This is a genomic window from Streptomyces sp. NPDC008238 (assembly GCF_042956445.1).
Taxonomy (GTDB): Bacteria; Actinomycetota; Actinomycetes; order Streptomycetales; family Streptomycetaceae; genus Actinacidiphila.
Map to the genome: position 1 here is coordinate 1 of NZ_JBIBGK010000003.1, position 57,298 is coordinate 57,298.

General features: G+C 73.1%; 47 protein-coding genes and 1 pseudogene (1 of these 48 cut by a window edge). 19 read left to right on the forward strand and 29 right to left on the reverse strand.

Annotation, left to right across the window (positions count from 1 at the left end; genetic code table 11):
- Window positions 1–329, forward strand: a 329-nt coding sequence (locus ACFZAU_RS08845; RefSeq protein WP_500551613.1) for a hypothetical protein, incomplete at its 5' end; no start/stop codon positions are given.
- 267 nt (window positions 330–596) lie between these two features.
- Here ACFZAU_RS08845 and ACFZAU_RS08850 read toward each other — a convergent pair.
- Window positions 597–1,160 carry a MarR family winged helix-turn-helix transcriptional regulator gene (locus tag ACFZAU_RS08850; protein WP_500551614.1) on the reverse strand — a complete coding sequence of 188 codons (564 nt, stop codon included), beginning with the start codon at window positions 1,158–1,160 and terminating at the stop codon, window positions 597–599.
- Window positions 1,161–1,276: 116 nt separating this feature from the next.
- On the opposite strand from ACFZAU_RS08850, the gene ACFZAU_RS08855 reads away from it, so the two are divergent.
- Complete coding sequence (locus ACFZAU_RS08855) at window positions 1,277–2,524, forward strand: MFS transporter (protein ID WP_500551615.1); 1,248 nt, start codon at window positions 1,277–1,279, stop codon at window positions 2,522–2,524.
- Between the two features lie 7 nt (window positions 2,525–2,531).
- On the opposite strand, the gene ACFZAU_RS08860 is transcribed toward ACFZAU_RS08855, so the two are convergent.
- Window positions 2,532–4,181: an ATP-binding SpoIIE family protein phosphatase gene (locus ACFZAU_RS08860; protein WP_500551616.1), complete on the reverse strand. Its 1,650-nt coding sequence runs from the start codon at window positions 4,179–4,181 to the stop codon at window positions 2,532–2,534.
- A 116-nt stretch (window positions 4,182–4,297) separates the two neighbouring features.
- Window positions 4,298–5,677: an NAD(P)/FAD-dependent oxidoreductase gene (locus ACFZAU_RS08865; RefSeq protein WP_499605012.1), complete on the reverse strand. Its 1,380-nt coding sequence runs from the start codon at window positions 5,675–5,677 to the stop codon at window positions 4,298–4,300.
- Between the two features lie 294 nt (window positions 5,678–5,971).
- On the opposite strand from ACFZAU_RS08865, the gene ACFZAU_RS08870 reads away from it, so the two are divergent.
- The gene (locus ACFZAU_RS08870) at window positions 5,972–6,667 is read left to right on the forward strand and encodes a TetR/AcrR family transcriptional regulator (RefSeq protein ID WP_499605010.1); all 696 of its coding nucleotides are present in this window, start codon (window positions 5,972–5,974) and stop codon (window positions 6,665–6,667) included.
- Between the two features lie 110 nt (window positions 6,668–6,777).
- Window positions 6,778–8,640: a sigma-70 family RNA polymerase sigma factor gene (locus ACFZAU_RS08875; RefSeq protein ID WP_500551617.1), complete on the forward strand. Its 1,863-nt coding sequence runs from the start codon at window positions 6,778–6,780 to the stop codon at window positions 8,638–8,640.
- Window positions 8,641–8,665: 25 nt separating this feature from the next.
- On the opposite strand, the gene ACFZAU_RS08880 is transcribed toward ACFZAU_RS08875, so the two are convergent.
- The 6 genes from ACFZAU_RS08880 to ACFZAU_RS08905 all read right to left on the reverse strand — a co-directional run bounded on the left by ACFZAU_RS08880 (window position 8,666) and on the right by ACFZAU_RS08905 (window position 21,790).
- Complete coding sequence (locus tag ACFZAU_RS08880) at window positions 8,666–9,364, reverse strand: DsbA family oxidoreductase (protein WP_500551618.1); 699 nt, start codon at window positions 9,362–9,364, stop codon at window positions 8,666–8,668.
- A 98-nt stretch (window positions 9,365–9,462) separates the two neighbouring features.
- A complete protein-coding gene (locus tag ACFZAU_RS08885) occupies window positions 9,463–12,705 on the reverse strand; it encodes an ATP-binding protein (protein ID WP_500551619.1) in 3,243 nt (1,080 codons plus the stop codon).
- Window positions 12,706–12,847: 142 nt separating this feature from the next.
- On the reverse strand, window positions 12,848–15,253 hold the full coding sequence (locus ACFZAU_RS08890) for a PA14 domain-containing protein (RefSeq protein WP_500551620.1): 2,406 nt from the start codon (window positions 15,251–15,253) through the stop codon (window positions 12,848–12,850).
- A 166-nt stretch (window positions 15,254–15,419) separates the two neighbouring features.
- Window positions 15,420–18,470 (reverse strand): dTMP kinase, encoded by a 3,051-nt coding sequence (gene tmk, locus ACFZAU_RS08895; RefSeq protein WP_500551621.1) that lies wholly within the window; start codon window positions 18,468–18,470, stop codon window positions 15,420–15,422.
- A gap of 78 nt (window positions 18,471–18,548) precedes the next feature.
- Complete coding sequence (gene topA / locus ACFZAU_RS08900) at window positions 18,549–21,428, reverse strand: type I DNA topoisomerase (RefSeq protein WP_500551622.1); 2,880 nt, start codon at window positions 21,426–21,428, stop codon at window positions 18,549–18,551.
- 161 nt (window positions 21,429–21,589) lie between these two features.
- Window positions 21,590–21,790, reverse strand: a complete 201-nt coding sequence (locus ACFZAU_RS08905; protein WP_499604999.1) for a hypothetical protein — start codon at window positions 21,788–21,790, stop codon at window positions 21,590–21,592.
- Between the two features lie 327 nt (window positions 21,791–22,117).
- Between ACFZAU_RS08905 and ACFZAU_RS08910 the strand changes: the two genes are divergently transcribed.
- The 3 genes from ACFZAU_RS08910 to ACFZAU_RS08920 all read left to right on the forward strand — a co-directional run bounded on the left by ACFZAU_RS08910 (window position 22,118) and on the right by ACFZAU_RS08920 (window position 23,400).
- Window positions 22,118–22,549 (forward strand): TM2 domain-containing protein, encoded by a 432-nt coding sequence (locus ACFZAU_RS08910; RefSeq protein WP_500551623.1) that lies wholly within the window; start codon window positions 22,118–22,120, stop codon window positions 22,547–22,549.
- Window positions 22,550–22,554: 5 nt separating this feature from the next.
- A complete protein-coding gene (locus tag ACFZAU_RS08915) occupies window positions 22,555–22,968 on the forward strand; it encodes a DUF2752 domain-containing protein (protein ID WP_500551624.1) in 414 nt (137 codons plus the stop codon).
- A gap of 153 nt (window positions 22,969–23,121) precedes the next feature.
- Window positions 23,122–23,400 (forward strand): NINE protein, encoded by a 279-nt coding sequence (locus ACFZAU_RS08920; RefSeq protein ID WP_499604994.1) that lies wholly within the window; start codon window positions 23,122–23,124, stop codon window positions 23,398–23,400.
- A 55-nt stretch (window positions 23,401–23,455) separates the two neighbouring features.
- Here the strand turns inward: ACFZAU_RS08920 and ACFZAU_RS08925 are convergent, their stop codons facing one another.
- The 5 genes from ACFZAU_RS08925 to bldG form a co-directional block, all read right to left on the reverse strand.
- On the reverse strand, window positions 23,456–24,973 hold the full coding sequence (locus ACFZAU_RS08925; protein ID WP_500551625.1) for a DUF7059 domain-containing protein: 1,518 nt from the start codon (window positions 24,971–24,973) through the stop codon (window positions 23,456–23,458).
- 56 nt (window positions 24,974–25,029) lie between these two features.
- On the reverse strand, window positions 25,030–25,593 hold the full coding sequence (locus ACFZAU_RS08930; RefSeq protein ID WP_499604991.1) for a small secreted protein: 564 nt from the start codon (window positions 25,591–25,593) through the stop codon (window positions 25,030–25,032).
- A 173-nt stretch (window positions 25,594–25,766) separates the two neighbouring features.
- Entirely contained in the window at window positions 25,767–28,190 is a 2,424-nt protein-coding gene (locus tag ACFZAU_RS08935; RefSeq protein ID WP_499604990.1) for a sodium-translocating pyrophosphatase, read from the reverse strand.
- Between the two features lie 309 nt (window positions 28,191–28,499).
- Window positions 28,500–28,994, reverse strand: coding sequence for an ATP-binding protein (locus tag ACFZAU_RS08940; RefSeq protein ID WP_499604988.1), 495 nt, complete (start codon window positions 28,992–28,994; stop codon window positions 28,500–28,502).
- 84 nt (window positions 28,995–29,078) lie between these two features.
- On the reverse strand, window positions 29,079–29,420 hold the full coding sequence (gene bldG / locus ACFZAU_RS08945) for an anti-sigma factor antagonist BldG (RefSeq protein WP_018562186.1): 342 nt from the start codon (window positions 29,418–29,420) through the stop codon (window positions 29,079–29,081).
- Between the two features lie 135 nt (window positions 29,421–29,555).
- Here bldG and ACFZAU_RS08950 point away from each other — a divergent pair, with 135 nt between their 5' ends.
- Window positions 29,556–31,958, forward strand: a complete 2,403-nt coding sequence (locus ACFZAU_RS08950; RefSeq protein ID WP_500551626.1) for a DEAD/DEAH box helicase — start codon at window positions 29,556–29,558, stop codon at window positions 31,956–31,958.
- A 35-nt stretch (window positions 31,959–31,993) separates the two neighbouring features.
- On the opposite strand, the pseudogene ACFZAU_RS08955 reads toward ACFZAU_RS08950, so the two are convergent.
- The 7 genes and pseudogenes from ACFZAU_RS08955 to ssd form a co-directional block, all read right to left on the reverse strand.
- Window positions 31,994–32,275 (reverse strand): annotated as a pseudogene (locus tag ACFZAU_RS08955) (Rv3654c family TadE-like protein); the annotation flags it as partial.
- The gene (locus ACFZAU_RS08960) at window positions 32,272–32,631 is read right to left on the reverse strand and encodes a TadE family type IV pilus minor pilin (RefSeq protein WP_500551627.1); all 360 of its coding nucleotides are present in this window, start codon (window positions 32,629–32,631) and stop codon (window positions 32,272–32,274) included. The gene ACFZAU_RS08960 and the pseudogene ACFZAU_RS08955, both read right to left, overlap by 4 nt.
- Window positions 32,618–32,815, reverse strand: a complete 198-nt coding sequence (locus ACFZAU_RS08965) for a DUF4244 domain-containing protein (RefSeq protein ID WP_499604982.1) — start codon at window positions 32,813–32,815, stop codon at window positions 32,618–32,620. Before ACFZAU_RS08965 ends, ACFZAU_RS08960 begins: the two co-directional genes overlap by 14 nt.
- 11 nt (window positions 32,816–32,826) lie before the next feature.
- Window positions 32,827–33,603, reverse strand: coding sequence for a type II secretion system F family protein (locus ACFZAU_RS08970; RefSeq protein ID WP_500551628.1), 777 nt, complete (start codon window positions 33,601–33,603; stop codon window positions 32,827–32,829).
- The gene (locus tag ACFZAU_RS08975) at window positions 33,600–34,454 is read right to left on the reverse strand and encodes a type II secretion system F family protein (protein ID WP_500552069.1); all 855 of its coding nucleotides are present in this window, start codon (window positions 34,452–34,454) and stop codon (window positions 33,600–33,602) included. Before ACFZAU_RS08975 ends, ACFZAU_RS08970 begins: the two co-directional genes overlap by 4 nt.
- Before the next feature lie 50 nt (window positions 34,455–34,504).
- Entirely contained in the window at window positions 34,505–35,659 is a 1,155-nt protein-coding gene (locus ACFZAU_RS08980) for a TadA family conjugal transfer-associated ATPase (protein WP_500551629.1), read from the reverse strand.
- Window positions 35,656–36,765 (reverse strand): septum site-determining protein Ssd, encoded by a 1,110-nt coding sequence (ssd, locus tag ACFZAU_RS08985; protein WP_500551630.1) that lies wholly within the window; start codon window positions 36,763–36,765, stop codon window positions 35,656–35,658. Before ssd ends, ACFZAU_RS08980 begins: the two co-directional genes overlap by 4 nt.
- Window positions 36,766–37,306: 541 nt before the next feature.
- Between ssd and ACFZAU_RS08990 the strand changes: the two genes are divergently transcribed.
- Window positions 37,307–38,137, forward strand: coding sequence for an HAD family hydrolase (locus ACFZAU_RS08990; RefSeq protein ID WP_499604974.1), 831 nt, complete (start codon window positions 37,307–37,309; stop codon window positions 38,135–38,137).
- Between the two features lie 396 nt (window positions 38,138–38,533).
- Here the strand turns inward: ACFZAU_RS08990 and ACFZAU_RS08995 are convergent, their stop codons facing one another.
- Window positions 38,534–39,364, reverse strand: coding sequence for a Fic family protein (locus tag ACFZAU_RS08995; RefSeq protein WP_500551631.1), 831 nt, complete (start codon window positions 39,362–39,364; stop codon window positions 38,534–38,536).
- Window positions 39,365–39,578: 214 nt separating this feature from the next.
- On the opposite strand from ACFZAU_RS08995, the gene ACFZAU_RS09000 reads away from it, so the two are divergent.
- The 7 genes from ACFZAU_RS09000 (at window position 39,579) to ACFZAU_RS09030 (ending at window position 48,621) form a co-directional block, all read left to right on the forward strand.
- On the forward strand, window positions 39,579–40,559 hold the full coding sequence (locus ACFZAU_RS09000) for an ATP-binding protein (RefSeq protein WP_500551632.1): 981 nt from the start codon (window positions 39,579–39,581) through the stop codon (window positions 40,557–40,559).
- A gap of 197 nt (window positions 40,560–40,756) precedes the next feature.
- Window positions 40,757–43,051, forward strand: coding sequence for a SulP family inorganic anion transporter (locus tag ACFZAU_RS09005; protein ID WP_500551633.1), 2,295 nt, complete (start codon window positions 40,757–40,759; stop codon window positions 43,049–43,051).
- A gap of 202 nt (window positions 43,052–43,253) precedes the next feature.
- Window positions 43,254–45,215, forward strand: a complete 1,962-nt coding sequence (acs, locus tag ACFZAU_RS09010) for an acetate--CoA ligase (protein ID WP_499604967.1) — start codon at window positions 43,254–43,256, stop codon at window positions 45,213–45,215.
- A 224-nt stretch (window positions 45,216–45,439) separates the two neighbouring features.
- Complete coding sequence (gene nhaA, locus ACFZAU_RS09015; RefSeq protein ID WP_500551634.1) at window positions 45,440–46,879, forward strand: Na+/H+ antiporter NhaA; 1,440 nt, start codon at window positions 45,440–45,442, stop codon at window positions 46,877–46,879.
- A gap of 52 nt (window positions 46,880–46,931) precedes the next feature.
- Window positions 46,932–47,414, forward strand: coding sequence for a phage holin family protein (locus ACFZAU_RS09020; protein WP_500551635.1), 483 nt, complete (start codon window positions 46,932–46,934; stop codon window positions 47,412–47,414).
- Window positions 47,415–47,426: 12 nt separating this feature from the next.
- Entirely contained in the window at window positions 47,427–48,347 is a 921-nt protein-coding gene (locus ACFZAU_RS09025; RefSeq protein ID WP_500460617.1) for an alpha/beta fold hydrolase, read from the forward strand.
- A 94-nt stretch (window positions 48,348–48,441) separates the two neighbouring features.
- Window positions 48,442–48,621: a hypothetical protein gene (locus ACFZAU_RS09030; RefSeq protein ID WP_499604960.1), complete on the forward strand. Its 180-nt coding sequence runs from the start codon at window positions 48,442–48,444 to the stop codon at window positions 48,619–48,621.
- Window positions 48,622–48,704: 83 nt separating this feature from the next.
- Here ACFZAU_RS09030 and ACFZAU_RS09035 read toward each other — a convergent pair whose 3' ends face one another.
- Genes ACFZAU_RS09035 through nth form a run of 3 tightly spaced genes read right to left on the reverse strand, consistent with a single transcriptional unit; the run spans window position 48,705 to window position 51,428 of the window.
- Entirely contained in the window at window positions 48,705–49,907 is a 1,203-nt protein-coding gene (locus ACFZAU_RS09035; protein ID WP_499604958.1) for a MarP family serine protease, read from the reverse strand.
- Between the two features lie 22 nt (window positions 49,908–49,929).
- Window positions 49,930–50,610, reverse strand: coding sequence for an NUDIX hydrolase (locus ACFZAU_RS09040; protein WP_500551636.1), 681 nt, complete (start codon window positions 50,608–50,610; stop codon window positions 49,930–49,932).
- On the reverse strand, window positions 50,607–51,428 hold the full coding sequence (gene nth / locus ACFZAU_RS09045; protein ID WP_500551637.1) for an endonuclease III: 822 nt from the start codon (window positions 51,426–51,428) through the stop codon (window positions 50,607–50,609). Before nth ends, ACFZAU_RS09040 begins: the two co-directional genes overlap by 4 nt.
- Window positions 51,429–51,682: 254 nt before the next feature.
- Between nth and ACFZAU_RS09050 the strand changes: the two genes are divergently transcribed.
- Complete coding sequence (locus tag ACFZAU_RS09050) at window positions 51,683–52,357, forward strand: Crp/Fnr family transcriptional regulator (RefSeq protein ID WP_431950174.1); 675 nt, start codon at window positions 51,683–51,685, stop codon at window positions 52,355–52,357.
- Between the two features lie 76 nt (window positions 52,358–52,433).
- Here ACFZAU_RS09050 and ACFZAU_RS09055 read toward each other — a convergent pair whose 3' ends face one another.
- The 4 genes from ACFZAU_RS09055 to sp36 form a co-directional block, all read right to left on the reverse strand.
- Window positions 52,434–53,258: an MBL fold metallo-hydrolase gene (locus tag ACFZAU_RS09055; RefSeq protein WP_500460622.1), complete on the reverse strand. Its 825-nt coding sequence runs from the start codon at window positions 53,256–53,258 to the stop codon at window positions 52,434–52,436.
- Window positions 53,255–54,127, reverse strand: coding sequence for an NUDIX hydrolase (locus ACFZAU_RS09060; RefSeq protein WP_500551638.1), 873 nt, complete (start codon window positions 54,125–54,127; stop codon window positions 53,255–53,257). The genes ACFZAU_RS09055 and ACFZAU_RS09060 overlap by 4 nt, the downstream gene beginning before the upstream one ends.
- Before the next feature lie 112 nt (window positions 54,128–54,239).
- A complete protein-coding gene (locus tag ACFZAU_RS09065) occupies window positions 54,240–54,704 on the reverse strand; it encodes a RidA family protein (protein WP_499604949.1) in 465 nt (154 codons plus the stop codon).
- Window positions 54,701–54,862 carry a Sp36 family protein gene (sp36, locus tag ACFZAU_RS09070; protein WP_319134706.1) on the reverse strand — a complete coding sequence of 54 codons (162 nt, stop codon included), beginning with the start codon at window positions 54,860–54,862 and terminating at the stop codon, window positions 54,701–54,703. Before sp36 ends, ACFZAU_RS09065 begins: the two co-directional genes overlap by 4 nt.
- A gap of 71 nt (window positions 54,863–54,933) precedes the next feature.
- On the opposite strand from sp36, the gene bagA reads away from it, so the two are divergent.
- The gene (bagA, locus tag ACFZAU_RS09075; protein WP_499604946.1) at window positions 54,934–55,914 is read left to right on the forward strand and encodes an ATPase BagA; all 981 of its coding nucleotides are present in this window, start codon (window positions 54,934–54,936) and stop codon (window positions 55,912–55,914) included.
- Window positions 55,911–57,298 carry the 5' portion of an ATPase BagB gene (bagB, locus tag ACFZAU_RS09080; RefSeq protein WP_500551639.1) on the forward strand. It continues 106 nt past the right edge of the window, so 1,388 of the gene's 1,494 nt are visible here — the first part of the coding sequence; its start codon is at window positions 55,911–55,913; its stop codon lies beyond the right edge, outside the window. The genes bagA and bagB overlap by 4 nt, the downstream gene beginning before the upstream one ends.

A 57,298-nucleotide genomic window follows, 5' to 3' on the forward strand; every position in this document is an offset into this window, starting at 1 on the left:
AATGTCTTCACGAGAGCGGCACCATCGGGAGGAATAATCCCGACGTGCCCAGCGTCCTCGCTGTGTTTTTCTTCAAAGGAACCTCGCCCCAGACCGTACGGTCCGGAGACGGGGTATCAACATATCTGGCGTTGACTTTTGGCACGCTGTTGAGTTCTCAAGGAACGGAAGCTTCCTTCGAGACCGTTTCACCGGCCCCTCCGGGCTTTCCCTTCGTTGTCTCCAGCTTAGCAGATCCGATTTCCTTCTCTGCCACCCTCTGGAGGGGGTTCGCCTTCGGGCTTTCGCTTTCCGGCTTTTCCGACTCTATCAGACCGTTTCCGGGCTGATCCCCAGTCAGCGGGGCTTGTCATCGCGGCTGTTGGGCCGTTCCGACCGGTGAGACATTAGCGGATCGGTGGCGCCCGATGCCAATCGAGCAATTCCTTCGATCCTCATTCCGAAAAACGCACACACGAACGAGACGACACATGGCCGTTCATCGAGTGGGTCCTGCGGGATGGCTGCCCGGGGCCGGCCGGAGCCGGTGTTCACCGGCGGGCAACTCGGAGAACATTACGGATCCCCCGTACGTCTGTCAAACCAGGGCAGGGGGGTCAGTCGAGGTCCTTCAGGCGGCCGCCGGCATCCGGCTGCGCGGCCTCGACCCGGCGGAGGAGTCGGGTCAGCAGGTCACCGAGGCCGGTGCGTTCGTCGGGGGCGAGGTCCTGGAGGAGGTCCGCCTCGAAGACGGAGGCCATCCGCATCGTCTCCAGCCACTTGCTGCGGCCGAGGTCGGTGAGCTCGACGATGACGCGGACGCGGTTGCTCTCGTCGCGCTCCCGGGTGACGAGTCCCTCCGAGACCATGCGGTCGATGCGGTGGGTCATGGCCGCGGGGGTGAGGCCGAGCCGCTTCGCGAGGTCTCCGGGGCCGAGGCGGTACGGACGGCCCACGACCACAAGGGCCTTGAGGACCTCCCACTCGGCGCTGGTGATGCCGACCGCCGACAGGTGCCGGCTGTAACCCACGTTCATACGGCGGTTGAGCCTGCCCAGGGCCGTGACGATCTTCTCGACCTGGGGGTCCACCTCGGGGTATTCGCGCTGGTAGATCGCGATCTGCTCGTCGAGGTCCAGCTCCTGCGGGGTGCCGGCAGGGCCGTCGGATGCGCTCGTCATGGCAGGAGTGTCCCACGAAACTCATTGGCCCTAAAGACTTCCGGCATGTACTGTTTAGCTTCGAAGTTTAAAGTTGAAGTCTTCAAGTTCGAGTACTACTGACCTAAGGGGTGAGTGTGACCACCGCGATGGGCGCCGCGCTGCGCCGGATCCAGCTGGGCAACGCGCTGAGCGCGTTCGGCAACGGCTTCACCGTCCCGTTCCTGTTCGTCTACGTGGCGCAGGTCCGGGACCTGGGAGCGGGCACGGCGGGTGTCGTGCTGTCCGCCTTCGCCGTGGCGGCGCTCGCCGTGCTGCCGTTCACCGGCCGGACGATCGACCGGAGCGGCCCGCTGCCCGTGCTGCTGGCCGGTGCGTTCGCGGCGGCGGTGGGCTCTATGGGCTTCGGGCTCGTGTCGAGCGCTCCCCTGGTGATCGCCGCGTCCGCGGTGATGGGCGCGGGCTTCGCCGTGATGCAGCCGGCGCTGGCCACGCTCATCGTGTGGTGCTCCACGCCGAGGACCCGGTCGCGGGCCTTCGCGACGCAGTTCTTCCTGAGCAACCTCGGGCTGGGGGTCGGTGGTCTGCTGGGCGGGCTGCTGGTGGACACCTCGCGCCCGGGCTCCTTCACGCTGCTGTTCTCGATCGAGGCCGCGATGTTCGTGGTGCTCGGTGTCGTCGCGGCCTCCGTGCGGCTGCCGAGGGCGACGCGCCTGGAGGCGGCGCCCGCGGACAAGGCCGCCGGGGGCTGGCGCGCGCTGTTCGCCGACCGGGCGATGGTGCAGTTGTGCGTGCTGGGCGGGGTGCTGTTCTTCGCCTGCTACGGGCAGTTCGAGTCGGGGCTGTCGGCGTACGCCGTCGAGGTGACCAAGGTGTCGCCGGCGACGCTGGGCATCGCCCTCGCGGCGAACACCGCGGCGATCGTGGTGGCGCAGTTCCTCATCCTGCGGCCGGTGGAGCGCCGGCGGCGCAGCCGGGTGATCGCGGCGGTCGGCCTGCTGTGGGCGCTGGCGTGGGTGGTCGCCGGGCTGTCCGGGCTGACGGGCTCGGCGCACGGGACCGCGACGGCGATGCTCATCGCCACGTACGCGCTGTTCGGGCTCGGTGAGGCGATGCTGTCGCCGACGGTCGCGCCGCTGGTGGCGGACATGGCGCCGGAGCGGATGGTCGGCCAGTACAACTCGGCGTTCGCGCTGGTGAAGCAGCTGGCGCTGGCCGTGGGGCCGGCGGTCGGCGGGCTGATGGCGGGCAGCGGGATGTACGCCGAGTACATCGTGATGCTGGTCGCGTGCTCGCTGGCGGTCAGCGTGCTGTCGGTGCGGCTGGGCCGGCGCCTGACGGCCAGTCAGGACGCACCGATGCGGGAGCCCGTGCTCGCCGCGTGATGCCCCCTCAGGTGGGGAGCGCGAACTCGCACCACACCGCCTTGCCGCCGCCGGGGGTCCGGCGGGATCCCCAGGCGGAGGTGATGGTGGCGATGATGGAGATGCCCCGGCCGGCCTCGTCGGCCGGTTCGGCGCGCCGGCGGCGCGGCAGGTGGTCGTCGCCGTCGGTGACCTCGATGATCAGGCGCCGGTCGGTGCGGCGCAGTCGCAGCCGCATGGGCGGGACGCCGTGCTGGAGGGAGTTCGCGACCAGTTCGCTGGCCGCGAGGACGCCGAGGTCGACGAGTTCCACGGGGAAGCGCCAGGAGGTCAGCACGCCCTGGGCGAAGGCGCGGGCGCGGGGGGCCGCCTCGATGCCGCCGAGCAGTTCCAGGGAGGCGTTGCGGAACAGCTCGGAGTCGTTGCCCTCGCGCTGCGGGTACTGCATGACGAGCACGGCGACGTCGTCGGCGTGCTCCGAGGTGACGCCGAGGGCGCGCAGCAGGCGGTCGCAGATGACCTGGGGGCTGCCGGTGGCGCCGCCGACGGCGTTCATCAGGGCGGAGACGCCCTCGTCGATGTCCTCGCCGCGGCGCTCGATGAGTCCGTCGGTGTAGAGCACGGCGGTGGCGCCCGGCCCGAGGGGGATGGAGCCGGAGGTGTGGACCCAGCCGCCGGTGCCCAGCGGCGGTCCGGTGGGCTCGTCGGCGCGGCGGACGGTGCCGTCGGCGTCGCGGACGACGATCGGCAGGTGGCCGGCGGAGGCGTAGGACAGCCGGCCCTCGCTGGGGTCGTGGACGGCGTAGACGCAGGTGGCGATCTGGGTGGCGTCGATCTCGGCGGCGAGGCCGTCGAGGAGCTGGATGACCTCGTGCGGGGGCAGGTCGAGGCGGGCGTAGGCGCGGACCGCGGTGCGGAGCTGGCCCATGACGGCGGCGGCGCGCACGCCTCTGCCCATCACGTCGCCGATGACGAGGGCGGTGCGGCCGGCGCCGAGGGTGATGACGTCGTACCAGTCGCCGCCGACGGCGGCGTCGGTGCCGCCGGGCTGGTAGGTGGCGGCGACGCGCAGGTCGTCGGGCTGTTCGAGTTCCTGGGGGAGCAGGCTGCGCTGCAGCGTGACGGCGGTCGCGTGGAGGCGGCGCTCGCTCTCGCGCAGACGTTCCGCGGCCTGCACCTGGTCGGTGACGTCGGTGGCGAAGACCAGGACGCCGCCGGTGTCGCCGCCGTCCTTCACCGGGACGGGGCTGCAGGTGAGGGTGAAGTAACCCTGACGGGTGGCGGTGGCGACCTTGCGGGCCTTGACGGTGCGCGGTTTGCCGCTGCGGAGGACCTGGTCCATCAGCGGGAGCAGGCCGAGTTCGGCGAGTTCGGGCAGGGACTCGCGGGCGGGCTCCCCGGGGGTGCGGGGGCCAAAGACCTCGGTCCAGGACCCGTTGACGTACCCGAGGTGGTGGCTGGGCCCGTGCGTGACCGCGATGAGGGCGGGCAGCCGGCCCAGCACCTCGCGTACGGGGAGGGCGTCGAGGGTGTGCGCCGGCGCGTCGGGGTGCTCGGCGGCCTCGCCACGCGCCGCGGGGACCGCTCCGCCGGACGGGGGTTCGGCACCGGCGGCCGCCGCCTGGGCATTGCGTCGTTGTGTTCCGGGGAGCCGGGCGCTCCAACGCGTGAGGTTCAAACGTCCGATTCCTCGTATTTGTCACTCTTTGCAGGTGCTGACGCACGCTTGGTCACGGGTCCAGTGTGGCCGACCCACCGCTCCGGGGGAATCGGCCACCGCATCCGCACTGGCGGTCAGGGCGCGTCGGGCTTGCGTCCGGTCTCCGCGGCGAGCTCGAACTCGGCGCGGGGGTTCTCCAGCGAGCCGAGCGAGACGATCTCCCGTTTGAAGAGCCCGGACAGGACCCATTCGGCCAGGATGCGCGCCTTGCGGTTGAAGGTGGGCATCCGGCTGAGGTGGTACGCGCGGTGCATGAACCAGGCGGGATAGCCCTTGAGTTTGCGCCCGTAGACCTGCGCCACGCCCTTGTGGAGACCGAGCGAGGCGACCGAGCCCACGTACTCGTGACGGTAGTCGGTCAGGGGCTCGCCGCGCAGGCTCGCGACGATGTTGTCGGCCAGGACGCGGGCCTGGCGCAGGGCGTGCTGGGCGTTGGGCGCGTAGACCGCCCCGGGGTCGTCGGAGGTGAGGTCCGGGACGGCGGCGGCGTCGCCGGCGGCCCAGGCCCCCTCGGTGCCGGCGATCCGCAGGTCCGCGGTGCACGTGATCCGGCCACGGCCGTTCAGGGGCAGGTCGGTGCGGGACAGCACGGGGTGCGGTTTGACGCCGGCCGTCCACACCAGCGTGCGGGTCGGCAGGCGGGAGCCGTCGTCGAGCACGGCGACGCGGTTCTCGACGGACTCCAGCCGGGTGTTCAGGCGGATGTCGACGTTGCGGCCGCGCAGCTCGCGGACGGCGTACGTGCCCATCTCCTCGCCGATCTCGGGGAGGATGCGGCCGGTGGCCTCGACGAGGATCCACCTCAGGTCGTCGGCCTCGACGTTGTGGTAATAGCGCACGGCGTAGCGGGCCATGTCCTCCAGCTCGCCGAGGGCCTCCACGCCCGCGTAGCCGCCGCCGACGAAGACGAAGGTCAGGGCCGCGTCGCGGACCTCGACGTCGCGGGTGGAGGAGGCGATGTCGAGCTGCTCCAGGACGTGGTTGCGCAGCCCGACGGCCTCCTCGACGGTCTTGAAGCCGATGCCGTGCTCGGCGAGGCCGGGGATGGGCAGGGTGCGGGAGACCGAGCCGGGGGCCAGCACCAGGTGGTCGTACGGCAGCTCCAGCGCGGCGGAGCCCTCCTCCTCGGAGGCGAGGGTGGTGAGCGTGGCGACCCGCTTGCCGTGGTCGATGCGCCGCGCCTCGCCGACGACCAGCGTGCAGCGGTCCAGGACCCGGCGCAGGGGCACCACGACGTGGCGGGGCGAGATGGATCCGGCCGCGGCCTCGGGCAGGAAGGGCTGGTAGGTCATGTAGGGCTGCGGGTCGACCACGACGATTTCCGCCTCGTCGTGTTTCAGCCTGCGTTGCAGCCGCAAAGCGGTGTACATGCCCACATAACCGCCGCCGACGACCAGGATGCGCGGAATCCCGGATTCTTCTGCCGCGCCGGACGGCCCTTTGAGTGCTGCCATCGTCCCATGAGGCAATGACCCATCGGTGTTTGTCCACAGGGCGTACGGCAATGAATGGCCGAATCCTGTTCCCCGGCAGGTCACGGGCGGGTTGCTGACCGGTCTGAAGTGCCGGGAAGGAGAATCGGCGGCCCCGGTACTCCGATCGTGGGCGGGCTCCCCCTTCATTCTTGACCGGGGCTCAACTATGTTCGTATCCCGCCGGGGTGCACGCGCGGCGCCGTCCGCCGCCGCCCGGCGATCATGGGGTGGGGAGTCTCCGGGGGGAGACGCGATCAACCGGGGGATACACATATGCATATCCAGGACTCTCAGTGGGCGATGACCGCTACCGTCAGCGGCCATCCGGATACGGGCGTGAGGGGCGGCGGGAGCCGTACGTCCCCGCTGCGCGTGGACGCGCAGCGCAACCTCGAGCACGTCCTGCGGGCCGCCCGCGAGGTCTTCGGCGAGCTGGGCTACGGCGCGCCGATGGAGGACGTGGCACGACGGGCCCGGGTGGGCGTCGGCACCGTCTACCGGCGCTTCCCCAGCAAGGACGTGCTGGTACGCCGGATAGCCGAGGAGGAGACGGCACGGCTGACGGAGCAGGCGCGTTCTGCCCTGGGCCAGGAGGAGGAGGCCTGGTCGGCGCTGTCGCGCTTCCTGCGCACGTCGGTGGCCTCCGGCGCCGGGCGGCTGCTGCCGCCGCAGGTGCTGCAGGTGCAGCCGGCCGGCGCCTCCGACGGGACGCGTGTGCCGCAGCAGCGGGGCGGGGCCGACGACATCGCGTCGGGCGCCGGGATAGCCACGCTGCTGGACGTCGTCGGGCAGCTGGTGGAGCGGGCGCGGGCGGCCGGCGAGCTGCGCGCGGACGTGTCGGTGGCCGACGTGCTGCTGGTGATCGCCACCTCCGCGCCGTCACTGCCGGATCCGGCCCAACAGGCCGCCGCCTCGGCCCGGTTGCTCGACATCCTGCTGGAGGGGCTGCGCTCCCGTCCGGGCGCGTGAGGCTGACCCGTACAGGTGATGACCCGCGTCCGGAGGGTGAAACTCCCCGGACGGGTGGTTCTGGTGCTTGACAGGTCGCCGGACGGTACGGGTGTGCCACGCTTACGCCCGTGGATGAAGGAAACGGGGAGTCCGGTCCGCCTGCGGAGGCTGGGGCGGACTCCGGTGGGGGCCCGCCGTCCGGCCGTGTACCGGGGCAGCGGGAGCCGCTCGAGGAACGCCCTCCGGAGGCCGCGGACGCCCCCGGCGCGGAGCTGTCCGACGCCGACCTGGTCGCCCGTGTGCGCGGCGGCGACGACAGCGCGTACGAGGAGCTGTACCGGCGGCACGTGGCGGCCGTCCGGCGCTACGCGCGCGGCTGCTGCCGTGACCGGCACACCGCGGAGGACCTGACCGGCGAGGTCTTCGCCCGTACCCTGCAGGCGATCCGCGGCGGCAGCGGTCCGGACGCCGCGGTGCGCGCCTACCTGCTGACCACGGTGCGGCGGGTGGCCGCGTCCTGGGGCACCACCGCCAAGCGGGAGCAACTGGTCGACGACTTCGCGGTGTTCGCGGTCACGTCGGCCGGCGCCGCGGCGGCCGAGGGCACCCAGGAGCTGGGTGCGGACGTGCGCGCCATGCACGAGGCGGAACGCTCGCTCGCCGTCCAGGCCTTCCGTACCCTCCCCGAGCGCTGGCAGGCGGTGCTGTGGCACACCGCGGTCGAGGAGGAGTCGCCCAGCAAGATCGCGCCGCTGCTCGGGCTGACCGCCAACGCCACGGCCGTCCTGGCGCACCGGGCCCGCGAGGGACTGCGCCAGGCCTACCTGCAGGCGCACGTGTCGTCCTCGCTGACCGCCGAGGGGGCCTGCGCCCGCTACGCGGACCGGCTCGGCGCGCACGCCCGCGGCGGTCTGCGGATGCGGGCCGACCGGGAACTGCGCAAGCACCTGGAGGAATGCGCCAAGTGCCGCCTGGCGGCGGCGGAGCTGGCGGACGTGAACGCGGCGCTCAAGGGGCTGCTGCCGGTCGCGGTCGTCGGCTGGTTCGGCGCCGCGTACGCGGCGAAGGCGGCGGGCATCGCCGCGGGCGGTGCGGCGGCCGGTGCCGGCGCGGGCGCCGCGGCCACCGCCGCTTCGGGCGGCTCGGGCAGTGGCGCCGCGGCGGGTGCCGGTGGTGCCGCGGCCGCCGAGGGGGCCGCCGCGCCGGTGAAGATCGCGGTGGCCGCGGGGCTCGCGCTCGCCGCGGCCGGCGCCGTGGTGGCGATCGCCCTGACCGGGGACGACAGCACCCCGCAGCCGCAGGCGGAGAGCAGGCCCTCGGCCGCGCCGGCCGTACCGGCGCCGCCGCCCACGCCCACCCCCTCGCCGCCCCGGCGTTCCCCCGCGCCGAGCCCGACCCCGTCCGTGCGGACCCCGGTACGGGCCGTCCCCCAGGCGCCCACGCCTCCGGCACGTCCCGTCGAGGAAGCGGCGCCCACGCCCGCCGCGCCGAGCGCGCCGCCGCCCAGCCGTACCACGGAGCCCACACCCACGCCCACCCCGACGCCGACACCGGTGCCCGAGCCGGTGGTCTACCGGCTGAGCGGGCTCGGGTACGACGCCGTCGGCACCGCGGACCGGCCCACGATCCGGCTCGGCGACTGGGTCTGGCGGCGCTGGGGCCTCGGCATCGACGGCACGCGCTACCCCGACGGCGTCACGGTCGGCGCGCCGGCCTCCGTCACCATCGACCTCAACCGCTCCTGCACCGCCTTCGACGCCGTCGTCGGCATCGACGACCTCGCGCTGGGCTTCGGCGCGGCCCGCTTCTCGGTCCACGGCGACCACGGCCGGCTGTGGCGCTCCGAGGTGCTGCGCGGCGGTGACCCCGGCGTGCCGGTGCACGTGCCGATCGCCGGCAACCGCAGCATCCGGCTGACGGTCGAGCCGACGCGCAGGTTCCACGTGGTGAACGTCGCGGACTGGGCGCTGTCGAGGATCAGCTGCGGCTGAGCCGTCGCCGCGGCTCCCCGCCGGTTCAGCCGGCGGGGACCTCGCACGCGCCGTCGGCGCACGCGTCCGCCGCGGGGGCGGCCGGCACGGCACCGGTCTCCTGGGCGACCTGCTCCAGCACGCGCAGGAAGGTCGAGGACTCCTGGCCGCCCTGAACCGCCCACTTGCCCTCGAAGACGAAGGTCGGGACGGCGTTCACCCCGATCCGGCGGGCGTCGTCGATCTCGGCGAGCACCTCCGCGAGGCCCTCGTCGGAGGCCAGGAACGCCGCGGCACGGTCGCGGTCGAGGCCGGCCCCGGCGGCGAGCGCGGCCAGGGTGTCGCGGTCGCCGACGTCGGCGCCCTCCGCGAAGTGGGCCACGAGCAGCCGGTCCTTGAGCGCGGCCTGCTCACGGGCGCCGTAGGCGTTCAGGGCGTGCCACAGCAGGCGGTGGGCGAGCAGGGTGTTGTTCTCGATGGCGCGGTCGAAGTCGAAGGCCAGGCCCTCGGCGCGGCCGAGCTCCTCCAGCCGGGCGTCCATCGCCCCGGACTGCGGACCGTAGCGCTCGTTGAGGTAGGCGCGGTGCGGCTCGGGGGTCTCGGACTTGTCGGGGACGAGCTGGAAGGGACGGTAGACCACCTCGACCAGGTCGGCCTGGGGGAAGGCGGCCAGCGCCCGCTCGAAACGGCGCTTGCCGACGTAGCACCAGGGGCAGGCGATGTCGCTGTAGATCTCGACCTTCATGCTCTCTCCGTCACCGAATCCGTCAGTTGAAGTCCTCAAGGACGCAACGAAGGGCCCGCCCCCGGCCATTCCCCGGCCATCCGGTCCACACCGCGCGGTCAGGCCGTCGCGCCGGCCAGCAGCGCGTACGCGCCCTCGCCGCCCAGGTCCCGGCCGGCGGCGCGGGCCCGCTCGTACGGCCCGTCCCCCAGCGCGGCCCGGGCCGCCGCCTCGGCGGCGCGCACCCCCTCCTCCTCCGGGACCGGACGCGGCAGACCCGCCCGCAGTCCGTCGGCCGCCCCGTGCAGCCGGGCGGCCCGCCCGGGATCGCCGACGGCGACCAGCACCTCGGCGGCGTCCTCGACCACCGCCGCCAGTCGCGGTTCGGCGCAGAAGCCGTCGAGCCCCGTACGCAGCGCCTCCGCGAACCCGGCCAGGGCGCCCGCCCTGTCGCCCTCGGCGGCGGCCACCCGGGCCGAGAGGCCCGCCACGAGCAGCTCGAAGTCCGGCGGCGGCGTGCCCAGGCGGCCCTCTCCGCGGGCGAGTTCGACCAGCTCGCGGGCCCCGCCGACCTCACCGCGGCGCAGCAGGATCGTCGCCAGCAACGCCCGGACGTAGGCGCGGGCGTCCCACAAGCCGTACTGCTCGGCCTCCTCACCGGCCCGGCGCAGCAGCCTCTCGGCCCCTTCGTCGTCACCCTCCCGGTGGGCCAGTTCGCCCAGCCGGGAACGGACGAAGATGCCCTCCACGTGGGCACCCAGCTCGGCGCCGAGCCGCAGCGCCTCCTCCAGGTCCGCGCGGGCCGCGGGGTAGTCGCCGTACGCCAGCGCCATCTCGGCGCCGGCCTCGCAGACCTGGGCGCGCATCCAGCGGTCGCCGAGCCGCTCGCTCAGCTCCAGCAGCTCCGGCCAGTCCGCGTCGGCCCGGGGGAGCCCGCCGGGGAGGTCGATCGTGATGTGCGTACGGAACATCAGCGCGGCCGCGAGCTCCCACTCGCCGCCGTAGGCGCGACACGCCGCCACCATGGCGTCCGCGTGCTTCCGGATGGACTCGTAACGGCCCACGACGTAGTCGGAGAACGGCCACAGGATGCCCGGGAAGCGCGTGGAGTGCGGGCCCGGCACGCTGTAGACCTCGATGATCCGCGAGGCCAGCGCCAGCATCTGCGGGCTCTGCATCTCCTCGCGGGGCATGGTGTCGCTGACGACGAAGAGGTGGAGCAGCCGCAGGTTCATGCGCGGCCAGAAACCCGGGGCGTCCGGGTCGTCCGGCAGGTCGGCCATGGCGATGAGCCGGACCAGCCACTCGCGTGCCTCGTCGCGGAAGTTGCGCAGCCACCAGAACCAGCCCATGGCCAGGGCCAGTCCGATCGCCTCGTCCTCCTCCCCCGCGTCGATCGTCCGGTGCAGCACGGCCCGCACGTTGTCCAGGTCCGCCTCCACGAGGGCCGCCCAGGCCAGCTGGTCGGGGCCGCGCATGCCGGAGTCGGCGGTGCGGGCGAAGTCCGCGAAGTACGCGGTGTGCCGGCGGGCCGCCGCCGCGAGGTCGGCCGGGTCCTCGGCGGCGCGCTCGGCGGCGTACTCGTGGATCGTCTCCAGCAGCCGGTAGCGCACCTCCCGCGCGCCGTGGTCGACGACGACCAGGGACTTGTCCACGAGCTGGCCGATCAGCTCCAGCGCCTCCTCCCCGCACACGGCCTCCGCCGCCTGCAGCGTGCAGCCGCCCGCGAAGACGCTCAGCCGGCGCAGCGCCGTACGCTCCGCCGCGCCGAGCAGGTCCCAGCTCCAGTCGACGACCGCGCGCAGCGTCTGCTGGCGGGGCAGCGCGGTACGGCTGCCCCCGGTCAGCAACCGGAAGCGGTCGTCGAGGCGCTCCGCGATCTGCCGCGGCGTGAGCACCCGCAGCCGTGCGGCGGCCAGTTCGATGGCCAGCGGCAGCCCGTCGAGCCGGCGGCAGATCTCGTCCACCGCCTCCGCGTGGTCGCGGTCCGCGTCGAAGCCCGGGCGCACCGCCGCCGCCCGCTCCACGAACAGCCGGTGCGCGGTCGGCAGTGGCAGCGGCTCGACCGGGCGCACCGTCTCGCCGGGCAGGCCCAGCGGTTCCCGGCTCGTGGCGAGCACGGTCACCCCCGGGCAGGCGGCGAGCAGTTGGTCGGTGAGCGCGGCCGCCGCGTCGATGACGTGCTCGCAGTTGTCCAGCACCAGCAGCATGCGGCGCTGTGCGCAGTGCTCCAGCAGCCGTGCGGCCGGGTCGGCCTCCTGGCCCGCGCTGCGCACCTCGCGGGCCGCGGCCAGCACGGCCGTGTCACGCCGCCCGATCGCGCTCAGCACGGCGTCCGGCACGGCGGCGGGACGGTCCAGCGGCGCGAACTCCGCCAGCCACACGCCGTCCGGATAGGCGGAGGACCCCGTCACCGCGGCCGCCGCCTCCTGCGACAACCGGGTCTTGCCGGAGCCGCCGGGGCCGGTCAGCGTCAGCAGGCGGTGCGCGCCGTCGGTCAGGCTCGCGCGCAGCGAACGCAGCTCTGCCTCGCGGCCGACGAAGCTGGTGAGACGGGCCCGCAGGTTCCCGTTCCGGGGCGGCGCGCCGGGGGGCGGCTGCGGCGGCCCGGCGGTCAGCAACCGGGCGTGCAGCGTCTTGAGTTCGGGGCCCGGGTCGGTGCCGAGGCGGTCGGCGAGGGCCAGCCGGGTGTCCTCGTACGCGGCCAGGGCGTCGGCGGGTCGGCCCGTCGCGGTCAGCGCCCGTATCAGCTGCGCCCGGAACGGCTCGTGCAACGGGTGCTCGGCGACCAGCCCACGCAACTGCGGCAGCAGTTCGGCGGCGCGGCCGAGGGCGAGGCACGCCTCGACCCGGCGGTACGTCGCGGTCAGCCGCAGGTCCTCCGCCCGGGCGGCGGCCGAACCCCGGTCCGGCAGGTCCGCCAGCGCGGGGCCGCGCCACAGCGCGAGCGCGTGCTCCAGGGTCTGCGCGGCGGTCGCGGGGTCGCCGGCGTCGAGCGCGGCACTGCCCTCGCGCACCAGGCGCTCGAAGAGGTGAAGGTCGACGTCGTCCGGGGCGTCCGTGATCAGCCGGTAGCCGGCGGGCCCGGAGGCGACGATGTCCCTGCCGCCACCCGCGTCCCCTGCCCCGAGGGCGCGGCGCAGCCTCGACACGAGCGCCTGCAGCGCGCCGGACGCGTCCTGGGGCGGCTCGTCGCCCTCTCCGCCCCACACCTCGGCGATCAGGGTGTCCGGGGACACCGCGTGCGGGGCGTGCAGCGCGAGGGCGGCCAGCAGGGCCCGCAGTCGCTTGCCGCTGCCCAGGGGCACGGGCGCGCCGCTGGGGCTGCGCGCCTCCGTGGCGCCGAGGATCAGGTACCGCACAGGGCCATTCTTACGGTGCGGGCCCCGCGGGGCGAAGCCGTTTCCTTGCGTGCGGCACGGAGGCGGCGGTCGCCGCCGCCCGTGAACAGCCGCGAGGGGCCGGGAGAATCGCTTCCCGGCCCCTCGCATGTCAGGCGTCCGGTCAGAGCCAGCTGTTCCAGATACCGTGCGCTGTCGACCGGGTCGCGGCCTCGGCGCCCGCTGCGTCCAGACGTACGACGCGGTAGTAGTACAGGCCGAACACGTCCTCGTGCACCGTGGTGTCCATGAAGAACGTCCTGTCACCCATCGCGCCCTCGGCCAGGGTGACGTAGGCGGCCGCAGCCGGGTCCCAGCGCTCCACGCGGTAGCTCGTGAACCGCGAGCAGTCCCCGAGGCCGGAGCTCTCGGAGCAGCCGACGTACAGGTTCGGGTACTGCCCCTCACGGACCTCGGTCCCGGTCCAGCCCGGCGGCCGGGTGCCGGGCAGGGCGACCGAGACCTCGGAGAGGTGGAGGACCTCCAGTGGCACGTCGTCGTGGACAAGCCGGTCGTCCGTGGCGGCCACCTTGTAGACGTGCGTGGCCCCGTCGGGGACCGTCGGGCAGAGGATCTCGGTCTCGGCCAGCGAGTCACCCCTCCAGCAGTTCTCCTTCCAGACCGTCTCGCCGCTGTCCGGGTCCGTGACGCCCTGCCACACGTGGTAGCCGCGGATGTCGGCATCGGCGGGCGGCGTCCAGGTCAGCCGGACACCGAGCGGGACGCGTTCCGCGCTCAGGTTCCGCACCGGGGCGGGACGCTCGGTGTCAGGAGTGGTCTCCGTGGCGGCCGGGCCCGGCTGCGAGACGTGCCCGTACCGGTCGGTCGTCACGACCCGGTACTCGTACGTCGTCTCCGACTTGCCCTGGACGTCCCAGCAACTGCCGTTGACCTGCTTCTGGGCGGACAGAGGCGCGTCGCCGCCCGTCCAGGTCCAGTACGTCTCCGGTCCCGTCAGCGGCTCGTCCTGCGACCTGAACGGCTTGCACTCGTCCACGATGCGGGTCTCGCCGGTCGCGGTGTCGGTCCGGACGATCTTGTACGAGGGAAGGGGCGCCTCGTCGACGGTCCACGGGTCGACGCTGCTCCACGAGACGATCACGCCCTCGTCGAACCTGCGTGTGTTGGTCTGGAACGGGGCGATCGCCTCCGGACGGTCGGCCATCTCCAATGTGATCTCCGCCGGCGCGGCGGCATTGCCCGTGGCGTCCAGCGAGCGCACCGCGTACCGGTAGCTGTCGGCGACGGCGACCGACTGGCGGGGCGACACGTCGGTCTGCGTGGTGGTGCTCGCGGCCAGGGCGTCGACATAGCCGCCGCTCGCCGGGTCGTACTGGACGACCTGGTACGAAGCGGCTCCGGTCACGGGCGACCACATCAGATGCGGAACACCCGAGCGGTACTCCACGCGGACCTTCTCGACGGCGGGCGGCGGGGTCCGGTCGGGGGTGGTGAACGTCGCGGCGGCCGAGTACGCCGACCAGTTCCCGGCGGCGTCCCGGGCCCGGCCCCGGTAGGTGACCTTGCTGCCGTCGGCACGGTACCCGGTGTCGCAGATCGCACCCTTGGCGCCTGCGTAGATGGTGCTCCACCTCTGCGTGGCGGCGTCGAGGCGCTGCATCTCGTACAAGGCGATGTCGGCGGCGTTCTCCACGGTGGTGACCAGCTCCGGGCCCGCGTAGGGCTGGTCGGCCGGGCACGAGTCCAACTCGACGAACGGCGCGGCGGGCGGCGTCTTGTCGACGGTGGTCACGAGCCGGTCGGCACTGCCGCCGGAGGCGTTGCCCGCCCTGTCGACGACCCGCACCTCGTAGTAATAGGCGGCGCCGGTCTTCAGCAGGGTCCTGTCGGTGTACGAGGTGGCGGTGGTCGTCGCGAGCGGCTTGGCGCCGTACGACGCGCCCTTCAGCCGCCGGTAGACGCGGTAGTTCGCGAGGTCCATCTCCTTGTTCCGGGACCAGGTGAGCTTGGCCGCGCCGGTACCCGTGTCGTAGGAGACGGCGGCGCCCGTCGGGGAGAGCGGCTTGACCTTGTCGACACCCACAGAGGTGCGCGGTGTGTAGGCGTACTTGACGTTCGCGGCGCCCGTCCAGTTGACGAAGTCCACGCGGAGCGTGTGCTTGCCGCTGGGGATCGTCACATTGACCGTCTTCTTGACGGTGGTGGAGACGTTCTTCCACACGTCGATCTTGCGGACGCCGTCGAGGTAGACCCGGATGCCGTCCCGGGTGGACGCGGTGAACGCGAAGGGGCCTCCGGAGCCGAAATCGCGCGTCACCGACCAGCGCACACCGAAGTTGTTGAACGGCACGCCGGAAACGGGTGCGCCCGTGCCCCAGTTCTGGTCGATCACGGAGTCGCAGTCCGTCTTCTTCGGCGTTCCCGAGAACGTCGTGTTCGCGAAGAACTGCCGTTTGAAGACGGGAGAGGCACAGCTCACGGCCGCGGAGGCGGGCGCGGCGGTGGCCGTGAGCAGTCCGCCCGCCGCGGCCAGAACCAGGGCGGTGGCGGTGATACGTCTGGGCTTCATCGAGTCCCTCAGGCCTGTTCAACGACGGACGTCGATCAGACGTCGCCGAACAGGACCGACAAGAGCATCGATTGGTTGTACGAACCTCGGCGGAGGTTCGTACACGGCGCCTGGCGCCCCCCGGCCGAAGGCCAGGGGGAGCACCCGTCCCGGCGCAGGGCACCGCCTAGCGGCCGGTACCGCCCCCGCGGTCCTCGTCCTCGTCGCGCGAGCCGAGCAACTCGTCCGCGAGGGAAGGGAGGTCGTCCAGCGGGGTCTCCTCCGCCCACGAGGGCCGGGGGCGCGACCGGCGCCCCTCCTCGGACACGGACGGCATCTCCCGCGTGCGCTCGTTCTCCGGGTCCCGCGGCGCCGCCTTGGGCGCCTCCGGCCGGAAGATGCCGGGCGGCACACGGTCGGCGGAGGGGACGGCCGGCAGGACGGCGGTCTCGTCCGCCGCGCCGGGGGTGACCGGGGGCAGGACCGCCGTCTCCTCCACGTCGGCGGGGGCGGCGGGCGGGACCGGGCGCGGCGTCTGCTCGGGCTTCGTGAAGTCCGGGAACCCCGGCTTGACCGACGGCAGCACCGCCGTCTCCTCGTCGACCGGAACCGCGCGCAGCACCGCGGTCTCCGCGTCGCCGGTCGACGCGGCCGACGGTGCCTGCGGGCGGGGGGTCTCGACCGTCTGCGTCGTGTCCTCCGCCTCGATGCGCGCCTGCTCGGCCCGCATCAGGGCCTCCTCGGCCTTGCGCTGGCGCTCGACGCGTCGCTCCTCGGCCTCGGCGCGGAGCCGGGCCTCCTCCTCGGCCTGGCGGCGCAGCCGTTCCTGCTCCTCGCGGCGGACGCGTTCCTCGGCCTCGCGGCGGGCCCGCTCCTCCTCCGCCTGGCGGCGGGCCTCCTCGGCCTGGCGGCGGGCTTCCTCCGCCGCTGCCTCCTCGGCCTCGCGGCGGGCGGTCTCCTCGGCGAGGCGGCGGCGTTCCTCCTCCTCCGCGCGGAGCTTCTCCAGCTGGGCCTGGCGCTCGCGTTCGAGCCGCTCCTCCTCCGCCTTGCGGGCGGCCTCGGCCTCGGCGCGCAGCCGGGCCTCCTCCTCGGCGCGGCGGCGGGCCTCCTCGCGGGCCTCGATCTCCTGCTCCGACAGGGGGAGGAGCTCGTCGAGCCGGTGCCGTATCGCCGTCGTGACGGCCTCCGGCTCCTGGCCCGCGTCGACGACCAGGTAGCGCGCGGGGTCGGCCGCGGCGAGGGTGAGGAAGCCGGTGCGCACGCGCTCGTGGAACTCGGCGGGCTCGGACTCGAGCCGGTCGGGTGCCTCGGTGAAGCGCTCGCGGGCCGCCTCGGGGGTGACGTCGAGCAGGACGGTCAGGTGCGGGACGAGTCCGTCCGTCGCCCAGCGGGAGATGCGGGCGATCTCGGTCGGCGCGAGGTCGCGCCCGGCGCCCTGGTAGGCGACGGAGGAGTCGATGTAGCGGTCGGAGATGACGATCGCGCCGCGCTCCAGCGCGGGACGGACGACGGTGTCGACGTGCTCGGCGCGGTCGGCGGCGTAGAGCAGGGCCTCGGCGCGGTGGGACAGCCCGCCGCTGGAGACGTCGAGCAGGATCGAGCGCAGCCGCTTGCCGACGGCCGTGGCGCCCGGTTCGCGGGTGACGACGACCTCGTGGCCCTTGCCGCGGATCCACTCGGCGACGGCCTCGACCTGGGTGGACTTGCCGGCCCCGTCGCCGCCCTCGACGGCGATGAAGAAGCCGGCGGCCGCGGGCGCCTGCTCGGGGTCGCCGCCGCGCAGGGCCTCGCGCAGGTCGCGGCGCAGGGGCACGCCCTGGCGGTCGTCGGTCTTGCCGAGGACGAGGGCGGCGACGGGCAGCAGCAGCGCGCCGATGAGCATCAGCGCGTACGCGGCGCCGCCGTGGTCGAAGGTGAAGTGCCCGTTGACGACGCGGTGCGGGCCGATGCCGCCGGCCAGCAGGGGGGCGCCGACGGCACCGATCGCCATGAGCAGGTGCACGACCGCGTGGAGGTGGTCGGTGGCGCGCGCCTGGCGGGACTCCTCCGTCTCCTGCTCGATGAGGACGTGCCCGGTGTTGGCGGTGATCCCGGCGGCGACGCCGGCGAGCAGCGCCAGCAGCAGCACGGTCGTCGGGTCGGGTACGATGCCGGTCAGCAGCAGGGCCAGACCGGTGACGGCGATGGCGATGGCGAGCAGGCGGCGCCGCGACAGGCCCGGCAGGGTGTGCGGGGCGATCCGGATGCCGAGCACGGGGCTGGCGGTGAGCGCCAGCACGAGGAGGCCGAAGCCGACCGGGCCGCCGCCGAGGTCTGCGGCGTGCAGTACGGCGAGTGCCACGGCGGCCGCGACGGCGCCGGCGACGGTGGCGGTGCCGAGCACCAGCAGCGGTACGGCGCCGGTGCGTCCGCGGTCGTTGCTGCGCAGGCCCTGCAGCGGGGAGCGGAGCGGGGTGGCCTGGTCGCCCGGCAGCTGCAGCAGGTAGAGGACGGCGCCGGAGGCCGCGAACAACCCGGCGGCGACGTAGGAGGCGAGCGCGGCCTGGTGGAGCCCGAACCAGTCGACGCCGAGGCCGATCAGGTTGCCGACGAGCGTGACGACGACCAGGCTCGCGGCGGCGATCGGGAAGGCCACGAAGCCGGTGCGCTGGTCGAGGCGGCGCAGCGCGTCGAGGCGGTCGGGCAGCGGACGTACCGTTCCTGCGCCCGGCGCGGGCGCGGGCAGCAGGCCGGGGGCGGCGCCGTCCTTGGCGACCGTCCACAGCCGCTCGGCCACCCCGGTGAGGAAGACGGTGACCAGCAGCCAGGCGACGGCGTCGCCCGGCACCCAGTCGATCCACAGCGGGGCGACGATCAGCAGCGCGAGGCGTACGACGTCGGAGCCGATCATCGTCCACCGGCGGTCGAGCAGGCCGCCGGGGCCGGTGAGCGAGCCCAGCGGGCCGAGCAGTACCGCGCCGAAGAGCAGGGCGGCCAGGACGCGCGCCCCGAGGACGGCCGCGACGGCGAAGGCCGCTCCGCGGTAACCGCCGCCGAAGGACTGCGCGCCCACGGCGGCCTGCGCCGTCAGGACGGCCAGGACCAGGAGGGCAAGGCGGTCGCCGACGGTACCGGTCAGCTGGGCGCCCCACAGTTTGCGCAGGGGCGGGATCTTCAGGAGCGCGCCCACGGCGCGCTGCCGTGAGTCGGCTTCCAGTTCGTCGGCGAACGTGTCCGTCGGCTGCTCGGATCGCGTCATTCCGCCAGCCTATCGGGAGCCGGTGGCGCGCCGGAGGGCGCCTGCCGGGACCGCGCCCGCGGCGCGGTCCCGCGGGGACTACTCGGCGGGCTCCGCGGCCGGGGACGCGGCCCTCTTCGCCGTGGTCGTGACCTTGGCGGCGGTCTTCTTGGCGGTCGTCTTGGCCGCCGCGGTCTTCTTCGCCGCGGTGGTCCTGGCGGCCGTCTTCTTCGCCGCGGTCTTGGTCGCGGTCGTCGTCTTCTTCGCCGGGGCCTTCTTGGCGACGGCCTTCTTCGCCGTCTTCTTGGCGGGGGCCTTGGCCCGCTTCTCGGCGAGCAGCTCGTAGCCGCGCTCGGGCGTGATCGTCTCGACGTCGTCGTCACGGCGCAGTGTGGCGTTGGTCTCGCCGTCGGTGACGTACGGGCCGAAGCGGCCGTCCTTGACGACGACGGGGCGCTCGCTGACCGGGTCCGTGCCCAGTTCCTTCAGCGGGGGCTTGGCCGCGGCGCGGCCGCGCACCTTCGGCTGGGCGTAGATCGCCAGGGCCTGGTCGAGGGTGATCGCGAAGAGCTGGTCCTCGGTCTCCAGGGAGCGCGAGTCGGTGCCCTTCTTCAGGTACGGGCCGTAGCGGCCGTTCTGCGCGGTGATCTCGACACCCTCGGCGTCGGTGCCGACGACGCGCGGCAGCGACATCAGCTTGAGCGCGTCCTGCAGCGTCACCGTGTCGAGGGACATCGTCTTGAAGAGGGAGGCGGTGCGCGGCTTGACCGCGTTCTTGCCGGTCTTCGGGGTGCCCTCGGGCAGGATCTCGGTGACGTACGGGCCGTAGCGGCCGTCCTTGGCGACGATCTGGCGGCCGGTCTCCGGGTCGGCGCCCAGCTCGAAGTCGCCGCTGGGCTTGGCCAGCAGTTCCTCGGCGAGCTCGACGGTCAGCTCGTCCGGCGGCATGTCGTCGGGGACGTCGGCACGCTGCCCGGGCTCGCCCTCGGTCTCGGCGGCCTTCTCCACGTACGGGCCGTAGCGGCCGACGCGCAGCACGATGCCGTTGCCGACGGGGAAGGAGGACACCTCGCGGGCGTCGATCGCGCCGAGGTCCTCGACCAGCTCCTTCAGGCCGCCGAGGTGGTCGCCGTCGCCGTTGCCCGCGTCGGCGGCGCCGCCGACCGGGGTCTCGCCCTCGCCGAAGTAGAAGCGGCGCAGCCACGGCACGGCCTGGGCCTCACCGCGGGCGATGCGGTCGAGGTCGTCCTCCATCCGGGCGGTGAAGTCGTAGTCCACGAGCCGGCCGAAGTGCTTCTCCAGCAGGCCGACGACGGCGAAGGAGAGGAAGGACGGCACCAGGGCCGTGCCCTTCTTGAAGACGTAGCCGCGGTCGAGGATGGTGCCGATGATCGACGCGTACGTCGACGGACGTCCGATCTCGCGCTCTTCCAGCTCCTTGACCAGGGAGGCCTCGGTGTAGCGGGCGGGCGGCTTGGTGGCGTGGCCGTCAGCGGTGATGTCCCGCGCGGTGAGGGCGTCGCCCTCGGTGACGGCGGGCAGCCGGCGCTCGCTGCTGTCGAGCTCGGCGTTGGGGTCGTCGGCGCCCTCGACGTAGGCCTTCATGAAGCCGTGGAAGGTAATGATCTTGCCGGAGGCGGAGAACTCGGCGTCCCGGCCGTCGGCGGCGCGGCCGCCGACCTTGACGGTGACGGACTGGCCGACCGCGTCCTTCATCTGGGAGGCGACGGTGCGCATCCAGATCAGCTCGTACAGGCGGTACTGGTCGCCGGTCAGGCCCGTCTCGGCGGGGGTGCGGAAACGATCACCCGAGGGGCGGATCGCCTCGTGCGCCTCCTGGGCGTTCTTGACCTTGCCCGCGTAGACGCGGGGCCTGTCCGGCAGGTAGTCGGCGCCGTACAGCTGGGTGACCTGGGCCCGGGCGGCGGCGATGGCGGTCTCCGACAGGGTCGTGGAGTCCGTACGCATGTAGGTGATGAAGCCGTTCTCGTACAGCTTCTGGGCGACCTGCATGGTGGCCTTGGCGCCGAAGCCGAGCTTGCGGCTGGCCTCCTGCTGCAGGGTCGTGGTGCGGAAGGGCGCGTACGGCGAGCGGCGGTACGGCTTGGACTCGACCGAGCGGACGGAGAAGGCCGTGCTCTCCAGGGCGGCGGCGAGCGCGCGGGCGGCGGCCTCGTCCAGGTGGAGGACGCCGGCGCCCTCGCGGAGCTGCCCGGTCGACCCGAAGTCGCGGCCCTGGGCGACGCGCTTGCCGTCGACGGAGCTGAGCTTGGCGCCGAAGGTGCCCGGGTCGGTGGCGTCGCCGGCCCGGCCGGTGGCGAAGGTCGCGGAGAGGTCCCAGTACTCGGCGGAGCGGAAGGCGATCCGCTCGCGCTCGCGCTGGACGACGAGCCGGGTGGCGACGGACTGGACGCGGCCGGCCGACAGCCGCGGCATGACCTTCTTCCACAGGACCGGCGAGACCTCGTAGCCGTAGAGGCGGTCGAGGATGCGGCGGGTCTCCTGGGCGTCGACGAGGGTCTGGTTCAGCTCGCGCGGGTTGCGGACGGCTTCCTGGATGGCGTCCTTGGTGATCTCGTGGAAGACCATCCGGCGGACCGGGACCTTGGGCTTGAGGACTTCCTGCAGGTGCCAGGCGATGGCCTCGCCCTCGCGGTCCTCATCGGTGGCGAGCAGGAGCTCGTCCGACTCCTTGAGCAGGTCCTTCAGCTTCTTGACCTGGGCCTTCTTGTCCGCGTTGACGACGTAGATCGGCTGGAACTCGCTGTCGACGTTGACGCCGAGCCGCGCCCACGGCTGGCCCTTGTACTCCGCCGGCACTTCGGCGGCCCCGTTCGGGAGGTCGCGGATGTGCCCGACGCTGGCCTCGACGACATAGCCGGGGCCGAGGTAGCCCTTGATCGTCTTCGCCTTGGCAGGCGACTCGACGATCACGAGTCGGCGGCCGCTGCCCTGTGCGGTCTCGCGGGTCGGGGACAACTTCGCTCTTCTCTCCGGGTCGAAGGTGGTCTCGCTGCGGAGTGTGACCGTACATCCCGGTCCCGTGTCAAACGGGAAAAGTCCGCAACGCCACTCGAACGGTAACCCGACAAGCGTCCTGTCTGCCGCACGGACTGCCGCCCATGTCCGATTTGCCCAGCTCAGAGGATCAGGAACAGCCAGACCCCGACAAGAAGCGAAACGACCCCGAAGAAACCTGCCACGGCGACCGAGACCGGGCCCCCTCCTTGGACCACCGGCAGGTGCTTCAGCGACCGGGTGACGGTCCAGGCCAGGAGGGCTGCCCCGAAAACCGCGAACACCGTCCCGGCGAAGATCCCTGGCGCGGTTTCCATGTACATGCCCCCGGATCCCTCTCGCGCTCCACGACCGATGCCCCCGCAGGCACGGAGAGTGGCACGCCGGGGCGGCTTCGGGAAGAACCCCCGGTGAACTCCGCCCGAAAGGGCCTGGCCGATTCCTTTCGCTCCCGCGCCCCTCGGCCCGGCTCCGGCAGACCCGGCGGACCCGGCAGCGAACCCTCCCCGCGGCTCCTTCCCACGGTCCCGCCGCTCCCCCCTCCCGCGTTCCCGGCCGCTGCTCCGCACCGCTCGCTCGCCCCGGACCGCCTTGACTCGCCTGACAAGATGTCCGGATACAGCGAACGTATCCTCAGGGGGAGTCCCGCCATGTCCGACCCGAACAACCCGTACGGCCAGCCCAAGCAGGACGGTTACGGCTACCCGCAGCAGCCCCCGGCGGGCCCCGGCGGCTACGGGCAGCGGCCCGGCTACGGCTACCCGCAGCAGGGCTACCCCCAGCAGGGGTATCCGCAGCAGGGTGGTTACCCCCAGGGCGCCTACACCGGGGACCCCAACGCCCCGTACGGATACGACATGTACGGCCGGCCGCTGTCGGACAAGTCCAAGGTCGTGGCGGGCGTGCTGCAGCTGCTGGTGGGCAGCCTGGGCGTCGGCCGTTTCTACGTGGGTGACGTCGGCATCGGCATCGCGCAGCTCCTCACCTGCGGCGGCCTCGGCGTCTGGGCGCTGATCGACGGCATCCTCTTCCTGACGAGCAACGACCGCACCGACTCCCAGGGCCGCGTCCTGCGCAGCTGAGGACGATGACCTCCCCGCCCACCTGGAACCGCCTCAGGGCCGTGGCCGCGCGACCGGCCACGGCCCCCGTGGCGTCGCTGCTCGCGGGCGCGGCGGGCGCGGCCTACCTGTACGGCACGGACCCGCACCAGCCAGGGCACTGGCTGCCCCGATGCCCCTTCAACTTCGCGACGGGGCTGCTCTGTCCGGCCTGCGGCGCGACCCGCATGGTCTACGACCTGATGCACGGCGACCTCACGGCCGCCTTCCACGACAACGCGCTGCTGCTCCTGGCGAGTCCCTTTCCCCTCTATCTGTACGCGCGGTGGGTGACGGAGGGGCTGCGCGGCCGGTCGTACCGGCCGACGCTGGGACGACGTGCGCAGATGGCGGTCCTGGGGATCGCCGTGACCTGGGCCGTCGTACGCAACGCGGTTTGACAACGCGGCGATCACGGTTCCGTGACGTCTGTTAATCAGAGCGACAGATGTCCATTTCTAATGCCAAGATTCAGCCAATCCGACGCGGGGGGCCGGATCGTACCGATGCGCGCGCTCCCGCTGAACCGTCCCCATTGCACGAGGAGCACGTCCATGGCCACGCCCGCCCCCACCACTGACGCCCCGTTCGGTCTCGACCCGTCGGGCCGGCCGCTGTCGGACAAGTCCAAGGTCGCCGCCGGTCTGCTCGGCATCTTCCTCGGTGGTCTCGGCATCGGCCGCTTCTACACCGGCCACACCAAGATCGGCATCCTGCAGCTCGTCGTCTCGGTCGTCACCCTGGGCGCCGGCGGCCTGTGGGGCTTCATCGACGGCATCGTGCGCATCGCCGGCAGCGCGCCCACCGACGCGCAGGGCCGCGTCCTGCGCTGACCACCCACGCCCCGGCCCGCCTCCGCTCCGCGGCGGCGGGCCGTCGCGTTCCCGCTCACACCGGCTCGATGAAGCCCTGCTCCACCAGCAGCCGGATCGCCTCCGGCGTACGGTCCCGCAGCACCACCGGGTCCTCGCCCAGCAACTGGGCGATGGCGTCGAGGATCCGACCGGCCGTCAGCGTCCCGTCGCAGACGCCCGCGAAGCCCGCGCCGACCGTGTCCACCCTCGTCGCGCGCCGCATGCCGCGGTTGGCCCGCAGGACGACGTGCTCCGGGTCCTCGGCACCGGGCAGGCCCACCTGCTCCTGCACCACCTCGTCCGCAAGGCGGAAGCGCGCGTCGAGCAGCGCCGCGTCGTCATGGGCCCGCAGGAAGTCCTGCCGGCCGAACCACGCCTCGATGTGCGGGCCGAGCGGCTGCTCCACCGGGTGCGGCCACTCCTCCGCGGTGACGACGGGACGGTCCGAGCCGGTCCTGCGCAAGGTGATCCAGCCGAAGCCGACGGCCTTGGTCTTGCGCTGCTCGAAGGCGTCCAGCCACTCCGCGTAGCGTGCGGCGTACGCCTCCGGCCCGGCCAGGTGGTCACCGCCGTCGCGCAGCCACAGCTCCGCGTACTGCGTGACGTCCTGCACCTCGCGCTGCACGATCCACGCGTCGCAGCCGTCGGGCACCCAGCCGGCCACCCGGTCCCGCCAGTCCTCGCCCTCGGTGTGCTCCCAGTTGGCGAGCAGTTGGAGGTAGCCGCCCTCGGCGAGGTGCCCGGCGGCCTGCCGCACGACGGTGCGGCACAGGTCGTCGCCGGCCATGCCGCCGTCACGGTAGGTGAAGCGGCTGCCCGGGGAGATGACGAAGGGCGGGTTGGACACGATCAGGTCGAAGCGCTCGTCGCCGACGGGCTCGAAGAGGCTGCCCTGCCGGACGTCCGGCTCGGGGGCACCCGAGAGGGCGAGGGTGAGCCGCGTGAAGTGCAGGGCACGGGGGTTGACGTCGGTCGCGGTGACCCGGGTGGCGTGCCGGGAGGCGTGCAGCGCCTGGATGCCGGAACCGGTGCCGAGGTCCAGCGCGCGGGCCACGGGCGTGCGGACGGTGATCCCGGCGAGGGTGGTCGAGGCGCCGCCGACCCCGAGCACGAGGTCCGCGCGGTCCACCCCGGGCGTCGTGCGGATGCCGTTGGCGCCGCCCACGGCGCAGCCGAGGTCCGAGACGATGTACCAGTCCTCGCCGCCGTCGCCGCCGTAGGGGCGGACGTCCACGGTGGCGCGCAGTTCGTCGCCGTCCCGGACGAGCCAGCCGTCCTCCAGGGCCGCGTCGAGGGGCAGCACGTCACGCAGCCGGTCGTACGGGACGGACTGCTGCAGCAGGAAGAGCCGCACCAGGCTCTCCAGCGGGCCGCCGCCGCGGGTGGCGCGCAGGGCGGGCACCGTCTCCGCCCGCGAGAGCGCGGCGTAGGCCGTCGCCCCGAGCAGGTCGAGGCAGCCGTCGGCCGTGAAGGCGGCGGCGCGCAACGCGTCGCGGAGGCGGCCGGCGCGGTCGGGGGCGGGCAGGGGCTGCGGGTGCGGCTGCGTACTCACGCTGCCATTGTCACCCCGGAGGGGGCGCCCGGCGGGCCCCACCCGCCCTCGGGCGGTCAGGACTTCGAGGGCTGGGCGCCGGAGTCCTGGCAGCCGGGCTGCTTCGCCATCGCCTCGCCGACCTCGCCGCGGCGCAGCGTGTCGAGGGCCTGCTCGCCGCTCTTGCTCACCTTGGCCAGGCTGTCGGAGACGCTCTTGAGGCCGTCGGCGAACTTCGCCTGGTTGGAGACGGGCAGCGCGTCGACCTGCTTGCGCAGGTTCGCGTACGCGGTGGACAGCGAGTTGAGGTCGCCGACCGCGTCCTGCTTGAGCTTGGCGCCGTCGTCGACCGGCGGGTCACCGGCCTTGCCGACGATTCCGGCGAGCGCCTTGTAGGCCTCCGAGATCTGCCCGAACGCCGTGGAGTCGGCGCTCCTGACGTCCTTCGGCGTGGCGTTGCTCGGGGTGTTGCTGATGTGGGTGTTCGCGTCGTTGATCTTCTTGACCTGTGCGGAGGCCTGGTCGCAGACCGTCTTCGCCCAGGCGTCGAGCTCCTTGTTGCCGTCGCCGCATCCCGACAGCGACCCCGTCGCGAGGATCACAGCCGTGACGGACAGCGCAGCCGCGAGTTTGTTCTTCACGGCCCCGGAACCTACACGGCTCCTGTCCACGGGCCACATCGCTTCCGCTCGATGTGCCCACTATTGCCCCTTATGAACCAAGAACGGGGTGATGCATCTGACGTGGGCGAAGGCGGCGGGCGCCACCCCGGAGGATGACGCCCGCCGCCTTATCCGGATGAGCTCACACTACGTCAGACCGTGGCCGTGGCGTTCGGGTCGGCCGACCGCTTGGTGCTCTGGCCGTCGTCCTGGCCGGTGTCGACGCCCTCGTCCTCCTCGACCGCGATGCCGCGGCGCTTGGAGATGTAGACGGCGACCACGATGACCAGGATCGCCACGGCAGCGGCGCCGATCCGCACACCGAGGTTGGCGTCGTCACCGTAGGAGAACTGGACCACCGCGGGGGCGACCAGCAGCGCCACCAGGTTCATGACCTTGAGCAGCGGGTTGATGGCCGGACCCGCGGTGTCCTTGAAGGGGTCGCCGACGGTGTCGCCGATGACGGTGGCGGCATGGGCCTCGCTGCCCTTGCCGCCGTGGTGGCCGTCCTCGACGAGCTTCTTGGCGTTGTCCCAGGCGCCGCCGGAGTTCGCCAGGAAGACCGCCATGAGGGTGCCCGCGCCGATGGCCCCGGCGAGGTACGAGCCCAGCGCGCCGATGCCGAACGTGAAGCCCACGGCGATCGGGGCGAGCACGGCGAGCAGACCGGGGGTGGCCAGCTCGCGCAGCGCGTCCTTGGTGCAGATGTCGACGACGCGCCCGTACTCGGGCTTCTCGGTGTAGTCCATGATCCCGGGCCGCTCGCGGAACTGCCGGCGCACCTCGAAGACCACCGCCCCCGCGGACCGGGAGACCGCGTTGATGGCCAGTCCGGAGAAGAGGAAGACGACGGCCGCACCGAGCAGCAGGCCGACCAGGTTGTTGGGCTGGGAGATGTCCAGGTCCAGCCACCTGAGGTCGCCGGCGGAGATGTTCGCCTCCCGCACCGCGGTGTCGACGGCCTCCTTGAAGGAGCCGAAAAGCGCGGTCGCCGCGAGCACGGCGGTCGCGATGGCGATGCCCTTGGTGATCGCCTTGGTGGTGTTGCCGACCGCGTCGAGGTCGGTGAGCACCTGGGCGCCCTCGCCGTGCACGTCGCCGGACATCTCGGCGATGCCCTGCGCGTTGTCGGACACCGGACCGAAGGTGTCCATGGCGACGATCACGCCGACGGTGGTGAGCAGGCCGGTGCCGGCCAGCGCCACCGCGAACAGGGCGAGCCAGATCGAGGCGCCGCCGAGCAGGAAGGCGCCGTATACGGAGAGGCCGATGAGGACGGCCGAGTACACCGCGGACTCCAGGCCGACGGAGATGCCGGACAGGACCACCGTGGCGGGACCGGTCAACGAGGTCTTGCCGATGTCGCGCACCGGACGCCGGCTGGTCTCGGTGAAGTAGCCGGTGAGCTGCTGGATGAGCGCCGCCAGCACGATGCCGATGGCGACGGCGACCAGCGCGAGGATGCGCGGGTCACCGCCGTGCGACGCGATGTCGCCCGGCACGTTGGCCAGCTCCGCGTACGTCGAGGGCAGGTACGCGAACGCCGCGACGGCCACCATCGCCAGCGAGATCACCGCGGAGATGAAGAAGCCGCGGTTGATGGCGGTCATGCCGCTGCGGTCCTTGCGGCGGGGGGCCACCGCGAAGATGCCGACCATCGCGGTGAGCACGCCGATCGCCGGGATCAGCAGCGGGAAGGCCAGGCCGGAGTCGCCGAAGGCGACCTTGCCGAGGATCAGCGCGGCCACCAGGGTGACGGCGTAGGACTCGAACAGGTCGGCCGCCATGCCGGCGCAGTCGCCGACGTTGTCGCCGACGTTGTCCGCGATGGTGGCGGCGTTGCGCGGGTCGTCCTCGGGGATGCCCTGCTCGACCTTGCCGACCAGGTCGGCGCCGACGTCCGCGGCCTTGGTGAAGATGCCGCCGCCGACACGCATGAACATGGCGAGCAGCGCCGCACCGAAACCGAAGCCCTCCAGCACCTTGGGCGCGTCGGCCTTGTAGACCAGCACGACGACGGAGGCGCCCAGCAGACCCAGGCCCACCGTGAACATGCCGACCACACCACCGGTGCGGAAGGCGATCTTCATCGCGTGGTGCGAGACGGTCGTCAGGTCGGCCGCGGGCTCACCCTGCGCCGGGGTCGCGGCTCGTGCGGCAGCGGCCACGCGAACGTTGCTGCGCACCGCCAGCCACATGCCGATGTAGCCGGTGACCGCCGAGAATCCGGCGCCCACCAGGAAGAACACGCTTCGGCCGATGCGCTGCGACGTGGTGTCCGCGGGCAGCAGCATGAGCAGGAAGAACGCGACGACCGCGAAGACTCCCAGCGTGCGGAACTGCCGTGCGAGGTAGGCGTTCGCGCCTTCCTGCACGGCAGCCGCGATCTTCTTCATGCTGTCGGTGCCCTCGTCGGCACTGAGCACTTGACGTACCAGCACCACGGCGAGCACGAGTGCGGCCAGCGCCACGGCGGCGATGACGAGCACGAGATTGCGGTTGCCGTCCGTCAGTACGGGTGATGCGGCCAGGGGTTGAGCGATGTCCTGCAGGTGAGGGGTGAGTGGCCCCGCCATTCGTCCTCCTTGACGTTTGGCACGTGGGCGCGCGGCTCCGGCGACTTAGCCGCCGCGACGCTCAGGCTTGTGGGCTGAGCAAAGATGGACGGATTGTAGGGAGCCGAACTAGATCAAAACAGGGCGCAGGAAACGAAATTCGCCGATGCCGGGGATATAGCAAAGGAGATCGCCCACAGATATCACCGGAAAAGGTGAACAGTCACCGTGTAAGTGGATCAACCACCGGGTGAACGCGGGCACGTCGAGCTGACCTGCGGCGGAAGCTCGCAGGCTGCTCGGCGGGAGCGCGTGAGGGGGGCGGGGCGGCTAGGAGAGCGCGGCCGGGTTCAGCGGCCAGCTCATCCGGATGACATCGCCGTACTCTCCCGAGAAGACCTCGACGTCGTCGACGAGGCCACTGATGACCGCCAGACCCATCTGGCCCTCGTCCTCCGCCTCGGAGGAGTCGGACGAGGACGACGAGCCGTCGGGAAGCGGCTCGGGGTGTTCGGCGGGGCTGTCGCCGCGCGCCGAGGGCACACTGGCGGCGTCCGCGGGGCGGTCGTCCGCCTCGGGGGACTTGTCGCCGACCTCGATGGAGAACTTCTTCTCCTCCTCGGTCAGCACCACCCGGACCGGGCGGTCCGCACCGCTGCTGCGGTACAGGCCGACGGCCCGGCTGCACGCCTCACCGACGGCGAGCCGGACCTCGTCGAGGACGGCCTCGTCCACCCCTGCCCTGCGGGCCACCGCAGCCGCCACCAGTCGTGCGGTGCGGACGTGCTCCGGCAGTGCGCTGAAGAGCAGTTCTACGGTGGGCATGGCCTCCCCCTCGTGCCTGTGGGCGGGCAACACAGGGGCCCGGGCGTCGGCGTCGCCCGGAGCCCCGCGGTCCGGCGCCGAACGTCAATCGGTCGCCGCGACGGCCTCGTCGACCGAGGTGTGGATGGGGAACACCTTGGTCAGGCCGGTGATACGGAAAATCTTGAGAATGCGCTCCTGGTTGCACACCAGGCGCAGCGAGCCTTCATGCGCGCGAACCCGCTTGAGCCCGCCGACCAGCACGCCCAGTCCGGTCGAGTCCAGGAAGTCCACGCCTTCCATGTCCACGACCAGGTGGTAGCTACCGTCGTTCACGAGTTCCACCAGCTGCTCGCGCAGCTTGGGTGCGGTGTACACATCAATCTCGCCGCCGACCTCGACGACCGTACGGTCGCCGACGGTTCGAGTCGACAGGGACAGGTCCACGGATCCTCCAGCACCTTGCATCGAGCGGTCGCCCCCCATGGATCGGCAGCCGCGATGGCATTCAATCACTTACCAGCGGGCATGCACGACGCCTTACGGCGATTGTCCGTCATGCCAGTGACACACTGAGTGCCGATGGCTCAGGATCATCTTCCGCAGTCGGCGCACGGCCGCACCTCCCCCGTCGCCCTCCTGGAGCGGCTTGCCACGGGGGCGGGCAGGGCCGCGCGCATCACCCATACGGAGCACTTGCCCCCACGGGCGGGTCGCCATGCCGATTGGCCTGATCAGATCCGCCCGGAGGTGATCGACGCGGTCCGCGCGTGCGGCATCGAACGGCCGTGGGAACACCAGGCCGAAGTGGCCGCCCACGCCCTCGCCGGCACCTCCGCGGTGGTCGCCACGGGGACGGCCTCCGGCAAGTCCCTGGCGTACCTCGTGCCGGTCCTCAGCGCCCTCGTGGACGGTTCCGAGGCGCCGAACGGCCGGGGCGCCACCGCGCTCTACCTCGCGCCCACCAAGGCCCTGGCGGCCGACCAGCGGCGTGCCGTGGCCGAGCTCGCCGCCCCGCTGGGCAAGGCGGTCCGCGCGGCCGTCTACGACGGCGACACGCCGTTCGAGGAGCGCGAGTGGGTCCGCCAGTACGCCACGTACGTGCTCACCAACCCCGACATGCTCCATCTGGGTGTCCTGCCGGGCCATTCGCGGTGGTCCTCCTTCCTCCGGCAGCTCCGCTACGTCGTGATCGACGAGTGCCACACCTACCGGGGCGTCTTCGGCTCCCACGTCGCCCAGGTCATACGCAGGCTGCGGCGTGTCTGCGCCCGCTACGGCGCCGATCCCGTCTTCCTCCTCGCCTCCGCGACCGCCGCCGACCCGGGCGCGACCGCGACCCGGCTGACCGGCGTGCCCGTCGCCGAGGTCACCGAGGACGCCTCCCCCCGCGGCGAGGTCGCCTTCGCCCTGTGGGAGCCCCCGCTCACCGAGCTCAGCGGGGAGCACGGCGCCCCGGTGCGCCGCACGGCCACCGCCGAGGCCGCCGACCTGCTGACGGACCTGGTGCTCGACGGCACCCGCACGGTGGCCTTCGTGCGCTCCCGGCGGGCCGCCGAGCTGATCTCCCTCATCGCGCAGGAACGCCTCGGCGAGATCGACCGCCGGCTGACCCGCCGGGTCGCGGCCTACCGCGGCGGCTACCTGCCCCAGGAGCGCCGGGCGATCGAGCGCGACCTGCACACCGGGCGGCTCCTCGGACTGGCCTCCACAACGGCCCTGGAGCTGGGTGTGGACGTCTCCGGGCTCGACGCCGTCCTCCTGGCCGGGTACCCGGGCACGAGGGCCTCCCTGTGGCAGCAGGCGGGTCGCGCGGGGCGGTCGGGTCAGGGGGCGCTGGCGGTGCTCATCGCCCGCGACGACCCGCTGGACACGTACCTCGTGCACCACCCGGACGCCCTCTTCCGCCGTCCGGTGGAGTCCACGGTGCTGGACCCCGACAACCCGTACGTCCTCGCGCCGCACCTGTGCGCCGCCGCGGCCGAGCTGCCGCTGGGCGAGGAGGACCTCGAGCTCTTCGGACCGGAGACCGCGATGCTGCTGCCCCAGCTGGAGCGCCGCGGGCTGCTGAGGCGGCGTTCCGGCGGCTGGTACTGGACGCGGCGCGAGCGGGCGGCCGACCTCACCGACATCCGCGGCGAGGGGGGCAAGCCCGTCCAGGTGGTCGAGGCCGGGACGGGGCGCCTGCTCGGCACCGTCGACGCGGGCGCCGCGCACACCGCCGTCCACGAGGGCGCGGTCCACCTGCACCAGGGCCGCACCTACCTCGTCCGGCACCTGGACCTGGAGGACTCCGTCGCGCTCGTGGAGCAGGCCGACCCGCCGTATTCGACGATGGCCCGCGACACCACGGCGATCTCCGTGCTCGATGAGGACCTGGTGGAGGAGTGGGGCGAGGCCCGCCTCCACTTCGGCTCCGTCGAGGTCACCCATCAGGTCGTCTCCTTCCTCCGCCGCCGACTGATCACCAACGAGGTGATGGGCGAGACCAAGCTGGACCTGCCACCCCGCACCCTGCGCACCCGCGCCGTGTGGTGGACGGTCACCGACGATCAGCTCGACGCCGCGCAGATCCACCCCGAGGAGCTGCCCGGCGCCCTCCACGCCGCCGAGCACGCCTCCATCGGCCTCCTCCCGCTCTTCGCCACCTGCGACCGCTGGGACATCGGCGGCGTCTCCGTGCCGCTCCACCAGGACACCGGGCTGCCGACCGTCTTCGTGTACGACGGCCATCCCGGTGGCGCGGGCTTCGCGGAACGGGCCTTCCGGACCGCCCGGAGCTGGCTCACCGCCACCCGCGAGGCGATCGCCTCCTGCGAGTGCGAATTCGGCTGTCCGTCCTGTGTGCAGTCGCCCAAGTGCGGCAACGGCAACGACCCGCTGGACAAGCAGGCCGCGGTCCGTCTGCTCGACGTGCTCCTCGCGACGGAGGGCCCTTCGGAGCCCGGACCTTCGTCGGCGCCCGCCCCCGATCCGGAGTCCTGAGGCCCCGCCCGGGAGCGGACCCGGGCGGGCCCGACCGCGGCCGTGACGTCGGCGACCTCACCGGTGACCGCGCAGCGCACCAGCCGGGCCCGCTGGGCCGCGGCCACCCGCCCGGCCACGGCGCAGGCCTCGGCGCTGCCCCGCAGGGCGTGGTCGGCGGCGGCCAGCGCCGCGAGGTCCGCGGCGGCCCCGGCGCGGTGACGTGCGGCGACGGCGGCGCCGAACGCCAGCACGGTGCAGGCGGCCAGCGCCAGCAGCGCCCCCAGGAGGGCCGTCCAGACCGTCGCGGAGCCCCGGTCGCCCCTTCGCCGGCTCACGGCCCCTCCCCCGACCCCTTCGCCGGCCCCTCCGCGGCGGCGACCGCCTCGCCGCGGAGGGTCAGGGACAGGGAACGGGCCTCCACCGTGACCCGGACCAGGTCGCCGCCCCGGTGGACCGAGACGGCGGCCCCGGCGGGCGCCGCTGTGCGCGCCGCGCTCAGCACCGCGGCGTCGGGCTCCTCGCGGGCCGCCGCGCGGGCTCCGGCCCGCGCGGCGTCGACGCAGCGGATCTGCGCGGCCGCCGCGGCGATCCCCCACAGCAGGAGCGCCGTGAGGAACACCAGCGACGGGATGACCACCGCGGCCTCGGCCGTGACGTAGCCCGCGTCACGGCGGCGTTCAGAACGCCACATCGAGGGCCCGCTTGATGAGCCCGGAGAGCGCGGAGCTGACCGCGCCCGAGGTGACGACCTTGTAGAGCACGGCCGCGAAACCGCAGGCCGCCAGCGTGCCCACGGCGTACTCGGCCGTGGTCATCCCGCGCTCGCCGGTGCGGCACCGGCGGCTCAGTTTCCTCAGACAACGCATGACTCGCATGGGATCCCCCTTCAGTTGGTCGTGCCGGCGAGGATCGCCCCCGCCAGCCCCATCACCACCGGCGCGACCCCCACGAGGAGGAAGGCCGGCAGGAAGCACAGCCCCAGCGGGGCGGTGATCAGCACTCCGGCGCGGCGCGCGCGTGCCGCCCCGAAACGGGCGTGTTCGGCCCGGCACCCGGCGGCGAGACGCGCGATCTCCTCGACCGGCGGCACTCCCGTCGTGGTCGCGCGTTCCAGGCACCGGGCGAGCTCCCGGCAGCCGAGCCGGTCCAGCCGGCCCCAGCACTGCGCGGGGTCGCCGCCCAGCCGGAGTTCGGCGGCGGCGCGGGTGAGCGCCTCCCCGAGCGGCCCGCCGAGGGACGGCCCGACGGCCTCCGCGGCCTCGCGGGGCCCTGCCCCGGCGGCGACGCAGGCGGCCATCAGATCCGCGGCCAGCGGCAGTTGGTGCGCGGCACGGGTCTGGTCCCCGGGCTGCGTGGGCCGGGGCCGCCGCTGCCGGCGGCGCATCGCCCACGCGGCGCCGAGCCCGGCCGCCGCGCCGGGGACACCGCCGATCAGGGCGAACACGCCCAGGGCGACCCCGGCGACCGGCGTCCAGGTGCGGACGGAGGCCGCGCCCGGCCATCGGCGGAGCCGCCAGGGCGGTGGCGCCGCCCTCATGAGCAGCCGGAGCCTGCGCCGCGCGGCGCGCTCCCTCCGTGCGGCGGCGAGGGCAGCAGCCGCACAGACGGCGGCGGCCACGGACGCCACGACAATCCCCAGCCTGTGGACGGCCTCGCCGTTCATGACCCGCCCTCCGCACCGCGGACGATGCGGGCGGTCCAGGCGAGCCCCGCCCATTCCAGGAGCCCGCCGGCGGCCAGGCAGCCGAGCCCGGCGGGTGTGCGCAGCAAGGTACCGAGCGGATCCGCGCCCAGCCCGGTGCCCAGGACCAGCCCGAAGGCGGGCAGCAGGGCCAGCAGCGCCACGGTGGAACGGGGCGCCGCCAACTGGGCCCGCAGGTCCTCGCGCTGGTCGCGTTCGGCGCGCAGGGCGGCCGCGATCCGGTCCAGGCCGTCCGCGAGTCCCGCGCCGCCGTCCACGGCCACCTGCCAGCACGCGGCCACACCGGAGAGCCCCTCGGCGCCCGCCGGCCGGGCGGCCGCCCGCAATGCCGCCGACACGTCACCGCCGAAACGGGCGGCGGCCAGCAGCGGCAGCGCGGCGTCCGACAGTCCGGGGTGCTCCGCCCAGCCCTCACGGCCGAGCGCACCGGCCAGCGCGGCGGGCGGGGCCAGTCCGGCCCGCAGATCGCCGGCGACCGCAGCGCACAACGCGCCCACCGCCACGGCCCGCCGTTCCGCCTCGGCACGCCGTTCCCGCCCGCGCAGCCACCGCCCGGCGAGCGGCACGGCGGCCGCTCCGAGCAGGACCGGAAGCAGCGATCCGGCGGCCAGGGCCACGACCAACCCGCCCGGAAGGAACAGCACTTCGCGGCCGAGTCGCCAGCCGAACCGCACCCGGAACGGCTCCAGCAGCCCGTTGAGGCGGCTTTCGAGGCCTCCGGGCCCCAGGAGTGCACCAGGCGCCCCACGGGCCCCTGAGGCGCCACTCAGCAACGTCCGTGCCCTGCGCAGGACTTCGTCCCGTGCGCACATCGCCCACGCGGCGGCGCCCGCGCACAGAGCGGCGAGGACCACGACGGCGTTCACGGCCGCCCCCTCTCGCAGAGCGCGGCCAACCGGTCCCACCCGGGGCCGCGTTCACCGCCGCACAGGGCCGGGACCGTGCCGACGATCCCGTCGGGGCCGCGCTCCAGGACGTGGATCTCGGCGACCCGGCGCCGGCCCGAGCGGTCCCGCACCAGATGCACCACCACCGACAGGGCGGCGGCCAACTGGCTGTGCAGTGCGGCCCGGTCCAGGCCCGCCACGGCGCCCAGCGCCTCCAGGCGGGCGGGCACATCAGCCGCGGCATTGGCGTGGACCGTGCCGCAGCCGCCCTCGTGGCCCGTGTTGAGCGCTCCCAGGAGGTCGAGGACCTCCGGCCCCCTCACCTCGCCGACCACCAGCCGGTCCGGACGCATGCGCAGCGCCTGCCGCACGAGGTCCCGCAGGGTGACCAGGCCGGCGCCCTCCTGGTTGGCGGGCCGGGTCTCCAGCCGGACGACGTGCGGATGGCGCGGCCGCAGCTCGGCGGAGTCCTCGGCGAGGACGATGCGCTCGCCCGGCGGGACGAGGCCGAGCAGGCAGCTCAGCAACGTCGTCTTGCCGGAGCCCGTGCCGCCGGAGACCAGGTACGACAGGCGGGCGTCCAGCACGGCCCGCAGGAGGGCGGCCGTGCCGCCGTCCATGCTGCCCGCGGCCACCAGTTCGTCCAGGGTGAAGGCACGGGTGCGGACCACCCGCAGGGAAAGGCACGGAGCGCCGACCACCACCGGTGGCAGCACCGCGTGCAGCCGGGTGCCGTCCGGGAGCCGGGCGTCCACCCAGGGCCGGGCGTCGTCCAGCCGGCGGCCGGCCGCGGAGGCCAGCCGCTGGGCGAGCCTGCGCACGGCCGACGCGTCCGCGAACCGCACCTCGGTGCGCTCCAGCCCGGCGCCCCGGTCGGCCCACACCTCGTCGGGCCCGTTCACCAGCACATCGGTGACCTCCGGTTCGGCGAGCAGGCCCTCCAGGGGCCCGGTGCCGACCATCTCCGAGCGCAGCGCGGCCACCACGTCGAGCACCTCGGTGTCGCCGAGCAGCCGGCCCTGGGCCCGCAGCGCGGCGGCCACGCCGGCCGGGGTGGGCTCGTCGCCGGAGGCGGCCAGCCGCAGACGTACGGCGTCGAGCAGGGCGGGGGTCATGGCGTCGGCGCTCATGCGGCCACGCTCCCGCCGCCGGACAGCGCCGCCGTGAGGAACGCCGAGCAGAACCCGGACAACGGGCCCCGGCCGCTGCCGCCCGGCGCCTCGCCGCCGTCCAGGGCGGCGGGCAGGCCCGGCTCGGGCGGCAGCTCGCCGGCGAGCGGGAGCCCGACCAGCTCGGCGAGCGCCTCGTCGGTGAGCCCCGAGCCGAAGGGGCCCCGGGCGACGACCCGCAGATCCCGCAGCACCATGGCCATCCGGGACGCGACCCGGCCGGCGGCCGCGACCGCGCGCAGTTCGGCGGGGACGACCAGCAGGCCCACGTCGATCTGGGCGAGCGCCTCGGCCACCGCCTCGTCCATCCGGCGCGGCAGGTCGACGACCACCACCCCGCCGCGCCGCCGGGCGGCGCCCATCACCGACCGCATGGCCTGCGGCGGGATGACGACGGTGTCGCCGCGGTCCCAGCTGAGGACGCTCAGGGCGTGCGTCCGGGGCAGCGACTCCTCCAGCGCCCCGCTGCTGACCCGGCCCCGGGACTCGGCGAGGTCGGGCCAGCGCAGTCCGCCCACCCGTTCGGCCCCGAGCAGCACATCCAGCCCGCCGCCGAGCGGATCCGCGTCGACGAGCATCGTGCGGCGCCCGGAGCGGGCGGCCGTGACGGCCATCGCGCAGGCCAGGGTGCTGGCCCCCGCGCCGCCTCGGCCGCCGACGACCCCGATCGTCAGGGCCGGCTCGCCGGCGCCCTCCGCGACGTCGGCGATGCGGTCGGCCAGCCATGTCTCGGCGTCGGGCAGGAAGGCGACGTGCTCGGCGCCGACGTCCACGGCGCGGCGCCACACGTCGGGATCGTCCAGATCCCGGCCGACGAGGAGCACGCCCCGGCGGCGGCGCGCCGTACCCGGCACGCGGCGGGTGTCCGCGGCCCCGACCAGCACCAGCGGCGCGGCCTCCCAGCTGCCCGGCGCCGGCGGGACCCCGAAGGCGACCTCCGGTTCCGCGCCCGCCGCGGCGCACAGCCGCAGCAGGTCGTCCAGGAGGGCCCCGTCCTCGGTGACGATGAGCGGGCCGCCGCCCTGATCGTCCTTTCCGCGCGGCCGTCCCGGTGCCCGCGCGGACACCCGCCCTTCACGCGTTCCATTTGTTTCACCGTTGAATGATTCGGCGACCACGACGCCCCCTCGCTCGTTCCGGCCCGTGCCGTCGGTATCCGGCACATGCACCGGACACATCTCCGGCGCGGCATTTGCCGCCAGAGTCTCGCGAGTCGCCGAAACTTGATGATCTTGGTGGGAATCAGTGGATAACCAGGCCGTTGTGGATATCTCCGCCACCCGCACGAGTGGCTTCCACCGCACAGCACAACGAATGTGATCCGTCACTCAACGTAGTCGCGCGGGAAAGAGAACCGGCCCCCCGCGGAAACCGCGGGGGGCCGTTCACATGCCGGGCGCGTTCGGACTCAAGGCCTGAAAATGCCCCCGGACATGCGACGACCCCCGCCGGGGGGGAGAGCGGGGGTCGTCCCCACGGTCCGACTCGGGGGGGGAGGAGCCAGACCGGGTTAGCACGGTCGCGAACGATCCGTGACTTCCATGGTGTACCCGAAGGCCTTCTCAGGCAAACCCACGCGCAGGAGCTTACGCCGAATGGTGGGTCCCTATGCTCGTCCTCGTGGAAAACCACCTGTCGCCGCGCACCGCCGCGTTCTTCGATCTCGACAAGACGGTGATCGCCAAGTCGAGCACCTTGGCGTTCAGCCGGCCGTTCTACCAAGGCGGCCTCATCAACCGGCGCACCGTGCTGCGGACCGCGTACGCCCAGTTCGTCTATCTGCTCGGCGGCGCGGACCACGACCAGATGGAGGGGATGCGAAAGTACCTCTCCGACATGTGCCGCGGCTGGAACGTGCAGCAGGTGCGGGAGATCGTGGCCGAGACCCTCCACGACCTCATCGACCCGATCATCTACGACGAGGCCGCCTCTCTCATCGAGGAGCACCACCTGGCCGGCCGCGACGTCGTCATCGTCAGCGCCTCGGGTGCGGAGGTCGTGGAGCCCATCGGCGAGATGCTCGGCGCGGACCACGTCATCGCCACCCGGATGGCCGTCGAGGACGGCTGCTACACCGGCCGGATCGAGCACTACGTCTACGGCCCCGCCAAGGCCCGGGCCATCACCGAGCTCGCGGAGGCCGAGGGCTACGACCTCAAGCGCTCCTTCGCCTACAGCGACTCGGTGACCGACGTCCCGATGCTCGAGTCCGTCGGTCACCCGTACGCGGTCAACCCCGACCGCGGGCTGCGCAGGGAGGCGGCGTCACGCGAATGGCCGACGCTCACCTTCAGCCGGCCGGTCCGGCTGCACCAGCGGGTGCCCGCGCTCACGATGCCCTCGGGGCCGGTCCTGGCGCTGGCCGCGGTCGGCGCCGCCGCCGCCACGGCGGGCCTGGTCTGGTACGCGGCGCGGCGGCGCAGGCTCGTCCTGTCCTGATGTGAACCCGATTGCACCTTTCGAGGAGAAGGCACCAACCTGGCCCGGTATGCAAAGAACCGCGGCGAGGGGTTCCGGTTCTCCCGAAGGTGCAGTACAAAGGTCTTACGGCCCGCGAGACCACGGACTTCCGCGAGGAACCCCGTCGAATCAGGCCCCACGGACCGAGCATGACAGCTGGGAACCCACGCGACGCAGACCCGCTGACCGGGCCGGCCGCACCAGGTGACGGGCAAAGTTCCCGACCTGATGGGCGAACATCGTGCACGCCTGGTAACCCGACGGTCATGCCAGCGGCGGCACCCGCGAGGTGCCGCCGCATCTTTGTGTTCAGGCACCCCGCGCCGCCGTGCCCACGGATCCCGCGGAGCCTGCGGGCGGCGCCCGCCCGGCGTCCTAGGCGGCGCCGCGCTGCAGGGCCTCGCAGACCGCCACGCTCTCCCGTACGCCCAGGCCCACGGCCTGCCCACAGTGCGTGATCCAGGCCGCCATGCCCTGGGGGGTGCCGGAGGCGTAGCCCCGCAGCGCCTTCAGGTGGTCCGCGCGCCCGAGTTCGGCGTGGCCGACCTCCGCCGGACAGATGGACTTGGGGTCCAGACCGCTCCCGACGAGGACGACGCGCTGCGCGGCACGCGCCACGAGACCGTTGTACGAGCCGAACGGCCGCAGGCACAGCAGTTCGCCGTGCACGACCGCGGCGACGACCAGCGCCGGCGCCTCACTGCCCGACAGCAGCAGGCCGGCGAGCCCGTCGAGCCGCGCGACGACCTCCGCCGGTTCGGGCAGCGGGAATTCGGCGACGTCCAGGAGCGGCTCCTCGACCTTCTCGCCCGCCTGCCGCGGGCGGCCGACCGTCTCGTCCGGCGAGATGCCGCCGGCCGCGACCAGGTGCAGCCGGGCCAGCGCCTGCAGCGGCGACTGCCGCCAGACGGAGAGCAACTGGCCGGACTCGGCGGTGAGCCGCAGCGCGGCGCCCACCGCGCGCGACTCCTCGTCGGAGGAGAAGTCGCTGCGCCTGCGCACCTCTTCCAGCGCCCAGTCGGCCCCGGCGAGCGCCGCGGAGCCGCGGGCGCCGCGCAGCGCCGCCTCCGAGGACACCTCTTCGGAGCGGCGGCGCATCACCCGGTGCCCGTAGACCCGGTCCACGGCCTTTCGTACGGAGTCCACCGACTCGGTGACACCGGGGAGCGAACCGAGGACGGCGAGCGGATCAGCTGTCGTACCCATACCCACGACCCTACGCACCCCCGCCGGGGCGCCGGTGGGCGAGTGGGCATCGTCACGCGCACCGCGCGCGCCCGCGCGGCCTGGCCGGGGCCCCCGCCCGGAGGTCCGAAAACGGGCCCGCAGGCGTGCCCCGAGCCACCCCGATGTCCACCGACGGGTGAACTCCCGCGCCGGAGGCCGCGGGAGGGCGGCGCCGTCACTACGCTTAACGAACATGAAGATCGCTTTCGTCGGAAAGGGCGGCAGCGGCAAGACCACGCTGTCCTCCCTCTTCATCCGTCACCTGGCAGCCGCCCACGTCCCCGTCGTGGCCGTCGACGCCGACATCAACCAGCACCTCGGCCCGGCGCTCGGCCTCGACGAGGAGGAGGCCGCCGCCCTCCCGGCGATGGGCGCCCACCTCCCGCAGATCAAGGAGTACCTGCGCGGCGTCAACCCGCGGATCGCCTCCGCGGAGACGATGATCAAGACCACCCCGCCCGGCGAGGGCTCCCGCCTGCTGCGGATCACCGGGGACAACCCGGTCTACGCCGCCTGCGCCCGGCCCGTCGCGCTCGACGTCGGCGAGGCGCGGCTGATGGTCACCGGTCCCTTCCAGGAGTCCGACCTGGGCGTGGCCTGCTACCACTCCAAGGTCGGGGCGGTGGAGCTGTTCCTCAACCACCTGGTCGACGGCCGCGGGGAGTACGTCGTCGTCGACATGACGGCCGGCAGCGACTCCTTCGCCTCCGGCATGTTCACCCGCTTCGACATGACGTTCCTGGTCGCCGAACCGACCCGGAAGGGAGTGGCGGTCTACCGCCAGTACAAGGAGTACGCCCGGGACTTCGGGGTCGCCCTGCACGTCGTCGGCAACAAGGTGCAGGGCCCGGACGACGTGGACTTCCTGCACGCGCACGTCGGTGACGACCTGCTGGTCACCGTCGCGCACTCGGACTGGGTCCGCGCCATGGAGAAGGGCCGGCCGCCGCGGTTCGGGGAGCTGGAGGAGCCCAACCGCGCGGCGCTGCGGTCGATGCGCGACGCCGTGGACGCCTCGTACGAGCGGCGGGACTGGGAGCGCTACACCCGCCAGATGGTCCACTTCCACCTCAAGAACGCGGAGAGCTGGGGCAACGCGCGGACCGGCGCGGACCTCGCCTCGCAGGTCGACCCCGGCTTCGTCCTGGGCGAACGGTTCACCCTCACCGGGTAATCGTTCGCCCGTTCGGGCGAATCCCGATCCACGGGCCCTTTGTCTGCATTACTCTCCATTTACCGACTCTTGAGAGTAATCAAGCAATCACATTCCGTTACTTTCAAGGTTGACAGCACCCGCCGCAACAGCCGTGACCACGACCGCGTACGCGCACCAGCCGGACGCAGCCGCGCCGCCCCGGAGGAGACGGGAACATGCACACCACGCCAGAACCGCAGACGCAGCAGTCGCAGACCCCACCGCAGGATCTGCCCCCACCGCCCGCGGCCGAGGAAGGGAACACCGCCGTCTGGCGGCACGACCTCTCGGCCTCGATCACCGTCTTCCTGATCGCCGTCCCGCTGTCCCTGGGCATCGCCCTGGCCACCGGCGCCCCGCTGCAGTCGGGGCTGATCGCCGCCGCCGTCGGCGGCATCGTCGTGGGCCTGATGGGCGGCGCGCCGCTCCAGGTCAGCGGCGCCGCCACCAGCCTGGTGGTGGTCACCGCCGAGCTCGTCCACCGCTACGGCTGGCGCACCACCTGCGCCATCACCGTGCTGGCCGGGCTCGCCCAACTCGCCCTGGGCACCCTGAGGGTGGCCAGGGCGGCGCTCGCCGTCAGCCCGGCGATCGTGCACGGCATGCTGGCGGGCATCGGCGCCGCCATCGCGCTCGCCCAGCTCCATGTCGTGCTCGGCGCCAACCCCGACAGCTCGGCGCTCGCCAATCTGGCCGCCCTGCCCCAGCAGTTGTCGTCCCCGCACCCCGGCGCGCTGCTGATCGCGGCGGTCACGGTGGTCGTACTGGTCGGCTGGCCGCGCCTTCCCGGACGGGCCGGCAGGGCGCTGCGCACGGTCCCGGCGCCGCTCGCCGCCATCGCCGCTGCGACCGCCGTCGGCGTCCCCATCGTGGTGCCGCGGGTCGACCTGCCCGCCTGGCACGCGGTGGCGCTGCCCGGGCTGCCGCACGGACCGGTGCTCGGCATCGCGGCCGCCGTCCTGACCGTCACCCTCGTCGCGAGCATGGAGTCGCTGCTGTCGGCGGTCGCGATCGACAAGCTGCGCTCCGGGCGCGGTGCGCCCGGGGACGCCGTCCCGGCCCGCCTGAACAAGGAGTTGCTCGGGCAGGGCACGTCCAACGTGCTCTCCGGCCTGCTCGGCGGGCTGCCGGTGGCCGGCGGCGCGATCCGCGGCTCGGCCAACGTGGCCGCGGGCGCGCGGACGCGCCGGGCCACGGTGCTGCACGGGGTGTGGGTGCTGCTGTGCGCCGGGCTGCTGGCGGGGCTGCTGGAGCACATCCCGCTCGCCGCCCTCGCCGCCCTGGTGATGGTGGTCGGGATGAAGATGGTGAGCTTCGCGCACATCAAACACGTGCAGCGACACCGGGAGTTCCCGGTCTATGCGGCGACGCTCGGCGCGGTGCTGCTGCTCGGCGTGCTGGAGGGGGTGATGACCGGCATCACGGTGGCCGTCTTCCTCTCCCTGCGTCGGCTGACGCACACCCGGATCACGGTGAACGAGGAGTCCGGCGTCCACCAGGTGCACGTACGCGGTCAGTTGACCTTCCTCGCGGTGCCCCGGCTGACCCGGGCGCTGGCGGAGGTGCCGGACGACGCCAGCGCCGTCATCACCCTGGACGGCTCCTTCATGGACCACGCCGCCTACGAGTCGCTGCAGCACTGGTGCGACGGCCACCGGGCACGCGGCGGCTGGGCAACCCTCACGGGCCGGTCGGGCACACCGATCGCGGTCCCCTCCAGCGCGCACGCCTGCCGCCCCTGGACGCCGTGGCGCAACCACCACTGCACCAAGCCGGGCACGGAGGCGGGGGCCGCCGGGCAGCTGGTGGGCGGGCTCAGCGCCTTCCAGCGCAACACCGCGCCCCTGGTCAGGGACGAACTGGCGCGGCTCGCCCGCGAGGGGCAGCGGCCCACCCAGCTCTTCCTCACCTGCGCCGACTCCCGCCTGGTCACGAGCATGATCACCTCCAGCGGGCCCGGTGACCTGTTCACCGTGCGCAACGTGGGCAACCTGATGCCGCCGCCCGGCGCCGACGCCTCCTGCGACTCGGTGGGCGCCGCGATCGAGTACGCGGTGGAGGTGCTGAAGGTCGGCAGCATCACGGTGTGCGGGCACTCCGGGTGCGGCGCGATGCAGGCGCTGCTCAGCGGGGCGGGCCACGAGCCGGGGGCGCAGACCCCGCTGGCCCGCTGGCTGCGCCACGGCCGCCCGAGCCTCGCCCGGCTGGAGCGGATCGGCCGGCTCGGCCGCGGAGAGGTCGCCCTCGCCGACCGCCCGGTGGCCGACGAGCTCGAACGGCTCTGCCTGGTCAACGTGGTGCAGCAGCTCGACCACCTGATGGCCCACGCCTGCGTCGCCCGCAGGGTGGCCGAGGGATCGTTGCAGCTGCACGGGATGTACTTCCACGTCGCCGAGGCCCAGGCCTACGTCCTCGGCGCCGGGAGCGGCACGTTCGCCGCCGTACGGCCGGAAGTGCTCGACACGGTCTGACCGGGCCGCCCGCAGCGGCGGCTCACCCGACCGGCCCACCCTCCCGGCCCGCCGCGCACCCGCCGGCGGGCCGGACCCGTACGGGGGCGCCATAGCGCGACAGGTCTAAACCAATATTTGCGGCGAACCCTTGTCATTCCGCCCCTCCGGCTGGTGAGCTATGGCGTGGGACACAAGAGGACACCCTGCGAAGGAGCACGGCGTGAGCAACGAGAGCCTGGCCAACCTTTTGAAGGAGGAGCGCCGGTTCGCTCCGCCCGCCGAGCTGGCGGCCGGTGCCAATGTGACCGCGGAGGCCTACCAGCAGGCCGGTGACGACCGACTGGGCTTCTGGGCGGCGCAGGCCCGCCGGCTGAACTGGGCGAAGGAGCCGACCGAGACCCTCGACTGGTCCAACCCGCCGTTCGCGAAGTGGTTCGCCGACGGCACCCTGAACGTCGCTTACAACTGCGTCGACCGGCACGTCGAGGCCGGCCACGGCGACCGTGTGGCGATCCACTTCGAGGGCGAGCCCGGTGACGGCCGGGCCATCACCTACGCCGAGCTCAAGGACGAGGTGAGCCGCGCGGCGAACGCCCTGACCGAGCTGGGCGTCACGGCCGGCGACCGGGTCGCCGTCTACATGCCCATGATCCCCGAGACCGTCGTGGCGATGCTGGCCTGCGCCCGCGTCGGCGCCGCGCACTCGGTGGTCTTCGGCGGCTTCTCCGCCGACGCGCTGGCCGCGCGCATCGCCGACGCCGACGCCAAGCTGGTCATCACCGCGGACGGCGGCTACCGCCGCGGCAAGCCGTCCGCCCTGAAGCCTGCCGTGGACGACGCGGTCGGCCGCTCCGCCGGCGTGGAGAAGGTGCTGGTCGTCCGGCGCACCGGCCAGGAGGTCGCGTGGACCGAGGGCCGGGACGTGTGGTGGCACGAGATCGTCGAGCGGCAGTCCGCGGAGCACGCCCCGGAGGCCTTCGAGGCGGAGCACCCGCTCTTCATCCTCTACACCTCCGGCACCACCGGTAAGCCCAAGGGCATCCTGCACACCTCGGGCGGCTACCTGACGCAGACCGCCTACACCCACAACGCCGTCTTCGACCTGAAGCCGGAGACCGACGTCTACTGGTGCACCGCCGACGTCGGCTGGGTCACCGGCCACTCGTACATCGTGTACGGCCCGCTGGCCAACGGCGCCACCCAGGTGCTGTACGAGGGCACCCCCGACACCCCGCACCAGGGCCGCTTCTGGGAGATCGTCCAGAAGTACGGGGTCACGATCCTCTACACCGCCCCCACGGCGATCCGCACCTTCATGAAGTGGGGCGACGACATCCCCGCCAAGTTCGACCTGTCCTCGCTGCGCGTCCTGGGCAGCGTCGGCGAGCCGATCAACCCCGAGGCGTGGATCTGGTACCGCGAGCACATCGGCGGCAGCCGCTGCCCGATCGTGGACACCTGGTGGCAGACCGAGACCGGCGCCATGATGATCTCCCCGCTGCCCGGCGTGACGGAGACCAAGCCCGGCTCCGCGCAGCGCCCGCTGCCCGGCATCTCCGCCACCGTCGTGGACGACGAGGCCAACGAGGTGCCCAACGGCTCCGGCGGGTACCTCGTCCTCACCGAGCCGTGGCCGTCGATGCTCCGCACCATCTGGGGCGACGACCAGCGCTACCTGGACACCTACTGGTCCCGCTTCGAGGGCCGCTACTTCGCCGGCGACGGCGCCAAGAAGGACGAGGACGGCGACATCTGGCTGCTGGGCCGGGTGGACGACGTCATGCTCGTCTCGGGCCACAACATCTCCACCACCGAGGTCGAGTCGGCCCTCGTCTCGCACCCGAAGGTCGCCGAGGCGGCCGTGGTCGGCGCCACCGACGCCACCACCGGCCAGGCCATCGTCGCCTTCGTGATCCTGCGCGGCACCGCCGCGGCCGAGGACGGCGAGGAGCTGATCGCCGAGCTGCGCGACCACGTCGCCAAGACGCTCGGCCCGATCGCCAAGCCGAAGCGGATCCTCACGGTGGCCGAGCTGCCGAAGACCCGCTCCGGCAAGATCATGCGGCGTCTGCTGCGCGACGTCGCCGAGAACCGGGAGCTGGGGGACGTCACCACCCTGACCGACTCCACGGTCATGGACCTCATCCAGACCAAGCTCCCGACCGCCGCGAGCGAGGACTGACGGCGGCCCCCGCCACCGCACCGAAGAGGCCCCCACGGGGGCCTCTTCGCCGTTTCACGGCGGTGCGGGACGCCCCTGCGGACGCCCCTGCGGTGCCCGGCGATCGTCCGTAATGTGAAGAACGCCGGAGGCTCCGGCGCCGAGCCGGTAAACTGCTGAACGCGTAAGGAACGCGACAGTGCATCGGGGTGTGCCGGGAAGTCTGGTCGGCAAGGTGATCAGCCATGCCGAACCCGACCGGAGGTCCACCCCCCGTGATCGCGACCAACCGCCGCCGTTCCGTCTTCCTGGGCCGGATGCCCCTCCCGGAACGGAACTTCGTCGCCGACGCGCTGCGGACGGAGACGGTGGGCGGCATGCTGCTGCTGGTGGCCGCCGTCGCGGCGCTGGTCTGGGCGAACAGCCCGCTGGGCGACGCCTACCGGTCCACCGTCGCCTTCACCTTCGGGCCCTCCTCGCTCCATCTGGACCTGTCGGTGGGGCACTGGGGCGCGGACGGACTGCTGACGGTCTTCTTCTTCGTCGCGGGCATCGAGCTCAAACGGGAACTGGCGGTAGGTGAGCTGCGCCGTCCCTCGGCGGCGGCGCTCCCCGTCATCGCCGCAGTCTGCGGCATGGCCGTGCCGGCGGTCGTGTACACGGTGGTCAACACCGTCGGCGGGGGTTCCCTGCAGGGCTGGGCGGTGCCGACGGCGACCGACATCGCGTTCGCCCTGGCGGTGCTGGCCGTACTCGGCACGGCGTTGCCTTCCGCACTGCGCGCGTTCCTGCTGACCCTGGCGGTCGTCGACGACCTCTTCGCGATCCTGATCATCGCGGTCTTCTTCACCTCGGGCATCAATTTCGCCGCGCTCGCGTCGGCCGTCGCCGGGCTCGTCCTGTTCCGGCTGCTGCTCCGCAAGGAGGTGCGCGGGTGGTACGTGTACGTGCCGCTCGCACTGGTCAACTGGGCGCTCATGCACGCCAGCGGCGTGCACGCCACCATCGCGGGCGTCGCGATGGGCCTGATGCTGCGCTGCCACCGGCGGGAGGGCGAGGAGCGGTCTCCCGGAGAGCGGATCGAGCACCTCGTACGGCCGCTCTCGGCGGGACTCGCGGTGCCGCTGTTCGCGCTCTTCTCCGCGGGGGTGCCGATCGCCGGCAGCGCGGTCGCCGAGGTGTTCCACCGTCCCGAGACGCTGGGCGTGGTGCTGGGGCTGGTCGTCGGCAAGGCGGTCGGGGTCTTCGGCGGCACCTGGCTGGCGGCACGCTTCACCCGGGCGGAGCTCAACCCCGACCTGGCCTGGCCCGACGTCCTGGCCGTCGCCACGCTCGCGGGGATCGGCTTCACGGTCTCCCTGCTCATCGGCGAGCTGGCCTTCGAGGGCGACCAGGTGCTGACCGAGGAGGTCAAGGCGGCCGTCCTGATCGGCTCGTTCACCTCCGCGGTCCTCGCCGCGGTGCTGCTCAAGCTCCGCAACGACCGGTACCGGCGGATGTGCGAGGACGAGGAGCGCGACGAGGACCGGGACGGCGTCCCGGACGTCTACGAGTGGGCGAACCCCGAGTTCCACCTGCGCATGGCGGCGATCCACGAGGCGAAGGCGGCCGAGCACCGCAGGCTCGCGGAAGTGGCGCGCTCCGGGGGCAGCGACGAGGATGAGTCGGGCATGATCGGGGGGTAACCCGTTTGCCCCGGATGACGACTGACGCACCATGACGACGACGGAGGACCCGATGAGCCGAGCGGACGAGCCCGTGAACGTGGGGGTGACCGTGAGCCCCAACGGAAGCCGCAGCCTCGGTCAGCTCTTCGCCTCGGCGACGGCGGACCTGTCCGAGCTGGTCCACGAGGAGATCGCCCTCGCCAAGGCGGAGCTGAGGCAGGACGTCAAGCGCGCCGGCATCGGCGGCGGAGCGGTGGGAGCGGCCGGCATCCTGGCGCTCTTCTCGCTGCCGGTGCTCAGCTTCGCGGCGGCGTACGGCATCCACAACCTGGGGCTGGGCCTCGCCTGGTCGTTCCTCGTCGTCGGCGGTGCCTACCTGGTGCTGGCGGGCCTGCTGGGCCTGATGGCTCGCTCGAAGTTCAAGAAGATCAAGAAGCCGGAGCGCAGCATCGCCTCGGCGAAGGAGACCGCGGCGGTGCTGCAGGGGGTCAAGCCGCACCCGCGCAGCGCCTCCTCCAACGGATCGGGGGCCACGGTGGAGGCCAAGGTGTGACACGCTCGGGGCATGACGGTCGCTGAGAGTTCCCCGGTGCGCGTCGACGGACCCTGGACCCACCGGGACGTCGCCGCGAACGGTGCCCGCTTCCACATCGCCGAGCTCGGCGACGGCCCCCTGGTGCTGCTGCTGCACGGCTTCCCCCAGTTCTGGTGGACCTGGCGGCACCAGCTGACCGCGCTGGCCGAGGCGGGCTTCCGTGCCGTCGCCATGGACCTGCGCGGGGTGGGCGGCAGCGACCGCACGCCCCGCGGCTACGACCCGGCCAACCTGGCGCTCGACGTCACCGGCGTGATCCGCTCGCTCGGGGAACCGGACGCCGCGCTGGTCGGGCACGACCTCGGCGGCTACCTGGCCTGGACGGCGGCCGCGATGCGGCCCAAGCTCGTCCGGCGGCTCGCGGTGTGCTCCATGCCGCATCCGCGGCGCTGGCGCTCGGCGATGCTGACGGACCTGCGGCACAGCGCGGCCGGCGGCTATGTGTGGGGGTTCCAGCGCCCGTTCATCCCGGAGCGGCAACTCGTCGCGGACGACGCGGCGCTGGTGGGACGGCTATTGCGGGACTGGTCGGGGCCCCGGCTGCCCGAGGACGAGACGGTGGACGCCTACCGCAGGGCGATGCTCATCCCCTCGACGGCGCACTGCTCGATCGAGCCGTACCGCTGGATGGTGCGCTCGCTGGCCCGGGTGGACGGCTTCCAGTTCAACCGTCGCATGAAGCGTCCGGTGCGCGTGCCCACGCTGCACCTGCACGGTTCGCTCGACCCGGCGATGCGGGCCCGGCACGCCGCGGGCAGCGGCGAGTACGTGGAGGCGCCGTACCGCTGGCGGCTCTTCGACGGGCTGGGGCACTTCCCCCACGAGGAGGACCCGGCGGCGTTCTCCGCCGAACTGGTCAACTGGCTGAAGGACCCCGAACCGGACCGTTGATCCAGTATGACCATCAGCCAAATGCCGGGCGCATAGGCCAACTGATGGAGCGGCAGGCGGTTACCGACCATGGAGCCCGGGCAGACAGCTCGGTATGGGCTGGACGCACGACTACCGTGACGTGTCACGCGACCGCCGCGCCAACAGGGCGCGGGTCACCACCGGGACGCAGGCCCCGGACCACGGGTCCGGAGGCTCCCGACTCGGCATTCCCCACATCCTCAGGCGCCGCGCCCGCTGGGTGGGCGCCCGGCTGAGGCATACCCGCGACTGACCGCGCGCAGCCGACCGCACACGGCTGCACACGGCTGTCCGCACACGGCCGACCGGCACCGGCCGGCCGTTTCCCCGCAGGACCTACAGAGCGCAGCCCTCGGTGTCGACCTGCCGGCTCGCCGTACGCCCGGCCCGGACGTCCGGCTGGACCTCGTCCGCCGTCAGGGCGTAGCCGGTGTCCGCGTCGTCGAGGGACTTGGCGAACACCACGCCGTACACCTTCCCCTCGGGGGTGAGCAGCGGTCCGCCGGAGTTGCCCTGGCGGACCAGCGTGTACAGCGAGTAGACGTCGCGCTCGACGGTGCCCCGGTGGTAGATGTCCGGGCCCGAGGCCGGGATGCGCCCGCGCACCCGGGCGGCACGCACGTCGAAGCCGCCGTTCTCCGGGAAGCCGGCGACGATGGCGTCGTCGCGCGAGTCGGCGTCGGTGCCGCTGAAGGACAACGCGGGCGCGTCCAGGGACGGTACGTCGATGACCGCGATGTCGCGCTGCCAGTCGTAGAGCACGACCTTGCCGTCGTACACCCGGCCCTCGCCGCCGATCTGCACGGTCGGGTTGTCCACGCCGCCGACGACGTGGGCGTTGGTCATCACCCGGTGCGGGGCGAACACGAAGCCGGTGCCCTCGAGCACCTTGCCGCAGCTCGGTGCCGTGCCGACGACCTTGACGATGCTGCGCCGCGCGCGGCCGACGACCGCGCTGTCGGCGAGCGCCGGGTCGGGGGCGGGGACGGCGGTGATGGGCTCGTTGCCGAACGGCGAGAAGACCTGGGGCAGTCCGTTCTGCGCGAGCACCGAACTGAAGTCGGCGAACCAGTTGTCGGCCTCGCGCGGCACGATCTGCGCCACCCCCAGCAGCACCCGGGAGGAGCGCACCTCACGGCCGAGGCTGGGCAGCGTGGTCGTGGTGGCGAGCGCGGAGCCGATGAGCCAGGCGACCAGCAGCATCGCCAGGACGTTCACCAGGGCGCCGCCGACGGCGTCGATGGCCCGGGCCGGTGACCAGCTGATGTGCGTACGGACCTTGTTGCCGAGGTGCGTGGTGAAGGCCTGGCCGACCGAGGCGCACACGATGATCAGGACCACCGCGGCGACCACCGCCACCGTGCCGGGCTGGGCGCTGCCGGTGACCGCGTTCCAGATCGCGGGCAGCACGTAGACCGCGACCAGACCCCCGCCGAGGAACCCGACCACCGACATCACGCCGACGATGAATCCCTGGCGGTAGCCCACGATCGCGAACCACACGGCGGCCAACAGCAGCACGATGTCCAGCACATTCACCTGGACACCGTCTCATGGAGGATCAACCCAGCGGGACCGTCTTCGCGCGATCCCAGGGTCGTTCCCAGCCCGCGTGGTGCAGGATCCGGTCGATCAGGCCCGCGGTGAAACCCCACACCAGGACGCCCTGCACCAGGAAGGCGGGCCCCTGGAGGCCGCTGGGATGGGTCACCACGGCCCGGTTGGCGGGATCGGTGAGATCCGCCACGGGGACGGTGAACACCCGTGCGGTCTCCGCCGGATCGACCGCTCCTACCGGGGACGGCGTACGCCACCAGCCGAGGACCGGTGTCACGACGAAGTCGCTCACCGGGATGTAGAGCCGCGGGAGCACCCCGAAGACCTGCACCCCCGACGGGTCGAGGCCGGTCTCCTCCCACGCCTCGCGCAGCGCGGCCCGCAGCGGGCCCTCGCCCTCCGGGTCGCCGTCCTCGGGATCGAGCGCACCGCCGGGGAAGGAGGGCTGCCCCGCGTGGGAGCGCAGGGACGCCGCCCTTTCCATCAGGAGGAGTTCGGGCCCCTCGGCCCCCTCCCCGAGAAGGATGAGCACGGCCGAGGGCCTGCCGCCGTTCGGCGGCGGCAGGAAGCGGCTGAGCTGCTCGGGCCGTACGGCGTCGACCGCGCGGACCACCGGGGCCAGCCATGACGGCAGCCCCTCGCGGTCCAGGGTGACGTCCTCGATGTCGGGTCGTGCCTGCGTCACTCCACCTCCAGCGGCGGCGCCGCCTTGCCCGGGAACCCCGGCGGCGGCTTGAGCCGCTGTCCCGGGCCGCCGGCCAGCTCGTACTTCAGCAGCTTCTTCGCCTTCTCCGGGTCGGTCTCGCCCTCGCCGTACGCCGGGCACAGCGGGGCGATCGGGCAGACGCCGCAGGCGGGGCGGCGGGCGTGGCACATCCGGCGGCCGTGGAAGATCAGCCGGTGCGAGACCATCGTCCACTCGCTCTTCGGGAAGATCGCCATGACGTCCTGCTCGATCTTCTCGGGCTCCTTCGCGCTGGTCCAGCCGAAGCGGTGGACGAGCCGCTGGAAGTGGGTGTCCACGGTGAGGCCGGGGACGCCGAAGGCGTTGCCGAGCACCACGTTGGCCGTCTTGCGGCCCACGCCGGGCAGCGTGACCAGGTCCTCCAGCCGGCCGGGCACCTCACCGCCGTAGGTGTCGCGCAGCGCGGCGGACAGGCCGAGCACCGCCCGCGCCTTGGCGCGGAAGAAGCCGGTGGGGCGGAGGATCCGCTCGAGCTCCTCCGGGTCGGCGGCGGCCATCTCCTCCGGCGTCGGATACGCGGCGAACAGCGCGGGGGTGGTCTGGTTGACCCTCAGGTCGGTCGTCTGGGCCGAGAGGACGGTGGCGACGAGCAGCTGGAAGGGGTTCTCGAAGTCGAGCTCGGGATGGGCGTACGGGTACAGCTCGGCGAGCTCGCGGTTGATCCGGCGGGCCCTGCGCACCATGGCCAGCCGCGACTCGGGCTTGCGCGCCGCCCGCGTCCGGCTGGTGGAGGTCGTGCGGGCAGCCTGTTCGCTCACAGCGGAATCCGCGGCGGCCGCCACCCTTCCGGCCCCGCCACCCTGCCGTTTCTTCTGCGCACTTGGCGTATCGGACACCCGGCCAGCCTAAGCCTCACCACCGACAATCGCCCTGGAGAGCAGGGATCCGGCCCCCAAACGGACCCCCGGGGCACAATCACACGAGCACATAAGACAGACTTGTGATTGATCGCACTGTTTTGCTGTCGGGCATGATGGGGACCGACCCAGCGATGTCGACAAGGAGAGAGCTCGTGGACGACGTTCTGCGGCGCGCACCGCTTTTCGCGGCGCTCGACGATGAGCAGGCCGCTGAACTGCGCGCCTCCATGACGGAGGTCACGCTCGCGCGTGGCGACTCGCTGTTCCACGAGGGGGAACCCGGGGACCGGCTGTACGTCGTCACCGAGGGCAAGGTGAAGCTGCACCGCACCTCCCCCGACGGCCGCGAGAACATGCTCGCCGTCGTCGGACCCGGCGAGCTGATCGGCGAGCTGTCGCTCTTCGACCCCGGCCCGCGCACGGCGACCGCGACCGCGCTAACCGAGGTGAAGCTGCTCGGCCTCGGCCACGGCGACCTGCAGCCCTGGCTCAACGCCCGCCCCGAGGTCTCGACGGCCCTGCTGCGCGCCGTCGCCCGGCGCCTGCGCCGCACCAACGACGTCATGTCCGACCTGGTCTTCTCCGACGTGCCGGGCCGCGTGGCCAAGGCGCTGCTGGACCTGTCGCGCCGCTTCGGCGTGCAGTCCGAGGAGGGCATCCACGTCGTGCACGACCTGACGCAGGAGGAACTCGCCCAGCTGGTGGGCGCCTCCCGCGAGACCGTCAACAAGGCCCTCGCCGACTTCGCGGGCCGCGGCTGGCTGCGCCTGGAGGCGCGGGCGGTCATCCTGCTGGACGTCGAGCGGCTGGCCAAGCGCTCGCGCTGACGCCCGTACGCGTACGAGAAGGGGCGCCCACCCGGAGGTGGGCGCCCCTTCGGCGTCCGCGGTGCTGGTGGGGCCGTCAGATCAGCCCGTGCTCCAGCAGGTAGTCCAGCTGCGCCCGCACCGACAGCTCGGCGGCCGGCCACAGGGCGCGGTCGACGTCCGCGTACACGTGGGCGACGACCTCCGAGGGCGTCGTCAGGCCCTGCTCCACGGCCGTCTCGACCTGGGCCAGGCGGTGGGCGCGGTGGGCGAGGTAGAACTCGACGGCGCCCCGCGCGTCGGCCAGGACCGGGCCGTGGCCCGGCAGGACGGTGGCGACGCCGTCGTGCATCGTCAGGGCCTGCAGGCGGCGCAGCGAGTCAAGGTAGTCGCCCAGCCGCCCGTCGGGGTGGGCGACGACCGTGGTGCCGCGGCCGAGCACGGTGTCGCCGGTGAGCACCGCCCGGTCGGCGGGCAGGTGGAAGGAGAGCGAGTCCGCGGTGTGCCCGGGGGTGGGTACGACGCGCAGCTCCAGGCCGCCGGTGGTGACGACGTCGCCCGCGCCGAGGCCCTCCTCGCCCAGCCGCAGCGCCGGGTCCAGGGCGCGCACGGCCGTACCGGTCAGCTCGGCGAAGCGCGCGGCGCTCTCGGCGTGGTCGGGGTGGCCGTGCGTCAGCAGGGTGAGGGCGATCCTCTTGCCGAGGGAGTGCGCGGTGGAGACCACGGTGTTCAGGTGGCCCTCGTCGAGCGGGCCCGGGTCGATGACGACGGCGAGCTCGGAGTCCGGCTCGGAGACGATCCAGGTGTTCGTGCCGTCCAGCGTCATCGGCGAGGGGTTCGGCGCGAGCACGCAGACCGCGCGGGCGGTCGCCCGCCCGCCGATCCCGGCGCGGGGGTCGCCGGGCTGAAGGGCCGAGGTCATTCGGCGGCTCCCATGCGCTTGGTGAACTCGTCGTGGCCGGGCCAGGTCAGCACGATCTCGTCGCCCACGAGGGCGGCCCTCGCCAGCACGGGGGTGAGGTCGCGTCCCGCCGCGGCGGAGGCCAGGGCCGCCGCCGCGGACCCGTACGGGAGCAGTTCCCGCAGCGTCGCGATGGTCGGCGGCAGCATGGTCATCTCGCCGCGGTCGTAGCCGTCCACCGCTTCGGCGGGCCGCAGCCACACCGTGCGGTCCGCCTCCCCCGACACGTCACGGGTGCGCTGGCCGGGCGGAAGCGCCGTCAGGAAGAACCAGGTGTCGTAGCGGCGCTCCTCGAACTCCGGGGTGATCCAGCGGGCCCAGGGACCGAGCAGGTCGGAGCGGAGCACGAGCGCGCGCCGGTCGAGGAAGTCGGCGAAGGACAGCTCCCGCGAGACCAGGGCGCGGCGGTCCGCCTCCCAGTCCTCGCCGGTGGTGTCCGCGACGACGGACGCCTCGTCGGGCCCGGCCAGCAGCACGCCGGACTCCTCGAAGGTCTCGCGCACGGCCGCGCACACGATCGCCTGCGCCGAGGCGGGGTCCAGTCCCCGGCCCAGCCGGGCGGCCCAGGTCTCCGGCGAGGGGCCCGTCCAGGCCACCGGGCGCTCGTCGCGCGGGTCCACCCCGCCACCCGGATAGGCGTACGCGCCCGCGGCGAACGCCATCGACGCCCGGCGCCGCAGCATGTGCACGGCGGGACCGCCGTCGGCGTCCCGCAGCAGCAGGACCGTCGCCGCACGGCGCGGCACGACGGGCTCCAGGGTGCCCGCGGTGAGGGCGCGGATCCGCTCGGGCCAGGTCGGCGGGAACCACTGGCCGTTCGTGGTGGTCATGGGGCGGATGCTATGCGCTTCCGCGGAGATGTTCGATAGGGCCCGGACCGGGCGGCGGGCCCGGGCGCCCCTCCGGCGGCCGGGGCGCGGCCCGCCGGAGGGGTACCGGACGTCAGTCCTCGACCTCGACCTGGATCTCGACCTCGACGGGCGCGTCGAGCGGCAGCACGGCCACCCCGACGGCGCTGCGGGCGTGCACGCCCTTGTCGCCGAGGACCTCGCCGAGCAGCTCGCTCGCGCCGTTGACGACGCCCGGCTGACCGGTGAAGTCAGGGGCGGAGGCGACGAAGCCGACGACCTTCACGACGCGCTTGACGCGGTCGAGGTCACCCACGACGGAGCGGACCGCGGCGAGGGCGTTGAGCGCGCAGGTACGGGCGAGCTGCTTGGCCTCCTCCGCGGTCACCTCGGCACCGACCTTGCCGGTGCAGGTCAGCTTGCCCTCGACGACGGGCAGCTGACCGGATGTGTACACGTACGCGCCGGACCGGACGGCCGGGACGTACGCGGCGAGCGGCGCGGCCACGGCGGGCAGGGTCAGCCCCAGCTCGGCGAGCCGCTGCTCGACGGCGCTCACGCGTTCTTCTCCCGCTTGAGGTAGGCCACCAACTGCTCGGGGTTGTTGGGGCCCGGCACGACCTGGACGAGCTCCCAGCCGTCCTCGCCCCAGGTGTCCAGGATCTGCTTCGTCGCGTGCACCAGCAGCGGCACGGTCGCGTATTCCCACTTGGTCATGAGGGGACTGTAATGCCTGGCACAGCCACGCCCCTGCGTAGCCCCGCCCTCGACTGGTTAGGCTCGCAGGTGTGAGGCTGCACATCGTGACGGGCAAGGGCGGCACGGGGAAGACGACCGTCGCCGCGGCGCTGGCACTCGCCCTCGCCGCCGAGGGACGGCGGACGCTGCTGACGGAGGTCGAGGGGCGCCAGGGCATCGCCCAGCTCTTCGAGACCGAGGCGCTCCCCTACGAGGAGCGCAAGATCGCGGTGGCCCCGGGCGGCGGCGAGGTCCACGCCCTGGCCATCGACGCGGAACAGGCGCTGCTGGACTACCTCGACATGTTCTACAAGCTCGGCCGGGCGGGCCGGGCCCTGAAGAAGCTGGGCGCGATCGACTTCGCGACCACGGTCGCCCCGGGCCTGCGCGACGTCCTGCTGACCGGCAAGGTCTGCGAGGCGGTGCGCCGCAAGGACCGGGCCGGCTGGCGGTCGTACGACGCCGTGGTGCTGGACGCGCCGCCCACCGGCCGGATCACCCGCTTCCTCAACGTCAACGACGAGGTCGCCGGGCTGGCCCGGTTCGGCCCGATACACAATCAGGCGCAGGCCGTGATGCGGGTGATGAAGTCCCCGGAGACGGCCGTGCACCTGGTCACCCTCCTGGAGGAGATGCCGGTCCAGGAGACCGTGGACGGTGTGGAGGAGCTGCGCGCGGCGGGTCTGCCGACCGGCGCCGTGGTCATCAACATGGTGCGCCCTGTGGTGATGGACGGCGCCGCCGTGGCCACGGCGCGCGACGGGCGGCGCACGGCGATCGCCAAGGCCCTCTCCCAGGCCGGGCTGGGCGGCGCGCGGCGCGGCGGCCTCGCGGAGCGGCTCGTCGACCCGCTGCTGGCGCAGGCTCACGAGCACGCGGAACGGGTGGCCCTGGAGCGCGCCCAGCGCGAGGAGCTGACCGCGCTGGGCCTGCCGGCGTACGAGCTGGAGCTGATGGGCGACGGGGTCGATCTCGGCGGGTTGTACAGATTGGCTGAAAATCTGCGGAAGCAGGGGCTGGGGGTCGCATGAGCCTGGAGAGTCCGGTATTGGACATCGACCCGTTGATCGACGATCCGAGGACCCGGATCGTCGTCTGCTGCGGCTCCGGAGGGGTCGGCAAGACCACCACGGCCGCGGCGCTGGGCGTCCGCGCCGCCGAGCGCGGCCGCAAGGCCGTCGTGCTGACCATCGACCCGGCACGCCGGCTGGCGCAGTCCATGGGGCTCTCGGAACTGGACAACACCCCGCGCAAGGTCGCCGGCATCGACGAGTCCGCGGGCGGTGAACTGCACGCGATGATGCTCGACATGAAGCGGACCTTCGACGAGGTCGTGCTGCAGCACTCGGACCGGGAACGGGCCCGGGCGATCCTGGACAACCCCTTCTACCAGTCGCTCTCCGCGGGCTTCGCCGGCACGCAGGAGTACATGGCCATGGAGAAGCTGGGCCAGCTGCGCGCGCTCGACGCGTGGGACCTGATCATCGTCGACACCCCGCCGAGCCGGTCGGCACTGGACTTCCTGGACGCCCCGAAGCGGCTGGGGTCCTTCCTGGACGGTCGCTTCATCCGGCTGCTCATGGCCCCCGCGAAGGTCGGCGGGCGGGCCGGCGTGAAGTTCCTCAACGTCGGGATGTCGATGATGACCGGCACGCTCAGCAAGGTCATGGGCGCGCACCTGCTGCGCGACGTGCAGACCTTCGTGGCGGCGATGGACTCGATGTTCGGCGGCTTCCGCTCCCGCGCGGACGCCACCTACAAGCTGCTCCAGGCGAACGGCACGGCGTTCCTGGTGGTGGCCGCACCGGAGCGGGACGCGCTGCGGGAGGCCTCGTACTTCGTGGAGCGGCTGGCGGCGGAGAACATGCCGCTCGCCGGGCTGGTGCTCAACCGCGTGCACGGCAGCGGGGCGGCGCAGCTCACGGCGGAGCGGGCGCTGGCGGCGGCGGAGGCCCTGGACGACCTGACCGCGGCGGACGACCCCGCAGACCCCGACGACGTGGACGCCGTGGACCACCCGGGCGCCCTCGGCACCGACGAGGCCGGTCCCGCGGCCGGGGAACCGTCAACTCCCCGGCTGACCGGGGAGTTTGACGAATCTGCAGAAAATCTTCAAAGCGTCGGCATTGTGGATCAGCCCGGCGGGAAAGCTGGACTCCGTACGGCCGACGGCGGCGAAGGGACCCCCAGTACGGACAGTGCGGACACGAGCTCTCCCGAATCGCCCACCGGCTCCCCGGCCGCCACCGCACCCGCGGCACCCGCGCAGGACCCCGCAGCGGACCGGCCCGCGGAGACGGACCCACTGGACGCCGACCGTCTCGCCGCCGGCCTGCTGCGCCTGCACGCCGAACGGATGCAGCTGGTCGCGCGCGAGCGGCGCACCCGCGACCGCTTCGTCTCCGTGCACCCGGA

What these genes read in the sequence shown, in the direction of transcription:
- ACFZAU_RS08850 (WP_500551614.1), bottom strand. Translation starts at nt 1,160, where the DNA reads ATGACGAGCGCATCCGACGGCCCTGCCGGCACCCCGCAGGAGCTGGAC.
- ACFZAU_RS08865 (WP_499605012.1), bottom strand. Translation starts at nt 5,677, where the DNA reads ATGGCAGCACTCAAAGGGCCGTCCGGCGCGGCAGAAGAATCCGGGATT.
- ACFZAU_RS08870 (WP_499605010.1), top strand. Translation starts at nt 5,972, where the DNA reads ATGCATATCCAGGACTCTCAGTGGGCGATGACCGCTACCGTCAGCGGC.
- ACFZAU_RS08880 (WP_500551618.1), bottom strand. Translation starts at nt 9,364, where the DNA reads ATGAAGGTCGAGATCTACAGCGACATCGCCTGCCCCTGGTGCTACGTC.
- ACFZAU_RS08890 (WP_500551620.1), bottom strand. Translation starts at nt 15,253, where the DNA reads ATGAAGCCCAGACGTATCACCGCCACCGCCCTGGTTCTGGCCGCGGCG.
- tmk (WP_500551621.1), bottom strand. Translation starts at nt 18,470, where the DNA reads ATGACGCGATCCGAGCAGCCGACGGACACGTTCGCCGACGAACTGGAA.
- ACFZAU_RS08905 (WP_499604999.1), bottom strand. Translation starts at nt 21,790, where the DNA reads ATGTACATGGAAACCGCGCCAGGGATCTTCGCCGGGACGGTGTTCGCG.
- ACFZAU_RS08910 (WP_500551623.1), top strand. Translation starts at nt 22,118, where the DNA reads ATGTCCGACCCGAACAACCCGTACGGCCAGCCCAAGCAGGACGGTTAC.
- ACFZAU_RS08915 (WP_500551624.1), top strand. Translation starts at nt 22,555, where the DNA reads ATGACCTCCCCGCCCACCTGGAACCGCCTCAGGGCCGTGGCCGCGCGA.
- ACFZAU_RS08920 (WP_499604994.1), top strand. Translation starts at nt 23,122, where the DNA reads ATGGCCACGCCCGCCCCCACCACTGACGCCCCGTTCGGTCTCGACCCG.
- ACFZAU_RS08935 (WP_499604990.1), bottom strand. Translation starts at nt 28,190, where the DNA reads ATGGCGGGGCCACTCACCCCTCACCTGCAGGACATCGCTCAACCCCTG.
- ACFZAU_RS08940 (WP_499604988.1), bottom strand. Translation starts at nt 28,994, where the DNA reads ATGCCCACCGTAGAACTGCTCTTCAGCGCACTGCCGGAGCACGTCCGC.
- ACFZAU_RS08950 (WP_500551626.1), top strand. Translation starts at nt 29,556, where the DNA reads ATGGCTCAGGATCATCTTCCGCAGTCGGCGCACGGCCGCACCTCCCCC.
- ACFZAU_RS08960 (WP_500551627.1), bottom strand. Translation starts at nt 32,631, where the DNA reads ATGTGGCGTTCTGAACGCCGCCGTGACGCGGGCTACGTCACGGCCGAG.
- ACFZAU_RS08965 (WP_499604982.1), bottom strand. Translation starts at nt 32,815, where the DNA reads ATGCGAGTCATGCGTTGTCTGAGGAAACTGAGCCGCCGGTGCCGCACC.
- ACFZAU_RS08970 (WP_500551628.1), bottom strand. Translation starts at nt 33,603, where the DNA reads ATGAACGGCGAGGCCGTCCACAGGCTGGGGATTGTCGTGGCGTCCGTG.
- ACFZAU_RS08975 (WP_500552069.1), bottom strand. Translation starts at nt 34,454, where the DNA reads ATGTGCGCACGGGACGAAGTCCTGCGCAGGGCACGGACGTTGCTGAGT.
- ACFZAU_RS08980 (WP_500551629.1), bottom strand. Translation starts at nt 35,659, where the DNA reads ATGAGCGCCGACGCCATGACCCCCGCCCTGCTCGACGCCGTACGTCTG.
- ACFZAU_RS08990 (WP_499604974.1), top strand. Translation starts at nt 37,307, where the DNA reads ATGCTCGTCCTCGTGGAAAACCACCTGTCGCCGCGCACCGCCGCGTTC.
- ACFZAU_RS08995 (WP_500551631.1), bottom strand. Translation starts at nt 39,364, where the DNA reads ATGGGTACGACAGCTGATCCGCTCGCCGTCCTCGGTTCGCTCCCCGGT.
- ACFZAU_RS09000 (WP_500551632.1), top strand. Translation starts at nt 39,579, where the DNA reads ATGAAGATCGCTTTCGTCGGAAAGGGCGGCAGCGGCAAGACCACGCTG.
- ACFZAU_RS09005 (WP_500551633.1), top strand. Translation starts at nt 40,757, where the DNA reads ATGCACACCACGCCAGAACCGCAGACGCAGCAGTCGCAGACCCCACCG.
- nhaA (WP_500551634.1), top strand. Translation starts at nt 45,440, where the DNA reads ATGCCGAACCCGACCGGAGGTCCACCCCCCGTGATCGCGACCAACCGC.
- ACFZAU_RS09020 (WP_500551635.1), top strand. Translation starts at nt 46,932, where the DNA reads ATGAGCCGAGCGGACGAGCCCGTGAACGTGGGGGTGACCGTGAGCCCC.
- ACFZAU_RS09025 (WP_500460617.1), top strand. Translation starts at nt 47,427, where the DNA reads ATGACGGTCGCTGAGAGTTCCCCGGTGCGCGTCGACGGACCCTGGACC.
- ACFZAU_RS09030 (WP_499604960.1), top strand. Translation starts at nt 48,442, where the DNA reads ATGGGCTGGACGCACGACTACCGTGACGTGTCACGCGACCGCCGCGCC.
- ACFZAU_RS09055 (WP_500460622.1), bottom strand. Translation starts at nt 53,258, where the DNA reads ATGACCTCGGCCCTTCAGCCCGGCGACCCCCGCGCCGGGATCGGCGGG.
- ACFZAU_RS09060 (WP_500551638.1), bottom strand. Translation starts at nt 54,127, where the DNA reads ATGACCACCACGAACGGCCAGTGGTTCCCGCCGACCTGGCCCGAGCGG.
- sp36 (WP_319134706.1), bottom strand. Translation starts at nt 54,862, where the DNA reads ATGACCAAGTGGGAATACGCGACCGTGCCGCTGCTGGTGCACGCGACG.